The sequence below is a fragment of the Streptomyces sp. NPDC057963 genome (assembly GCF_042887155.1).
In the GTDB taxonomy this organism is placed as follows: domain Bacteria; phylum Actinomycetota; class Actinomycetes; order Streptomycetales; family Streptomycetaceae; genus Streptomyces.
In genome coordinates this window covers 215948-271276 of sequence record NZ_JBHVPX010000006.1, presented here as the reverse complement: position 1 = coordinate 271276, position 55329 = coordinate 215948, and the positions used below count along the sequence as shown (strand labels likewise).

Sequence of the window (55329 nt, the reverse complement as noted above, 5' to 3'; positions counted from 1 at the left end):
TTGAGGTCGTCCGCGAACTGGTGGCCCGCGGCCACCGGGTGACCTACGCCAACGATCCGGCGGTGGCCGACCTGATCGCGGCCACCGGGGCCGAGTTCGTCCCCTGCGCCTCGGGGCTGCCGGTCGCCGACAACAACTGGCCCGACGAGCCCATCGCCGCGATGAGCCTCTTCTTCGACGACGCCCGTCAGGCCCTCCCGCAGCTGCGCGCCGCCTACGGCACCGACCCGGCGGACCTCTACCTGTACGACATCGGCGCCTACGCCGGGCGCGCCCTCGCCGAGGCGCAGGACCGTCCCGTCATGCAGCTGTCCCCGACCTTCGTGGCCTGGAAGGGCTACGACCAGGACGTCGCAGCCCACCTGTGGCAACTGCCGGGCGCCGACGCATACCGGGCGGGGTTCGAGCGGTGGCTCACGGAGTGCGGGGCGTCCACCAGGGACGTGGACGCCTTCTGCGGCCCTCCCGCGCGGGCTCTGGCCCTGATTCCCCGGGCGATGCAACCGCACGCCGACCGGGTCGACACCGATACGGTGACGTTCGTCGGCCCCTGCTTCGGCCCGAGCAGGGGCAGGAGTGGCTGGACACGTCCCGCCGGTGCCGGGAACGTGCTTCTGATCTCCCTGGGCTCGGCGTTCACGCGCCAACCGGAGTTCTACCGCCAGTGCCTGGCCGCGTACCGAAACCTGCCCGGCTGGCACGTCGTCCTCCAGATCGGGAAGCACACCGACCCGCGGGAGCTCGGCGAGATCCCGCCCAACGTCGAAGTGCACTCCTGGGTGCCCCAGTTGGCGATCCTGGAACAGGCCGACGCCTTTGTCACCCACGCGGGAATGGGCGGCAGCAGCGAGGGGCTGTCCACCGGGGTCCCGATGATCGCCGTCCCGCAGGCCGCCGATCAGTTCATCAACGCCGACCGGCTCGTGGAGCTGGGCGTGGCCCGTCGCGTCGACACCGCGGAAGCCACCGCCGAGACCCTGCGGGCCGTCCTGCGCGAGCTTGTCGCCGACGTGGAGGTCACCCGCCGCTCGGCGCTGCTCCGTGCCGACGCGCGGGCCGAGGGGGCACCATGCGGGCCGCCGACCTCGTCGAGGAGATGCTGGGCTGATCCCCGCCCGCCGCCGGAGGACTCCGCCCATGTCGTCACCCATGTCGCCATCGACGCCGTCGTGGGGCAGCCGACGCGGGCCGGACGGTTCCCTTGACGGGGTTAGGGTGCGGGCATACCGTCGCGAATGTACTGAGCAAGCGCTTAGAGAGGTCGTTCGTGCCACACATCGACCCGATCCCCGCCGCCTCCGCCCCGGACACCGGGCTCCCGGATGCCAGGCCCCCGTCTGCAGCCGTCGTAGATGCCGCCGCCCGGGTCGAAGCCATGCTGACCGGCCCGGGAGCCCCGTTCGCCGTGGTGCGGGTGGAGGACGGGGTGCACGCGGGGTCGCTCGTGTACGCGGACGGGCCCAGGACGCTCCGTGAGTTTGTGGAGACCACCTGGGCCTTCGGGGACCGGCCGTTCCTGATCTCTGGGGAGCGCAGCTGCTCGTACGCCGAGTTCTTCGCCGCCGCGTCCGCGCTGGCGTGCCGGATGACCGGGGCGTACGGGCTCCGCCGGGGCGACCGGGCCGTCGTCGCGATGCGCAACCACCCGGAGTGGCAGATCGCCTTCTGGGCCGCGCAGCTGGCCGGTCTGGTCGCCGTTCCGCTCAACGCCTGGTGGACCGAGGACGAGTTCGCGTACGCGCTGGACGACTCCGGGCCGCGGGTGCTCCTGGTGGACGGCGAGCGGCTGCCGAAGGTCGCCGGGTGGGCGGCGGAGCACGGGGCGCGCGTCGTCGTCTTCCACGCGGAGGGGGCGGTTCCGGACGGCGTCGAGCGGTACGAGGACCTGCCCGCGCCCGATCCGCTCGCCGCTCCTCCCGAGGTCGAGATCCGGCCCGAGGACGACGCGACGATCATCTACACCTCCGGCACCACCGGCCGGCCCAAGGGCGCCGTCGCCACCCACCTCGCCCAGGTGGGGGCCGTGCTCAACCCGCGCTACCACGCGGCCGCCTCCGCGCTCGGGCGCGGGATCGTCCCGGGGCAGGGGCCCGCCCCGGTGTCGTTGCTGACGTTCCCGTTCTTCCACGTCGCCGCGTTCACCGGCTTCTACGCGGCGATGGCGGCGGGCGGCACCCTCGTCCTGATGCGGAAGTGGGACGCCGAGGAGGCGCTGCGGCTGATCCGTGCGCACGGCGTCACGCACTACGCGGGTGTCCCGACGACCGCGCTCCAGCTGCTCGACGCGGCCGAGCGGGCGGGCGACCGCCTGGAGGGCCTCCAGATGCTGAGCACCGGTGGGGCCGCCGCCCCGCCCGCCCTGGTCGCGCGGCTGAGCGCCCGCCACGGCGACCGGATCGAGCCCCGCAACGGCTACGGTCTGACCGAGACCAGCGGCGGTGTCCTGGCGAACTTCGGCGCCGAATACCGGCTCCACCCGGGCAGCGCCGGCCGTCCGACGCCCGCCACCGAGGTGCGGATCGCCGGTCCGGCGGGCGAGGCGCTGCCCGAGGGCGAGGTCGGCGAGCTGTGGCTGCGCGGCCAGTCCCTGGTCCGCGGCTACTGGCGGGACGAGGCGGCGACCGCTCGGGCCTTCACCGGCGGCTGGTTCCGGACCGGGGATCTCGCGGTGGCGCGCGAGGGGCGGGTCGATGTCGTCGACCGGATCAAGGACATGGTGATCCGCGGCGGGGAGAACGTGTACTGCGTGGAGGTCGAGGCGGTCCTGCACGACCATCCGGACGTGGAGGACGCGGCGGTGCTGGGGGTGGCGCACCCGGTCCTGGGCGAGGAGGTCGCCGCGGTCGTCCGGCTGCGGGCCGGTGCCGCCGTCACGGCCGAGGAGCTGAGGGCGCACGTCGGGCGGAGCCTGGCCGCGTTCAAGGTCCCGGCCCATGTGCTCGTACGCGAGGAACCGCTGCCCCGAAACCCGACCGGGAAGATCCTCAAGCGTGAGCTGCGCGGGCCCGCCGAGGCGGAGGTGCGGCGAGTGGCCGGGGACGGGGTCAGGGGCGAGTGATCTTGATGCGGTAGTTGCCCTTGTCGTCCTTGTCGACCACGGATATGCGTATTCCGTGGGCCCGGTCGGTGAAGGTCTGGCCGGGCCGGAAGGGGGCGTCGGAGAGCTCGGCGTGCACGTTGGGCAGCCGGGTGCAGCCGCCGCTGTCCTTGGTGCTGTCCGCGACGGACACCGGCCCCCGTCCGGTGTCGACGTCCGAGCTGACCTTGTAGATCAGCACGCCGGGCCGGCAGACCGCATGGTCGTTGCCCGCCTGTGTCCGTACCTCGACCGCGTAGCCGGACTCGTCGCTCAGCGGTACGAAGGCCAGCTTCGTCCCGCCCCGGGTGGCCAGGGGTTCCAGGACGTGCTCGCTGGTGCCGGGCCTGGAGGCGCAGCTGATCTGCTTGTTGTCCAGCCAGCCGAGCTTCCACTTGTGCCAGCCCAGCAGGTCGTTGTTGGCCCCCCAGTCCTCGGACATGATGTCCCAGTGCCCGACCGCGCCGCCGCCTTCCATGGTGTAGAGGTCGGGAAGGCCGAAGACATGGCCGTTCTCGTGCGGCAGGACGCGGTAGCCGTTCTGTTTGAACGATCCCGAGCCGTCGTCCTGGCGGCTGTAGATGAAGGACGTGTTGGCGAGCGGTACGCCGTCCACGTGCAGTGCGTCGGCGTTGCCGGAGAAGGTCACGGACAGGACGGTGTCCAGGGCGGAGGGGCCGGCGTTCGGTGTGACCAGGATGTTGACCAGGTCGTACTTGCTGAAGTCCACTTTCGGGTCGGCGGCCGCGACGATGTCCTGGACGAGGTGGTGATAGCCCGGCTCGTACATCGATCCGCGCTCTATCCCGTACTCCGAGAACGGCAGTGGCATCCGCAGCCAGGACTTCACGGGGGCGTCGGGGACGTAGGTGAGCCGTCCGTACGAGGCGGTCCGGAACCAGTTGACGGTCTGCGGGAAGAATTCGTCGTACCGGTCCATCGCCGGTTCGGTGCCCGGCGCGTCCGGGAAGTCGACCATCAGGTTGAGGGCATGGATCCTGCCGGTGGAGCGGGCGTAGCCCTTCGGGGTCGGCATGCCTTCCGACATCTGTACGCCCATGGCCGTGGGTATCCGGCACGGGGCCATCTCCGCCGGCCGGGTGATGGCCACCGGGCCGGCCGAGGCCCGGCCGGCCCGCGGAAGGGTGCTGCTGGCCGAGGCCATGGAGGCGATGACCAGGACTGTTGCCGAAGTGAGCGCGATCGGGTGGTGATGCTTGCGTATCCGGTGGCGGGGCATCTGCATATAGGCGCCTCGGGGTCCGCGGCAGTCGGCCGGCCCTGACTGCGCTCTGCGGATCAGCCTGTGACGGGTGGTGTCGCACCGCTCGTTGAGTGCGCCGATCGGTTGGTTTTCCCGTCTCTGAGATGTGGTTCAGGTCACATTGTGGTGGGAAATAACCGGGGATCCTTTCCCCGTTTGAACCTGTGTCCCCGCGAACCGGGGAGGTGCTCCCCGGTTACGGAAGGGGGGCGCTGTGGAGAACGAAGAATGTCGCAGCGGAGAAGAGCGTTGCGACGCCGCAGCGGAGAAGAAGCGTTGCGAGGAGGGCCGGAAGGTCCGGAAGGCAGGGAGAGCAGCCGTGGAAGCCGTCACCCGCACCGCCACCGGAGCGGCGCAGCCCCGGACGACCCGTCCGCGGGCCGACGCGCTGCGCAACCGGGAGCGGATCGTGACGGCGGCGCGCGAGATGTTCGTCGAGTTCGGGCCGGATGTGCCGCTCGACGAGGTCGCCCGCCGCGCCGGCGTCGGCAATGCCACGCTCTACCGGAACTTTCCCGACCGGGCCGCGCTGACCCACGAGGTCGTGCTCGCGGTCACCTGCCGTACCACCGACCGTGCGGAGGAGGCGACGGCCGAGGAGGCCGATCCCTTCGCCGCGCTCAGCCGCTTCGTGCACGCGGCGGCCGACGAACGGATCGGCGCACTGTGCCCGATGCTGTCCGGCGGCTTCGACAAGGACCACCCCGAACTGCTCGCCGAGCGCCGACGCCTCGAAGAGGCCGTCGAAGGGCTCGTGTCGCGCGCCATGTCCGCGGGGCGCCTGCGCGCCGACATCGCCGTCGGTGACGTACTGGTCGCCCTCTCCCAGCTCACCCGGCCGCTGCCCGGTATCGGATGTCTGGACATCGACCGGTTCACCCACCGCCACCTCCAGCTGTTCCTGGACGGACTGGAGGCTCCGGCCCGGTCCCGACTGCCCGGAACGGCGGCGACCTTGGAGGATCTGCGCCGGCCGTGACGCCCGCACTGTGCCCCTGAACCGGGGCACGGCGGCGCGCCCGCCCCGCCCCGACCACGCCTTTTCTCTCACCTCCCCCACCACTCGTCCTGTCGCCGACTTTGCTCACCACTTGTCCTGTCGCCGACTTCCCGCCTGTTCACCGACGGCCGCCTTCCCCGACCGTCCCTGCCCGACTGCCCGACTGCCCGACCGCCCGTTCGCCGACCTCTCGGTTCATGACTTTCGCGCGCCCGCGTGCGCCCTTAGGTGGATACCTCCATGTCAAAAACAGCCGACATCCGACTCCCGGACCCCAGCCGCTGGAAAGCGCTGGCGTTCATCGCCCTCGCGCAGCTGATGGTCGTGCTCGATGCCACGATCGTGAACATCGCGCTGCCGCACGCCCAGACGGCCCTGGGCATCTCCGACGCCAACAAGCAGTGGGTCATCACGGCCTACGCCCTCGCCTTCGGCGGGCTGCTGCTCTTCGGAGGCCGGATAGCCGACCTCTGGGGCCGCAAGCGGACCTTCGTCGTCGGCCTGATCGGCTTCGCACTGGCCTCCGCGCTCGGGGGCGCGGCGCAGAACCAGGGCATGCTGTTCGGCTCCCGTGCGCTCCAGGGCGTCTTCGGCGCACTGCTCGCCCCGGCGGCCCTGTCGCTGCTCGCCGTGATGTTCACCGATGCCAGGGAGCGCGCCAAGGCGTTCGGCATCTACGGTGCGATCGCCGGTGGCGGTGGCGCGGTCGGCCTGATCCTCGGCGGCTTCCTGACCCAGGCGCTGAACTGGCGCTGGACCTTCTTCGTCAACATTCCGTTCGCGGTCGTCGCGGCCCTGGGCGCGTACTTCGTGATCCGTGAGCCGGCCGGCAGCCGCAACCGCTCGTCGCTCGACATCCCGGGCGTCGTCCTGTCCGCGCTGGGTCTGGTCTCGCTGGTGTACGGATTCACCCGTGCCGAGTCCGCCGGCTGGTCGGACCCGCTGACCATCGGCATGTTCATCGCCTCCGGTGCGCTGCTCCTGGCGTTCGTCGTGACCGAGTCGCGGGTCGCGTCGCCGCTGCTGCCGCTGCGCGTCCTGCTGGACCGCAACCGCGGTGGCGTCTACCTCTCGCTGGGGCTGGCCGTCATCGCGATGTTCGGCCTGTTCCTCTTCCTGACGTACTACCTGCAGGTCGTGAGGGGCTACTCGCCGATCAGGACGGGATTCGCCTTCCTGCCGATGATCGCGGGCATGATCACCGGGTCGACGCAGATCGGTGCCCGGCTGATGACCCGGGTCCCGGCGCGCAAGCTCATGGGCCCCGGCTTCCTGACCGCCGCCCTCGGCATGCTGCTGCTGACGCAGCTGGAGATCGGTTCCTCCTACACCACCCTCATCCTGCCCGCGCAGCTCCTGCTGGGTCTGGGCATGGGCACGGCGTTCATGCCGGCCATGTCGCTGGCCACGCACGGGGTCGAGCCGAGGGACTCGGGTGTCGCGTCCGCGATGGTCAACACCTCGCAGCAGGTGGGCGGTGCGATCGGTACGGCGCTGCTGAACACCATCGCCGCCTCGGCCGCGACGGCGTACGCCACCTCGCACGCCGCGCTCGGTGCCACCGACCCCGAGCTGCTGAAGCTCCAGTCGATGGTGCACGGTTTCACCGGTGCCATCTGGTGGGCCGTCGGCATCCTGGTGGTTGCCTCCGCGATCGCGGTGACCTTCATCAACGCCGGGCGCCCCTCCGCGACCGCGGTGTCCGGAGCCTCCGCCTCGGGTGACGCCGACGGCGTCGAGGACGAGTTCAAGGTCCCGGTCGTCGCCCACTGACGTCGTCGTGCGACGTGAGGGGTGAAGGAAACACGGCTCTGCCCCGGTTCCGCTCGGTGGAACCGGGGCAGAGCCATGTCCGGTGCGTGCTCGGTGTGTGCCGGGTGCGTGTCCGGCGCGTGCCAGGTGTGTGCTCGGCGGGCCTCTGTCGCGCGCTCAGCGCAGCCAGGGCAGATCCGCGTCCGTGCCCTCCGGCTGGAGCCCGGTGGCGACGACCTGCATGATCTCGCCCAGCGAGCGCACCTGCTCGGGCGTGAGCCGGTCGAACATCGCCTGGCGTACGGCGCTGACATGGCCCGGTGCGGACCGGTGCAGCATCTCGTAGCCCTCGTCGGTGAGGACCGCGTTCTGCCCGCGCTTGTCGGACGGGCAGTCCTCGCGGCGCACCCAGCCGCTCTTCTCCAGCCGCGCGACGGCGTGCGAGAGCCGGGAGCGGGTGATCTTGGCGTCCTTGGCCAGCTCGGTCATCCGCTTCCGGCGGCGGGGTGCCTGGGAGAGCTGGACGAGCAGTCCGTAATAGATGTGCGGCATGCCGGCATCGCGCTGCAGCTGACGGTCGAGATGGTCCTCCATGAGCGTGGTGGCGTGGAGGTACGCACGCCAGACGCTCTGCTCTTCGTCGGAGAGCCAGCGGGGCTCGCCGGGGGATGCCGTGGTCATGTACTCCACTGTACGACCTTTTCTTGAAAGTTTAACTAGATAGAGCTAAGGTCTCCGGAGGTAGGAACTTGAAGATTAAAGAATCCTTCCTTCTCAAAGACACCAGTAGAAGACTTACCTCGATCAGCAGCGGATGGGGAGTGCCATGACTGTCACCGCGGAGCGCATGCCCGCCCTCTACCTCTCCCACGGCGCACCGCCGCTGGCCGACGACCCGGTCTGGCCCGGCGAACTGGCCGCCTGGTCCGCCGGGCTGCCCCGGCCCCGGGCGATCCTGATGGTCTCCGCGCACTGGGAGGAGGCCCCGCTCGCCCTCGGCGCCACGGAGACCGTCCCGCTCGTTCACGACTTCTGGGGTTTCCCCGAGCACTACTACCAGGTGCGGTACGCGGCCCCGGGCGCCCCGGCGCTGGCGGACGACGTACGCAAGCTGCTGCGCGACGCCGGGACCCCGGTCCAGGACATCCCGGACCGGGGGCTCGACCACGGGGCGTACGTCCCGCTGGTGGAGATGTTCCCGGACGCCGACATCCCCGTACTCCAGATCTCCCTGCCGACGCTGGACCCGCGACGGCTGATGGACATCGGGCGCAAGCTCGCGCCGCTGCGCGACGAGGGCGTCCTGATCGTCGGCAGCGGCTTCTTCACCCACAACCTGGCCGCCCTGCGGCACGTGGGCGGCGGCACCCCCGGCTGGTCGGCGGAGTTCGACGACTGGGGGAACCGGGCGCTCCAGGCGCAGGACATCGACGCGCTGCTGGACTTCGAGCACAAGTCCCCGGCCGGCCGGCTGGCCCACCCGCGCACCGAGCACTTCGCGCCGCTCTTCGTGACGCTCGGCGCCGCGGAGGGCGAGCTGGACCGGGGCCGCAGCGTCATCGACGGGTTCTGGATGGGACTCGCCAAGCGGTCGGTGCAGTTCGGCGGCTGACGGCGAAGAGGATCGCCAAGTCCGCCGGAAGGCCCGTCGGAGGATCCGTCGGAGGGTGTGCCGGGGGTTCGTCCGGGGTCCGCCGGAAGGTTTCGTCGGACGGTGGGTGGGGCCGTCGCCGGGTCGGCAGGTTCGTCAGCGGGGCGGCGGTGGGGGCGCCGGAGGCCGACGGGGCTGCCGCGGGGGCGGCGCGGCCGTCACAGGGCCGGTGGGTTCAGCTCGATCGAGCGGAGCGCGGCGGCGAGGGCCGTGGCGTTGCCGACGTCCAGCGCGGTGTCGGTGAACTTGATCGTGTGATCGTCGCCGTGCGCCGCCGCCCGCGCGAAGAGCTCCTCGGCGGACGCGTGCGCGGGCGCGTACGGGGCCGGGTCGGCCGGGCCGTACGCGGCGGTGACCGCGGCGCTCGCCGCCCAGGCGGCCCCCAGGCTCGGCGCCCACAGCGCGCGGGGGAGGGCGGGCAACGTGCGCAGCACGGCATTGGGCGCGGTCGCGGCGTGCACCAGCATGATCGGTTCGCCGTGCCCGTGCGTGGCGTAGCGGTGGGTCGCGGCGCGCACCAGCTCCGCCAGCCGGGCCCGCGCCTCGTCCGGGTCGCCGGTGAACCGCTGCGGCCACACCGGGAACGCGCTGAGCTGCGCCAGCCGGTCCCGGATACCGCCGCTCTGCTCGGGCACCGGCGGGACGGCGTCCAGCGCGGCCGCGGCGCTCGGCGCGGGCGGCAGCGGGGCCGGCTCGGGCAGCGGCTGGTGGCGGGCGGCCCAGTAGCCGAGGCCGTGGGCGAGCTCGGTGATCCGGGGCGCGCTCGCCTCACCGGCGAGCAGGGTGCGTACGGAGTGGCCCACCCGGATCACCGGGTGGGTGGCGCCCGCCGCGATACCGGGCAGCAGCCGCGGCCACCACTCGGCCAGGACGTCCCGCCACGGGCGCTCGGCCGTCTCCCGCTCGAAGTACAGCGTCCAGTCCGCGATCCGGCGCGGGTCGCCCAGAGCCTCGCGCCAGTTCTCCGCCGTCACCCGGGACGCGGTGTCCGGCATGTCCTCCAGCTTGTGGCTGTAGTGGTCGAGCCATCGGTGGACGGCCGGTGCCTGACCGTGCCGGACCAGCGCCTCGACGGCCATCGGGCCGTGGTTGCTCAGCCAGCCGTTCCGTTCGGGACCCGCCGTGTGGAGGCGCTCCAGCGCCTCGTCGAGCGTGCCCGTGATGTCGAGGCTGCCCGTGGTGTCGAGGGTGGTCGTGTTGTCGTCGGCCGTCGCGCCGTCCCTGCTCGCCGCGTCGTCCATCGGGTCGTTCCTGCGCTCGCTCATACGGAAGCACGCTAGGCGCGGCGCCCGTGGTGCGTAACGGGCCGCGGACCTAGGCCGGGTTCGGTCCGGGCCCTAGGACCGCGGTCCCAGCGGCTTCTCGTACCAGGCCACGTCCCAGTACGTGCCGAACTTCCACCCCACCTCGGCGTACGTACCGACATGGCGGAAACCGAAGCGCTCGTGCAGCCGGGTGGAGGCGTCGTTGGGCTGGGTGATGCCCGCGTACGCGCGGTGCACGTCCTCGTCGGCCAGTGCCTCGAACAGGGACGAGTACAGGAGCGTGCCGGTGCCGCGTCCGACGGCCCACGGGGCGCAGTACACGCTCACCTCGACCGAGGTCGCGTACGCCGCCTTCGGGCGGAAAGCGCTGCTGGTCGCGTACCCCAGGATCGAGGCGGGGCCGACAATGCGGACATCCTGAGCAACCAGGAGGCGGTGCGGGCCGTCTTCAGGGTGGGAACGAAGCCACGGCAGGCGCCGTTCAGGTGTAAAGGGGGCCGTATCGAATGTGAGCGCGGTCTCACGCACGTAATGGTTGTAGATGTCCGTGAGTGCCACCAAATCATCTTCGATGCCTGGCCTGACCTGCGCTTCTGCCCGGATGTTCGGCATGCGCACCCCCTTCGCGGCGGCACAGGGTACTGCATGATCGCGAAAATGAATGCCAGGCATGGGAATTCTGTCCGGATTCCAGTCGTTGTTTCCATCGGATGCAGGGCACCCGAGAGGGTGTCGCGACCTACTCAGCAAGGGAGCACGCATGGCAACCCGTGCCGTCGCCCGTCGTTCGTCCGCCACCGGTGGGACCAACCGGGCAAGCAGTGTTCGCGCCTCGGGCGGAGAGATCGCCGATCGCGACCTGGTCGGCATGTACCTGGACGAGATCGCGCGTACGCCGCTGCTCGACGCCGCGAAGGAGGTCGAGCTGTCGCAAACCGTCGAGGCGGGTGTGTACGCGCGCCAGATACTCGACGGCGCGGTGGAGAGCGAAGCCGGTGGAGCGACGCGCGAGGAGCTGGAGGCGCTGGTCGCCGAGGGCGAGCGCGCCAAGGACATATTCATCCGTTCCAACCTCCGGCTCGTCGTTGCCGTCGCACGCCGCTATCCGAGGGCCGGGCTGCCCCTGCTCGACCTGATCCAGGAGGGCAACGCCGGCCTGGTGCGCGCGGTCGAGAAGTTCGACTACGCCAAGGGCTTCAAGTTCTCCACGTATGCGACGTGGTGGATCCGTCAGGCCATCACCCGTTCCATAGCCGACCAGTCCCGTACGATCCGGCTCCCCGTCCACCTGGTGGAGGAGCTCGGCCGGATCCGCCGGGTACAGCGCGAATTCAACCGTGAGAACGGCCGTGAGCCGGAGCACACGGAGATAGCCGCCGAGCTGGACTCCACGCCCGAGCGCGTGGGTGACGTGCTGGACTGGGCCCGTGACCCGGTCAGTCTCAACATGTCCGTCGACGACGAGGGCGAGACGCAGTTCGGCGATCTGCTGGAGGACACCTCCGCGGTGTCGCCCGAGCAGTCGGTGATGACGCTGCTGCGCAGCGAGGAGCTGGAGGACCTGATCGGCAAGCTCGACAACCGCACCGCATCGATCATCCGCATGCGGTACGGCATCGAGGACGGCCGTGAGCGGACCCTCACCGAGGTGGGCAAGCAGCACGGTCTGACCCGTGAGCGGATCCGCCAGATCGAGAAGCACGCGCTGCTCGAACTGAAGCGAATGGCCCACGACACGGGTTTTGACGCTGCGGCGTGAGCCCTGGTCCAGTAACCTCCGAAATAGGTCGCTTCGTGTGACCTCCCTGAGCTGAGTCCCGGCGCCCACCCCCCCCTGGCGCCGGGGCTCATTCTTTTCTGCCGCTCGTGCGCCGGCGGCATTCCGTCTGCTGCCTGCGTGCCGACCGCATGTTCTCTGCTGCCTGCGTGTCGGCCGCATGCTCTTTGCCGCTCGTGCGCCGGCCGTATGTCTCTTTGGTGCTCGTGCGCCGCCCGCATGCCCCGCCGCCCGCAGGCTCCTTGGTCCTCGTGCGCCTTTTGCCGCTCACGCGCCGGTCCGCCGCCCCGCCCCTGTGCGGGCGGCGGTGTGTCAGCGTGCTGTGGCGCGCGTCAGCCGGGCGCCCAGATCGCTCAGGTACTCCGCCAGCTGCGGCGGCTCGTGCGCGGTGAACTCGCAGTCCACCAGTGCCAGCCGGAGCGCCACCCACTCCAGCGAGTCCGACAGCACCGCCCGCAGCCGGCAGCTGTTCCCGCCGGTCGGCTCCAGCGGGCCGAACACGGCCGGCAGCCGTGCGGCGACGAAGTCCGCCGGGGCGGCGAAGCTCACCTCCACCGCCAGTTCCGGCTGCCGACGGGTGATGGAGCCGGCGAGGAACTCCGCCGCGTCCCCCGAGGGCAGCTCGCGCGGTGTGAACCGGGCCCCGGTCGCGAACGGCTCGCTGACCCGGTCGACCCGGAACGTCCGCCAGTCCTCGCGCCCCAGGTCGTAGGCGACGAGATACCAGCGCCACCCCGTGCTCACCAGCCGGTACGGCTCGGCCTCCCGCCTCGTCTCGGCGCCGTCGCCCGCGCGGTAGGCGAACCGCAGCCGCTCGCGGCCGGTGACCGCCGACGCCATCACCGTCAGTGTGTGCGGATCGATCGTCGAGCCGTCGCCACGGGTCAGCGGCACGGTCGCGTTCTGCAGGGTCGAGACCCGGTGCCGCAACCGCGAAGGCAGCACCTGCTCCAGCTTCGCCAGAGCCCGTACGGACGCCTCGTCGACCCCCTCGATGGCATGCCCGGCGCCTGCCCGCAGGCCGACCGCGATGGCCACCGCCTCCTCGTCGTCGAGGAGCAGCGGCGGCATGGCGGTACCCGCGACGAGACGGTACCCGCCCACCGAGCCGCGCGAGGCCTCGACCGGATAGCCGAGCTCGCGGAGCCGGTCGATGTCGCGCCGGATGGTGCGCGGGCTGACGTCGAGCCGCTCGGCGAGTTCGCTGCCCGGCCACTCGCGGGGCGTCTGGAGGAGCGACAGGAGATTCAGCAGTCGTGCCGGCGTGTCCGTCATGGGCCCATCCTCGTGTCCGGGTGTCGGTCGTCTCACCAGGCTGCCCAGCCATTGGGTCATGTTCTGACCTATTGACTGTTTAACTTCTTCATATGCCTTCTTCCGCATCTCTGCCGTCCACGGCGTCCGGGCCCGCGGTGTCCTCGGACCCGTCGGACCGGCGACGCTGGTTCGCGCTCGCCATCGTGATGACCGCGGCCTTCATGGACCTGGTCGACGTCACGATCGTCAACATCGCCATCCCGAGCATCCGGCAGGACACCGGTGCCTCGTTCAGCTCGATCCAGTGGATCACCGCCGGATACGCCCTGGCCTTCGCGGCCGGGCTGATCACCGGCGGCCGACTGGGCGACATCTACGGCCGCAAGCGGCTGTTCCTCATCGGCATCGGGGGCTTCACGCTCGCCTCCGCGCTCTGCGGCTTCGCCGCCAACCCGGAGATGCTGGTCGCCTCCCGCATCCTCCAGGGCGGCACCGCCGCGCTGATGGTCCCGCAGGTGCTGTCGATCGTGCACGCCACCTTCCCGGCGCACGAGCGGGGCAAGGTCTTCGGCCTCTTCGGCGCGATCGTCGGCCTCGGGGCCGTCTCGGGACCGCTGCTGGGCGCGCTGCTCACCGAGTGGAACATCGCCGGTCTCGAATGGCGGCCGATCTTCCTGATCAACCTGCCGGTCGGCATCGCCGGCCTGATCCTGGGCCGGAAGTTCATCACCGAGTCCAAGGCCCCGAAGGCGCTCCGACTCGACCTGATCGGTGTCGCCCTGGTGACCCTGGGGCTGCTGATGCTGATCTACCCGCTGACCCGTGGACGCGAGCTGGGCTGGCCGCTCTGGGGCTACGCGTCGATGATCGGCAGCCTGCTGGTGTTCCTGGTCCTGGTGGTGTTCGAGCGGGAGAAGGCGCGCAAGGACGGTTCGCCCCTGGTCGAGCTGTCGCTGTTCCGGGTCAAGAGCTTCGCGGCGGGCATAGCCGTGCAGCTGACCTTCGGCATCGGGCTCGGCATCTTCTTCCTGGTCTGGACGCTCTACATGCAGATGGGGCTCGGCTGGAGCGCGCTGAGGGCCGGCACGACCGGTGTCCCGTTCTCGATCGCCGTCTCGTTCGCCGCCGGGATCTCCGTACAGAAGCTGGTGCCCCGCTTCGGCCGCAAGGTCCTCCAGGCGGGCGCGCTGCTGATGATCGTCGGCCTGCTGGTCTACATCTGGGAGTCCGACCGGTACGGCATGGGCATCACGTCCTGGCAGATGGCGCTGCCGCTGGTCGTCATGGGCATCGGCATGGGCCTGATCGTGGCCCCGCTGACGGACGCGGTGCTGTCCGAGGTGCCGAAGGAGCACTCCGGTTCGGCCTCCGGGCTGATCAACACCGTGCAGCAGATGGGCAATGCGCTCGGGCTCGGACTGGTCTCGGTCGTCTTCTTCGGCTCGATCGGGGACCGGCTGGCGCCGCAGCAGGTGGGCCCGGCGTTCGCGGAGGCGTTCCAGCACTCGCTGTGGTGGGTGGCCGGGGTGCTCGCCTTGATCTTCCTGGTGATGTTCGCGCTGCCCGCCCGGCCCCGGCAGCACGTGGAGGGCGGCGGAGACGACGTGGATACCGCGGCCGGGGCCGCGGGCGACGGTTCTCCGGCCGCCGTGGACAGGTCTGTGCACGCCGCGGGCGAGCCCGAGCCCGTGGCCGCGGACGAGCCCGAGCCCGGCAAGGAGCCCGCCCTCACTCCCTGATGCCTCTTGCGTCGATGCGGAGAGGTGCGACGGTTGCCCGTGGCTCTGCGGAGCGGCGCAGCTGTGACGTCACGTGTCGACATGGAGACCACGGCGCTTCGCCTGCCGTCGCCGGGCCGACTGCTCCGACGGGCGCCGCACCCCGGGCCGACCCGGGCCGTTCCGCGGGCCGACTCGGTCCGCGCCCGACCCGTTCTCCGGGCCGACTCAGGGGGTCCCGGGCTGCCCCGGGCCGACTTGGGCCGTCCCGGGTCAGCAGATGCGTGTCCGGCTCTCCATGGCCCCGCGTGCGGAGTCCTCGTCGCCGTACACCTCGCACATGTGGCGACCGTCCGGCGTGGCGGTGTGCTCGACCTCCCACAGGCTCGTCTCGCTGCCGTCGAGGAGCAGGAAGGCGTGCTCGTACAGGGTGAATCCGGCATCCCGCCCGTCCACCCGGCACTGCCGGCCGAAGACCTGGGTGATGTGGTGGGCGAAGGCGGCGCGCAGCAGTCGCGCGGTCTCCTCGCCGGGACCGTCGCTGTTCTCGGCGCGGCGCAGGACGCGGCGGGCATGGTCGGCGGAGTTGTCCGGGGCGTACATCCGGGGCATCGGGGCCGGGGGAGCCGCCATCAGAACCGTGAGGATCTCCAGGTCGGCCTGCGGCCCGTCGTCCCCGAACACCGGGACCTCACCGAAACCGCCGGTCAGCCGGGCGGCGGCGATATGGACATCGGCCTCGTCGTCGTACAGCTCGTGGTGCCGGAGGTCGGGCTCCGTCCGGGAGAGCGGGCGCATCATGCTTCGCGGACCGCCGTGCACCAGCTCCCACAGGGTGAGAGGGGTGCCGTCGGACAGCAGATACGTGTGCCGGTAGGTCTCGCGGTGGAGTACGGAACTGTGGTGCGAGGAGTGCAGGGAACTGCTGTGGGCGAGCGCGGTACCGAGTCTCTCGACCGTGCTGTCGGGCAGGTCGAAAGAGTTGAGTGCCCGTCGCAGGAGTCGCTCGAGGTGCTGCTCGGTTGTCTCGTACGGATCGCTCAAGGTGCTGTCTCCAGGCCGTCGCCGCGTGTTACTTGGTGCGTGCTTAACGTAGTCCCTGGGTCCGACATCATGACCGGGGTTCAGGAAAACGTATGACGCACGCAGATGGTTCCTGGCGGTTCGTCCGAACTTCCTTACCCGGGAGGCGAGTCGGGCCCCGGACGGCTGTACGCCGACGGCCGGGACGGGGACCGGCTCGCGCCGTAGAGATCGCTGTACGCGGGGTAGCTGCCACCGCCGTGGCGGCCATCGACGCTCTGAGCTGCCCGGACGGCCTTCACAACGGCGCGGGTCAGCGCGTCCGCACCGGCCGCCAGCAGGTCGTTGAGCGCGATCGGGTTCTGCGGATCCAGTGGCCGGGCGCCGGTGGCCAGCGCGAAAACGGTGTCCCCGTCGGTCAGCAGGTGTACGGGGCGGACGGCGCGCGCAAGACCGTCGTGCGCCGTACCCGCGAGCTTCTGCGCCTGGGCCCGGGTGAGGTCCGCGTCCGTGGCGACGACCGCCAGCGTGGTGTTGAGCGGGGGGCGCGCGGCCGCCTCCCGGGCCTCGGCCAGGCGCTGCCGTGCCGCGCGGTGGACCTCGGGTGCGGGGTACGCCGGAGGTTCGGCCGCGCCGTACTCCCCGTACAGCACTCCGGTACGCGGATCGATCACCGAACCCGCCGCGTTCACCACGACGAGCGCGCCCACCGTGATCCCGGACGCCAGCCGCACGCTCGCCGTGCCCACCCCGCCCTTGAGCTGCCCGGCGACCGCACCCGTGCCGGCGCCGGCGTTGCCCTCGACGACCGGCGCCCCCGGCTCCGTACCCGCCGCGTCCTCCACCGCGGCGCGGCCGGTCGAGGCGTCCGGGCGGGCTCGCCAGTCACCGCCCCGCCCCAGGTCGAAGATGCACGCTGCCGGGACGACCGGCACCACCTGTGCCGGATCGGGCCCGACCCGCACCCCTCGCCCCTGCTCCTCCAGCCAGGCCATCACACCGGACGCCGCGTCCAGGCCGTACGCGCTGCCGCCCGTCAGGACGACGGCATCGATGCGCTGCACCAGATTGCGCGGATCGAGCGCGTCCGTCTCCCGGGTGCCGGGGCCGCCACCGCGCACGTCGACGGCCGCGATCGCACCACCCTCGGGGGCGAGGACGATGGTGGTGCCGCTCAGCGCACCCGCACCCGCCACCCGCGCATGACCGACGCGCAGCCCGGCGACGTCGGTGAGCGCGTCGAGCGGACCGGTGGCGTCGGTCGGTGCGTCGGGCGACTGGGCGGCGTCGGTCGGTGCGTCGGGCGACTGGGCGGTGTCGGCCGGTGCGTCGAGTGGCCCCGACGGCAGGGGCGATGTGTGCTGCGCGACGGACGGATCTGTCGGCTTCTGCGGTTCTTCCGTCACCACGTGCTCCTCACAGGACTCACCACTCGCACCTCACGATTCTCCGTCCGCGTGCTCGCCGCACCACACCCGCGTGCTCACTCCGCCACGGCGGGCCGCCGGGACAGAGCCACCCCCACGGCCACGGTCGCCGCCGCCACCAGGCCGGCCGCGAGCACCGCCCACTCCCCCGCGAACGTACAGGCCAGGATCGCCAGCGCGGCCGTGGGGAGGGGAAGTTGCTCCGCGAGGTCACGCTTGAAGTGGCGGGCGTGCAGCACCCACACCGTCAGCAGGAAGAGCGCCGAGGGTACGGTCACGGCGGCGGCGGCCACCGTGCCCGAGACATGGGCCTTGCCCACGGTCTCCTCCACCGCGACCTCAAGGCCCGAGCCGATCGCTGCCGCGGAGCCGAAGACCAGGAAGTGTCCGTACCCCCAGATGAACGCTTCCCTGCTGCCGCGCAGGTAGTCATGGATCGGCACGGCGAAATAGACCCACCAGGCGGAGAAGACGATCAGCAGCCCGCCCGCGGCGATCGGCAGCAACTCGCCGAACGCGCCGTGCTCGTCCACCGCCTCCTGGACCGCGACCGTGGCCGCCGCGATCGTCTCGCCCAGCACGATGATCGTGAACAGGCCGTACCGCTCACCGATGTGATGGGGATGCCAGTCCGTCGGGCGGTCGCGCTCGGCGATCGCCGGAACGGACAGCTCCACGAGCACGAGCACGACGAAGACGGCGGCCCGCGCTCCGCCCGTGTTGTCGGTCAGCAACAGCATGCCGATCCAGCCGAGTTGCGCCACGACGATTCCGGCGGCGTACCGCAGGGCCACGCGCCGCTCGGCCCCCCGGGTGCAGTACGCGGCGCGCAGCCACTGGCTCGTCAGGGCGAGCCGCATCACGACGTAGCCGGCGACGCCGACCGTCCAGTCACCCGCGTCGAAGGCGCGCGGCACCCCGGCGGCGAGGATGAGCACCCCGGTGATCTGGACGAATGTGACCACGCGGTACAGCGGGTCGTCGGTGTCGTAAGCCGATGCGAACCAGCTGAAGTTGACCCAGGCCCACCAGATCGCGAAGAAGACGGCCGCGTAGCTGGCGACGCCGGTGGCGGCGTGGCCTTCGGCGACGGCGTGCAGCAGCCGTCGCCCCGCCTGTGCCACGGCGACGACGAAGCAGAGGTCGAAGAAGAGCTCCAGCGGGGTCGCCACGCGATGTTTCTCGGCGCGGCTGCGGGCAGTCATTCCGGGCATGGCATCAGCACACCAGACGGGGTCGGCGGCGCTCGGGGGCGCGCCCCGGACGCTGATCGGGAAGTTTCTGCGGATGCTTCCACAGGCGGACGACGGTGCGCAGACCACGGAGAAGGCGCAGGCCGGCACGGAGTGCCGGGCCGGGTCGGATCAGGCGGGGCCGAGCGCCCCCAGGCCTGTGCAACGCCGGGCTTGCGCCCCGGTAACCGCGTACCGCCCCAGGACCGCGCCCCGGCAGGACCGCGTACCGCCCCAGGACCGCGCCCCGGCAGGACCGCGTACCGCCCCAGGACCGCGCCCCGGTAACCGAGTGTGCCCGCGAGCCGGTCGGGCGAACGGGCTCACCCCACCGAGTCGTAAAACAGGACCTATCGTCCCATATGCCCCTACGGTGACGGGGTGACCGAGCCGCCAGAAGCCCCCGCCGCAGCCGCGCAGACCACCTCCGGTGCGGGGCGCGGCGGCTTTTCCGGAGCGCCCGGTACCGCGAGGTCCGCAGGGAGTGCCGGCCCTCGGGCGGCCGCGTCCCGGTCCGTCACCGCGCGTGCGACCGCGGCCGGTGTCATCGTCTCCGTCCTGCTGATCCTCGCGATCGTGATCGGCAGCCGGCTTCTGGAGAACTTCGACTCCGCCCTTCTCCCGTACGCCGTCGCCACCGTCTTCCTCGCCTTCGGCGTCGCCTACCGCTACACCGTCTGGGTCTCCGCGCCCGGCGCACGGCGCCTGTTCAAGCAGGGGTGGCGGAGCTTCTTCTCCATGGCGAACTTCCGCAGGGCTCCCACCGCCCTGCCCCGGATGATCGCCACCTACCTGGGCTTCCAGAAATTCCTCGGTGCCCGCTCACACGCCCGCTGGGCCGCCCACCAACTGATCTTCTGGGGCTGTGTCCTCGCCTCCCTGATCACCTTTCCGCTCACCTGGGGCTGGTTCACCTTCACCTCCGGTTCCGGCTCGGGCCCCGGCTACGAGATGCGCATCTGGGGCTTCAGGATCATCGGCTTCGACTCCCTCGACATCCTGGGCTGGCTGATGTTCCACGGCCTGGACATCGCCGCCGTGCTCGTCATCCCCGGCGCCTCGTACTTCCTCTGGCGGCGGATGCGGGACCGCGGCGTCGTCACCGGCCAGCGCTTCGCCTACGACCTGGTGCCGCTGATCGCCCTGATCGTCATCTCCGTGACCGGGCTGCTGCTCACCTTCTCGTCGATCTTCCTGCACGGCGGCGGTTACGAATTCCTGGCGATCCTCCACATGGTGTCGGTGGTCTTCACCCTCATCTACATCCCGTTCGGGAAGTTCTTCCACATCGTGCAGCGCCCGGCGGCGGTCGGCATGCAGCTGTTCAAATACACCGCCCGGCAGGACCAGGAGGTCTTCGGCTGCCGCCGCTGCGAGGAACCCATCGACACCGCGCCGTATGTCGAGAACCTCCGCGGCACCATGCGCGATCTCCGCCTCGGCTTCGACGAGTGGGCCGAATACTGCCCGCGTTGCAAGCGAGTGCTGCGCGGCGGCGCCTACCTCACCCACGTGAAGAAGGGCTTCAAGTGACCTCGGATCCGCGCGCCGCCGCCTCCCGCCCGGCCGTCCCTCTCGACCCCTCTCTCGCACCGCCCGGCACCCGGGCCTTCCGGGACGCGGGCGGCATCCCCGCCGACCGGTGGCGCGCCGACCAGGAGGGCGAGACGCTCGTCCCCACCCACTGCTGTTTCTGCGGGGTCCAGTGCGGGATGTATCTGCGCGTCGACCGGGGAGGCAAGGTCTTCGGCGTCGAACCCCGCAACCACGACATCAACCGGATGCGCCTGTGCCCCAAGGGCATCAACGCGTACCAGCAGGTCAACCATCCCGACCGGCTGACCGCCCCGCTCCTGCGCCGCTCCCGGGACGAGGACCTCCGCGAGGTCTCCTGGGACGAGGCACTCGACTTCACCGTCTCCGAGATCAAGCGCATCCAGCAGAGCCACGGCAACGACGCCTTCGGGCTCCTCGGCGGCGCCAGCCTCTTCACCGAAAAGACCTATCTGGTCGGCAAATTCGCCCGGGTCGCCCTCAAGTCCCGGCATGTCGACTACAACGGCCGGCTCTGCATGGTCAGCGCCGCGGGCGCCAACAAACTCGCCTTCGGCATCGACCGGGCCGGCAACCCCTTCTCCGACATCCTGCTCACCGACTGCCTGCTGATCGCGGGCTCCAACGTCGGCGAGTGCTTCCCCGTCATGACCCAGTACGTGTGGGGGGCCCGGGACCGCGGTGCGAGCCTGATCGTCGTCGATCCACGGGAGACCGCGATCGCCCGCACCGCGGACATCCATGTCGCGCTTAAGCCCGGCACCGACTCGGCCTTCTTCAACTCCGTGCTGAATGTGGTCGTGGAGGAGGGCCTGACCGACGAGGCCTATCTCGCCGCCCACGCCACGGGCTGGGAGGAGGTGAGGGCCAAGGCCGGTGAGTACCCGCCGTCCCGGGCCGCCGAGATCTGCGGCATCCCCGCCCAGCAGATCGTCCAGGTCGCCCGAGCCTTCGCCCGCGCTCCCAAGGCCATGGCCTGGCACGCCCGCGGTATCGAGCACCACTCGCAGGGCGTCGAGAACTGCCTCAGCGTGATCAACCTCTGCACCGCCACCGGCCACATCGGCAGGCCCGGCGCCGGATACGGCACCCTCACCGGCCAGGGCAACGGGCAGGGCGGCCGCGAGCACGGCCAGAAGGCCGACCTCCTTCCCGGCGGCCGCTCGATCACGAACGAGGAGCACCGCAGGCAGATCTGCGAGATCTGGGGCATCGAGGAGTCCGAACTCCCGCCCGCAGGAACCTCGATGATGGAAATGGTCTGGCAGATGCAGCGCCGCGAGATCCGCGGACTGATCGGCATCTGCAACAACCCCTTCGTCTCCCTTCCCCACTACAAGGTCGTCAAGGAGGGGTACGACGCCACAGAGTTCCATGCCCAATTCGACTTCTTCCTCTCCGAGACCGCGGCCAACGCCCATGTGGTCTTCCCCGTCACCACCTGGGCCGAGGACGACGGGGTGATGGCCAACGCCGAGGCCCGGGTGGTCAAGCACAACAAGGCCCAGGACCCGCCCCCCGGCGTACGGACCGACACCTGGGTGATGTGCGAGCTCGCCAAGCGCCTCGGCGCGGGAGACAAATTCGCCTTCGCCGATTCCCGCGAGGTCTTCGACGAACTGCGGACCGCCTCCGCCGGCACCGTCAACGACTACTACGGCATCACCTACGAACGGCTGGAGGAGACCGGCGGGATCGCCTGGCCCTGCCCGTCCACCGACCACCCCGGCACCCCCGGCTCTTCGAGGACGGGAAGACCTACCACCCCGACGGCAAGATCCATCTGCAGGTCGTCGAGTGGCACCCGCCGATGGACCCGTACGACGACGAGCACCCCATGTCGCTCACCACCGGACGTACCGTCGCCCACTTCCTCTCCGGCAACCAGACCCGCCGGCTGGGCGCCCTCGTCGAACAGACCCCGCGCCCCTGGGCCGAGGTCCACCCCTCCCACGGCTTCCGCAACGGCGAACCGGTCCGCGTCGTCACCCGGCGCGGCAGCGAGGTCTTCCCCGCCCTGGTCACCGAGGCGATCCGCCCCGACACCGTCTTCATCCCGTACCACTGGCCCGTCCCCACCGCGGCCAACGCCCTGACCATCGACGCCCTCGACCCCCGCTCCAAGATCCCCGAGTACAAGGTGTGCGCCTGTCGCATCGAGCACGCCGACAGGATTGACAAGGTCCCCGCACCCCCTGCCGCACCCGGCCATGCCGCCTACCCGGAGACCCAGGTCTCCCGTACCGATCCGCTGCCGCCCACGTCTCCCCAGGGCTGTGGCACCTCGGAGAGGGGCTGACCCCGCATGATGGGCAGAACGATCTTCATTGATCCGGGGCGATGCATCGGCTGCCAGGCGTGTGTCTCCGCCTGCCGGGAATGCGACTCGCACCGCGGCAAGTCGATGATCCACCTCGACTACACCGACGAGGGCCGGTCCGTCGCCTCCCTTCCCACGGTCTGTATGCACTGCGAGGACCCGGTCGCCCCGTGCGCCGAGGTCTGCCCCGCCGACGCGATCCTGGTGACCGCCGACGGTGTGGTGCAGCAGGCCGACACCACCCGCTGCATCGGCTGCGCCAACTGCGTCAACGCCTGCCCCTTCGGAGTTCCGAAGATCGACCCGCAGGCGAAGCTGCAGATGAAATGCAACCTCTGCTACGACCGCACCGCCTACGGCCTCGCCCCCATGTGCGCGACCGTGTGTCCGACAGGAGCGCTGTTCTACGGGACCGTCGAGGAACTCCAGGCAGAGCGCCCCGGCGTCCAGGTCGCCGACACCTTCGTCTTCGGCCGCAGCGAGGTCCGCACCGGTGTGGCCATGGTCGTTCCCGCCGACAGGGTCCAGTGGCCGGTGCCCGGCGGTCTTCCCGTCGTCGAGATCAACGGGAAGGACGTCCGCCGATGAGCGTCACCGGCCGGCCGCCCTCCGGTGACCCGCGCGAAGCCCTCCACGACCGGATCGCCGCCGACTCCCTCACCACCCGGCGCGACTACCTCCGGATCGTCACGACCGTCTCGGGCGGTCTCGCCGTCGGCGGCCTCGGCGTGGCCGGCGGAATCCTTCCGCGACATGGCGAACCCGGCGACGCCAAGGCCCCCGGGCCGAAGAAGATCGCCACTCAGCTCCTTCCCGGCGAATCCCTCGCCTTCCACTACCCGGACGAAGAGGACCGGGCGGTCGCCGTCCGGCTCGACGACGGCACCCTCGTCGGCTACTCCGCGATCTGCACCCATCTCGCCTGCGCCGTGCTCTGGCGCAAGGACCGCGGCTCGGAGGGCGAGTTGTACTGCCCCTGCCACGAGGGTGTCTTCGACGCCCGCACCGGCGAGGTCACCGCCGGGCCGCCGCCCCGCGCACTGCCCAAGGTGGTGCTCACCGAGCAGACCGACGGCAGTATCTGGGCGATCGGCACGACCCGCTCGGGCGAGAGCATCGAACACGGACTGTGCCGTCGGCTCAGCGCCGACCGCCCGGACCTCGCGTCCCGCATCGGCTGCCCCGCGGTCAGAGACGGAGGCGCGGAGGCACCCCTGTCCGGTGCATCGGGTCCGGCCGGGGCGAACACCTCGGAGGCGGCCGGCATGAGCGCACCGGGGGCGGCCGGGGCGGACGCGCCCGGTGCTGCACGGTCGCGAGCCAGGACGGCCGGTCCCCGGGCCGCCGACGCCGAGACCTCCGGCAGGCGGACATGACCGACGCCCAGCAGCCCCGGCGTCAGGGGCCCCCGGAACGCCCGGCGGGCTCCCCGGAAAGCCCAGCGGAGTACCCGGCGTACCCGGCGTACCCGGAGTACCACCCGGGCAGTGCCCGCCCCGAGCTCAACCGCCCCGTCCGCGAGCGCTATCCGCAGATCCGCCCCACCAGCGGCTACGGCGACCCCCGGGTCCGCCACACCGGTCCCGGTCCGGGCGCGGGCACCGACCAGGAACCCGAGCGCTCCTCGAAACTGACGGCCCGGCTGGTCCTTGCCATGACCGTCGTCATCGGACAGCTCTGGGGCCTGACCGTCATCATCGACGCGTGGATGGAGGGCAACACCGGCACGGCCTGGTGGGGTTCCGGCTTCCTCTGCCTGTCGTTCCTCGTCGTCCTCGGACTGTGGCTGCTCGACCCGAGGGATCGCTGACCGCTGCCGTACCGTTGACCACCGCCGTACCCTGGGTGTATGAGCACCGCCCCCACTCCCGGCCCGCGCGATTCGAAGCCGTCCCAGCCGGCGCGGCCGAAGCCGAAACCGGCTCTGATCTTCGACGATCCGCTGGACCAGCAGTCCGCGGACGATACGGACCGAGGGTGGGGCGAGCGGGCCCCGGCCGGCGGTAGCGCCGCCGATCTGGCGCGCTTTCTCGACGAGAAGCCTCCCCACCACATCTGAGCCCCCGCTCCGTGGTGGTCCGACGGTGCCGCTGCCGGTCCTCTCGCCGGGTGTTCCGCCACCGGTCGTGACCGCGACCGGGTTCCTGGCCGGAAGCCTTGCCCACCAAGCCTCCGCGCCGCTGGATGAGGGCGTCGCGGCTCTCCTTCGGCACCTTCGGTTCGCTCGCCTCCAGCATCTCCTTCGGCACCTCCGGCCCGCTTACCTCCAGCGTCTCCTGGACTCCTTCCTTCGCGGCCTCGCACGGCCGCCCGCCCGGCGAGGTACATGGCCATGGGCAGCACCGTCAGGAACACGGGCAGCACCATCAGGAAGCAGACGACAGCGGCCGTGATCACCAAGCCGGGAGTGGCGCTGAGCACCGGACCCGACAGGACTCGGTTGTCCGACCGTTCATCAGCACGAGTCAGCACAGGGTCACCGCCAGCCTGGCCCAGATACCCGCACCGGCCAGCGACGCGGCCGTGCTCCGGGGAACGGACAGCACGATCAGCGCGCCGTCCTCCGTGGAACCTTCGGCCGGGGCCTGCGGTACATCTGCCACCCGCGCGCCCTTCGCCAGCATCCGGGCATCGGCCCCGGATCTCTCGGAGGCGATGACATCGACGCGGTCACCCGGCCGTAACAGCCGCACCGTCCCCGCATCCGCGATCCTGACCGGCGCGGAGACCAGCGGAGCCGGCCCCCGTGCCCGCTCCGGCGCCTCCCCGGCTCCACCCCCTGCCCCTGTCCCTGCCTCTGTCCCCGCCCCCGCCCCCTGCGCGGAATCGCCGCCCACGCCACTTCCGCCGCCCCCGCCCAGCCCCGTCGCGGCCAGCGCGGCAGCCGCCAGGGTGAGTGCGGCGGCCATCGAGCGGCGCTGCCGCCACAGCGCACTCCGCAACCGGTGCCCACCGCCTCCTCGCACCCGCAACGGCTCGAACGCGGGCACACCGCAGGGCGGAGGAGCCGACGCCGGAGGTCCAGGAGCCATGGCCGGAGCGGAACCTTCAAAGGGAACGGAACCCTCAAAGGGCACGGAGCCTTCAAAAGGCACGGTGCCTTCAAAGGGCACGGGCGGGAACGACTGGGACGACGGAAACATGGCCAACACCACCTGCCGTGAGGAGTTTTGGACGAACGCCCCTCACGATCCACTGTCCGCGGGCTTCCCGCCGAAGCCTGTGGACGGCCCCGGTGTTGTGGAAAACCCCGTCACCCGGTCAAGGGAGTTCGATCCCCGTCTTCAGCCCGTCCAGCGCATGCGAGCACGGGCAGTCGCGGTCCGCCTCCGCCGGCAGGGCGGCCACCACGCCGAAGAGCACCGACCGCAGCCGGTCCACATTGGCCGCGAACACCTTCAGCACCTCCCCGTGCGAGACGCCCTCCCCGGCCTCGGCCCCCGCGTCCAGGTCCGTCACCAGTGTCATCGTCGTGTAGCAGAGGCCCAGTTCGCGGGCGAGGATCGCCTCCGGGTGCCCGGTCATCCCGACCACCGACCAGCCCATCGCCGCATGCCACCGCGACTCCGCCCGGGTCGAGAAGCGAGGTCCCTCGACGACCACCAGCGTCCCGCCGTCCACCGGCTCCCAGCGCTCGGCGCGGGCCGCCGCCAGTGCCGCCCTGCGCCCTTCGGGGCAGTACGGATCGGCGAAGCCCAAATGCAGGACGCTCGGCTCCGCGCCATCGGCCCGGATCTCCCCGTCGTAGTACGTCTGCGTACGGGCCTTGGTGCGGTCGACCATCTGGTCGGGCACGAGCAGCGTGCCCGGCCCGTACTCCGGACGCAGTCCGCCCACCGCGCACGGGCCGAGCACCTGGCGTACACCGACGGAGCGCAGCGCCCACAGGTTGGCCCGGTAGTTGATGCGGTGCGGCGGCAGATGGTGGCCGCGCCCGTGGCGGGGCAGGAAGGCGACCCGGCGCCCGCCGACCTCGCCGAGGAAGAGGGAGTCGCTCGGCTGTCCGTACGGGGTGTCCACACGCACCTCCGTGACGTCCTCCAGGAAGGAGTACAAGCCCGAGCCGCCGATGACACCGATCTCTGCGTTCGCCATGCGATCACATTAGCCGCGCGGAAAAACGCCGAGGACCCCACCGAACGGATCGGTGGGGTCCTCGGGAAGCGCGGTGCGGATCAGGCGGCCGACGTACCACTCGTGGAGGACGACGACGAAGAAGACGAAGCCGCGGCGGCCGGCGTGGAAGCGGACGACTTCGTGTCCGACCCCGACCCCGACGCCGATCCGGTCGACGACGAATCGGACGAAGCGGAACCGGATGCCTTCGCCGAGGACGACGCCGACGTGCTGCTCGACGAGGAGCCGCGGCTGTCGTTCCGGTAGAAACCGGAACCCTTGAAGACAATGCCGACCGCTGAGAACACCTTCTTCAGGCGTCCGTCGCAGCTCGGGCACACGGTCAGGGCATCATCGGTGAACTTCTGCACCGCCTCAAGGCCCTCGCCACATTCGGTGCACTGGTACTGATAGGTCGGCACTTGCTCCTCCTGGCACTCTCACTCAATGAGTGCTAACGACGCTCCATACTGACGTATTCCGCTGGATCAGTCCACCGTGACCGGCTCCCGGTGACCGACACCACGTGCCACGGTCCGCCCCGAGGCCGCGGGCGCGAGCCTCGAACGCAGTGCCAGCAGGGTGGCCAGCGCGAGCACGGTCCCCACGAGCGGCACGACGAATCCGGTGCTCGCGCCGTGGGCGTCGGCGAGCCGCCCGGCGACCGTCACCGCGGCCGCCTGGCCGAGGGCGACCGAGCCCGTCAGCCAGGTGAACGCCTCGGTACGGGCGGACCCCGGAACCAGCGCCTCCACCAGCGTGTAGCCGCTGATCAGCGCGGGGGCGATGGACAGTCCGACCAACAGGCCGAGCCCGGCCAGCAGCGGCACGGAGTGCACCGCCCACAGTCCGGACGCGGTCAGGGTCAGCGCCGCGTACCCGGCGATCAGCCGCCGTCGCGGCCCGCTCTTCCAGGCGATGGCGCCGCAGACGATGCCGGCCAGCATGTTGCCCGCCGCGAAGACCCCGTACAGCAGACCGTTCGCCCCCGGCCGGCCGATCTCCTCGGCGAAGGCGGTCAGCGAGACCTGCATGCCGCCGAAGACCGCGCCGATCCCCAGGAAGGCCACCGCGAGCACCCGGACACCGGGCACGGACAGCGCGGACGCGTGCCGCTCGGAAGCGCCGGACGCGGCGGCGCGCACCGCGGGCTGGGTGCGGCTCTGCGCGGCGAAGAGCAGTCCGCCGATCAGGGTCAGCCCGGCCTCCGTGATCAGGCCCGCCGCCGGGTGCACCCCGGTGCACAGCGCGGTGGCGAGCACCGGGCCGATGACGAAGGTGAACTCGTCCGTCACCGATTCGAAGGCGGCCGCCGTGGACAGCAGTGGTGAGGCCTCGCGCCCCGGTGCCGTGCCCAGCAGGGCCGCCCAACGGGCCCGGACCATCGGCCCGACCTGCGGAACGGACGCACCGGTGGGGACGGCCGCCGCGAACAGGGCCCACAGAGGCGCGTCCGCCAGCGCGAGCGCCGTCAGCGCCGAGACGGACGCCGCGTGCACCAGGACGCCGGGCAGCAGCACGGCGCGCTGGCCGAACCGGTCGGCGAGCTTGCCGGTCTGCGGTGCGAACAGGGCCATGGAGACACCGGTCACGGCGGCGACGGAGCCCGCGCTGCCGTACGAACCGGTGGTGTGCTGGACCAGTAGCACGATGCCGATCGTCAGCATCGCGAAGGGCTGCCGTGCGGCGAAGCCCGGCAGGAGAAACGTCCACGCACCCGGGGTGCGCAGCAACTGCCCGTAACCCGGGCGGTCGGAGACCGTGGATGCCACGGTCCTTGCCTTTCTGCCGCCTGGTGGCCGAGCTCCCGGGGCCGGCCCGGCACCGGTGGTGCGGGGGCGTGCGGGTGCTGCCGAGAGCTGTCCTCTTCGCGCGGGACTGCGGTAGATGCCGGGCGCTCAGCAGAGGCGGAGGACGCCACGACCGCCATACGGTCGCGCCAGCTCTGCATCAGGCAGAGTTGGTCGTTCGGTTTGGTCGTTCGGGCCGAGCGGCCCCGTGGCAGGGGCCGATCAGATTTCCTCGATGATACAGGCGGGGGCTCCCGCACACCTCTGATTGCGCCCAGGGCCCGAGCCCCGCCCCCGCCCGAGCCCCGCCCGAGCCCCCGTCCCCGCCCGCGCGCCCGCCCCGGCCCGTGCCCCAGCTCCCGCCCCTGCCCCCGCCTCGGATCGGCAGCGGGCGGCGCCTCCACCCCTGGTGTCCCGGGAATCTCAGCTGGTGTCCCGGGAGCGGTGCGTTTTCGGCCCGTCGGTCTTGCCGCGCCTGGCCGCGGTCTTCAGCGCGTGCGCCACATCATGGGCCACATGGGGCGCGGCGAGGCTCTCGCCGCCGCTGCCGGTCGTTCCCAGCCAGCCCGCGAGCTTGCCGCCCTCGCCGACCGCGCGGAGCCGTTCCTCCGTGGCGTCGCGCACCGGATCGGTGGTGACCACCAGCAGTTCGTCGCCGCGCCGCAGCACGGTCGACGGCGCCGGGACGAAGCTCTTGCCGTCCCGTACGACCAAGGTGACCGCGGCACCGGCGGGCAGCCGGAGTTCCCCGACCTCCACGCCGTGCATCTTCGACTTCCCGGGGATCGCCACCGACAGCAGATGGCCGCGGAGCCGCTCCAGCGGTGCCGATTCGATGCCCAGGTCGGAGGCCTCGGCCGGATCGTCGGCGATCTTCAGGACCTTCGCCATCCAGGGCAGGGTCGGTCCCTGGATGAGGGTGTAGACGATGACGAGAACGAAGACGATGTTGAAGATCCGGGTCGAGCCCTCGACCCCGGACACCATCGGAATGGTCGCCAGGATGATGGGTACGGCGCCGCGCAGCCCCGCCCAGGACATGAACGCCTTCTCCTGCCAGGGCAGCCGGAACGGTGCCAGCGAGATGAAGACCTCCAGCGGCCGTGCCACCACGGTCAGCACCAGTCCCACGACGACCGCGGGCCAGAAGTCGTCGTACAGATCGTGCGGTGTGACCAGGAGCCCGAGCAGCACGAACATGCCGATCTGGGCCAGCCAGCCGAGCCCGTCGGCGAAGCCGCGGGTGGCGGGCCAGTGCGGCAGCTTGGCGTTGCCGAGGATCATCGCGGACAGGTAGACGGCGAGGAAGCCGCTGCCGTGGGCCATGGCGCCCGCCGCGTACGCGGACACCGCGATCGCCATCACGGCGATCGGGTACAGGCCGGACGCGGGCAGCGCCACATGACGCAGGCCGAACGAGCCGAGCCAGCCGACGGCGAGGCCGACGGCCGCGCCGATCGCGAGCTCCAGGGCTATCTCGCCGATCAGTATGTACCAGCTCTCCACCGGTCCCGCGGTCGAGAAGGCCACCACCAGGATCACCACGGGGGCGTCGTTGAAGCCCGATTCGGCCTCCAGTACGCCGGTGACGCGAGCGGGCAGCGGCACCTTGCGCAGCACCGAGAAGACCGCGGCGGCGTCCGTCGAGGAGACGACCGCGCCGATGATCAGCGACTGCCGCCAGTCCAGGCCGACCAGGTAGTGGGCTCCGGCCGCGGTGACGCCGACGCTGACCGCGACGCCCACGAGCGAGAGCAGCGCGGCGGCGGGCAGCGCGGGTCTGATCTCTTTCCACTTCGTGCCCAGGCCGCCCTCGGCGAGGATCACGACCAGTGCGGCGTAGCCGATCACCTGGGTCAGTTCGGCGTTGTTGAACCTGACGTCGAAGATGCCGTCCTGCCCTATGGCGATCCCGATGCCGAGGTACAGGAGCAGGCTGGGGAGCCCGCTGCGGGACGAGATGCGCACCGCCGCCACGGCGACGAGCAGGACCAGTGAGCAGGCGAGCAGGAGTTCGTTGAGCGCGTGGACAGTCAGTGGCCGTTCCTTCCCTGCGGACGCCTGCCGAATCGACCCTCGGCATCGGCCGATCCCGGCCGGTACTTCGTTACCTTACCTAATCTTTAACGCTTTCTTGACGCGTTCGATCGTTCGTACGGGCACGGTGGAATTCGAACCCATCCCGATGCCGCGTCAGAGCCGCCCCGGTGCTGCGCCTATGGTTGCTCCTGCACTCCCAGGACCACCTGCCCCTCGAAGGACAGCGATGCCCGCCAACACAACCGCCTCTTCCGGCACCACCGGTTCCGCCGGTGGGAAGACCGGCAGGAAGAAGGGGCGACGTGCCCGCCTGATCGTGATCGTTCTGGTGCTGGCGCTTGTCGCGGGTATCGGTTACGGCGCGTTCTGGTCCGTATCGACCGTGCGGGCCTCGTACCCGCAGACGACCGGGTCGCTCAAGCTCGACGGCCTCGACGGCACCGTCGACGTCAAGCGCGACTCCTATGGAATCCCGCAGCTGTACGCGGACTCCGACGCCGACCTCTTCCGCGCCCAGGGCTTCGTGCAGGCGCAGGACCGCTTCTGGGAGATGGACGTCCGCCGTCACATGACGGCGGGCCGGCTCTCCGAGATGTTCGGGTCCGGGCAGGTCGAGACGGACTCCTTCCTGCGCACACTCGGCTGGCGCAAGGTCGCCCAGGAGGAGTACGACAAGGTCCTGTCCGCGGACACCAAGAAGAACCTCCAGGCGTACGCGGACGGCGTCAACGCCTACCTCAAGGGGCGCGACGGCAAGGAGATCTCCGTCGAGTACGCCGCCCTCGGCTTCACCAACGACTACAAGCCGGCCGAATGGACCCCGGTCGACTCGGTCGCCTGGCTCAAGGCCATGGCCTGGGACCTGCGCGGCAACATGCAGGACGAGATCGACCGCTCGCTGATGACCAGCAGGCTGGACGCGAAGCAGATCGAGGACCTGTACCCGCCCTACCAGTACGGCAAGCACAAGCCGATCGTCGACCGGGGCGCGATCTCTCCGGTCACCGGGAAGTTCGACCTGGACGCGACACCGTCCGACACCCTCGGTTCGAGCACCGCGCAGGGCGCCACCGAGGGCCTGAACACCCAGCTCTCCTCGCTCTCCGACACCCTCGACCAGATCCCGGCGCTCCTCGGCCCGAACGGCAACGGCATCGGGTCCAACTCCTGGGTGGTCTCCGGCGACTACACGACGACCGACAAGCCGCTGCTCGCCAACGACCCGCACCTGGCGCCGCAGCTGCCCTCGCTCTGGTACCAGATGGGGCTGCACTGCCGCGAGATCTCGGCGAAGTGCCAGTACGACACCGCCGGCTACACCTTCTCCGGCATGCCCGGCGTGATCATCGGTCACAACCAGGACATCGCCTGGGGCTTCACCAACCTGGGCGCGGACGTCACCGACCTCTTCCTGGAGAAGGTCTCCGGCGACGGCTACATGTACGACGGCAAGGTCAAGCCCTTCACCGTCCGCGAGGAGACCATCAAGGTCGCGGGCGGCAAGAGCCGGCACATCACGGTCCGCGAGACCAACAACGGTCCGCTGGTCTCCGACCGCAGCGGCGAACTGGAGAAGGTCGGCCAGAAGGCCCCCGTCGGCAACTCGGCCCCGGACCGGGCCGACGGTTACGCGGTCGCCCTGAAGTGGACGGCGCTGGATCCCGGCCACTCCATGGACGCGGTCTTCGAGCTCAACCGGGCCAAGGACTTCCCGTCCTTCCGCAAGGCCGCGGCGCACTTCGAGGTCCCCTCGCAGAACCTCGTCTACGCCGACACCAAGGGCCACATCGGCTACCAGGCTCCCGGAAAGATCCCGGTCCGCCTCAAGGGCAACGGCACGATGCCCAGCCCCGGCTGGTCCTCGGAGTACGGCTGGAAGAAGGACCCGGTTCCGTTCGACGAGCTGCCCTACGAGTACGACCCGAAGCGCGGCTACATCGTCACCGCCAACCAGGCCGTCATCGACGAGAAGAAGTACCCCCACCTGCTCACCGAGGACTGGGGCTACGGCAGCCGCAGCCAGCGGATCAACGACCTCATCGAGTCGAAGATCAAGGACGGCGGGAAGATCTCGACCGAAGACATGCAGAAGATGCAGATGGACAACACCAGCGAGATCGCCGCGCTGCTGGTGCCCGAGCTGATGAAGATCAATATCTCGGACAAGAGCGTCCGCGAGGCACAGAAGCTCCTGGAGGGCTGGGACTACACCCAGGAACCCGACTCGGCAGCGGCCGCGTACTTCAACGCGGTCTGGCGCAACATCCTCAAGCTGGCCTTCGGTGACAAGCTGCCCAAGGAGCTGCGGGTCGAGGGCGAGTGCCTGTACGCGCCGCGGGTCGACAGTTCGGGCCCGGTCGACGAGCAGGGCAAGCTGGTGCGCGAGTGCGGCCGGCGCGCGGCGGACACGGCGCAGCCGGACGGCGGCGACCGCTGGTACCAGGTGGTCTCGGACCTGATGGACGACCCGAAGAGCGACTGGTGGAAGACGCCGGAGCGCGGCCGGGACAAGGCGACCGACAACCGCGACCAGCTCTTCGCCCGCGCCATGGCGGACGCCCGCTGGGAGCTGACCGCCGAGCTCGGCAAGGACATCACCACGTGGAGCTGGGGCCGGCTGCACCAGCTGACCCTGAAGAACCAGACCCTCGGAACCGAGGGCCCCGGCCTGCTCCAGCGGGTCCTCAACCGCGGCCCGTGGAACCTCGGCGGCGGTGAGGCCGCGGTGAACGCCACCGGCTGGAACGCGGCGGGCGGCTACGACGTCGTCTGGGTGCCGTCGATGCGGATGGTGGTCAACGTGGGGGACTGGGACAAGTCCCGCTGGATCAACCTCACCGGCGCCTCCGGACACGCGTTCAGCGCGCACTACACCGATCAGACCGACAAGTGGGTCAAGGGCGATCTGCTCGACTGGTCCTTCGGGACGAACGCCGTCACCGGGGCGACGACCGACACCCTGACCCTCAAACCGTAGGGCCCGTCCGGCGGGTCCTTGCCGGAGTCACCACCGCGTCCACGGGGTGGTCGTGCGGTTCCTCGGGAACCTGCGCGACCACCTCGTTGTCGTACAGCAGGACGATCAGCGCCGGGTGCGCCCCCGCCGCGGCGAGCCGGGCCAGCACCCGGTCGTAGCTGCCGCCGCCGCGCCCCAGCCGCATCCCGCGCCCGTCCACCGCGAGACCCGGCAGCAGGACCACGTCGGCGTCCAGAACCGCGTCGGGACCGAGCCGCTCGCCGTCCGGCTCCAGCAGCCCGCGGCCGGCCCGGACCAGCCGGCCGGCTCCCTCGTACGGCGCCCAGTCCAGATCGTTGTCCGCGAGGAGCACCGGCAGCAGCACCCGGACGCCCCGCGCGCGCAGCGCGTCCAGCAGGGGGCGGGTGCCCGGTTCACTCCCCACCGAGACATACGCGGCGACGGTACGGGCTCCGGACAACTCCGGAAGACGCAATGCGCCCCGGGACAGAACCGCCGCGGCGTTTTCTACGTCTTCCCTGGTGAGAAGGGTTCGCGCGGCCAGCAGTTCGCGTCTGAGGAGCGCCTTTCGGGACATCTCGGTGTTCAAGGGGCACCCTGGATCTCTCGTATGCTCATATAGACGTACAAAGTTAACCGGAGTCCCCTCTTCGGCCCATGGGCACCGGTTATGGTTCTGCGCATGACTCAGTCGCACACCAGGATCAGCAAGGCCGTCATCCCGGCCGCAGGGCTCGGTACCCGCTTTCTGCCGGCGACCAAAGCCACTCCCAAGGAGATGCTGCCTGTCGTCGACAAGCCCGCGATCCAGTACGTCGTCGAAGAAGCGGTGGCCGCCGGCCTCTCCGACGTCCTGATGATCACCGGCCGCAACAAGCGCCCCCTTGAGGACCACTTCGACCGCAACTACGAGCTGGAGTCCGCGCTCACCCGCAAGGGAGACGCCGAACGGCTCCAGAAGGTCCAGGAGTCGAGCGACCTGGCCACCATGCACTACGTCCGGCAGGGCGACCCCCGCGGTCTCGGCCACGCCGTGCTGTGCGCGGCGCCGCACGTCGGCGACCAGCCGTTCGCGGTCCTCCTCGGCGACGACCTCATCGACCCGCGCGACCCCCTGCTGGCCCGCATGGTCGAGGTCCAGGAGCGCGAGGGCGGCAGCGTCGTCGCGCTGATGGAGGTCGCGCCGGAGCAGATCCACATGTACGGCTGCGCGGCCGTCGAGCAGACCGCGCAGGACGGCGTGGTGCGCGTGACCGGCCTCGTCGAGAAGCCCGACGCGGCCGAGGCGCCCAGCAACCTCGCCATCATCGGCCGCTACGTCCTCGACCCCGCCGTCTTCGACATACTGCGCAAGACCGAGCCGGGGCGCGGCGGTGAGATCCAGCTCACCGACGCCCTGCAACTCCTCGCCGAGGACGAGAAGATCGGCGGACCCGTGCACGGCGTCGTCTTCAAGGGGCGCCGCTATGACACCGGCGACCGGAGCGACTACCTCCGCGCCATCGTCCGGCTCGCGTGCGAACGTGAAGACCTGGGCCCCGACTTCCGGGCCTGGCTCCGCAGTTACGTGACCGAGGAGATGTAGCACCTTGAGCAGCAGCCCGATCTGGTCGGTGGACGAGCACCTGGAAGACATTCTCGGCACGGTGCGGCCGCTCGAACCCATCGAGCTGCAACTGCACGACGCCCAGGGCTGCGTCCTCGTCGAGGACGTCGTCGTGGGGATCTCCCTGCCGCCCTTCGACAACAGCTCGATGGACGGGTACGCCGTCCGCGTCGCCGATGTCGAGGGCGCCGACGAGGAGTTTCCCGCGGTGCTCACCGTCATCGGTGACGTCATGGCCGGCAGCGCCGGGCTGCCCGGGGACCGGAGCGTCGGTCCGGGCGAGGCCGCCCGCATCATGACCGGCGCCCCGCTGCCGCCCGGTGCCGAGGCCGTGGTCCCGGTCGAGTGGACCGACGGCGGTACGGGCGGCGGCCCCGCCGACACCATGCGCGCCCACCGCGACGCCCCCGAGGGCGCGAGCGGTGAGGTCCGCGTCCACCGCCCCGTCGGGGCCCGTGCCCATGTGAGGGCCCGCGGCAGCGACGTCAGGCCGGGCGACCTGGCGCTGCGCGCCGGGTCGGTGGTCGGCCCGCCGCAGATCGGTCTGCTCGCCGCGATCGGCCGCTCGACGGTGAAGGTGCGGCCCCGGCCGCGCGTCGTCGTCATCTCGACCGGCAGCGAACTGGTGCAGCCGGGCGAGGAGCTGACCGGCGGCCGGATCTACGACTCCAACAGCTTCGCGCTCACGGCCGCGGCCCGGGACGCCGGAGCGATCGCCTACCGGGTCGGCGCCGTCACCGACGACGCCGACACGCTCCGCGCCACGATCGAGGACCAGCTGATCCGCGCCGACATCGTCGTCACCACCGGTGGCGTCAGCGTCGGCGCGTACGACGTCGTCAAGGAAGCCCTGTCGTCGGTGGGCGACGAGGACGAGCCCGGCAGCGGCATCGACTTCCGCAGGCTCGCCATGCAGCCCGGCAAGCCGCAGGGCTTCGGCTCGATCGGCCCCGACCACACACCGCTGCTGGCGCTCCCGGGCAACCCCGTCTCGTCGTACGTCTCCTTCGAGCTGTTCGTACGGCCCGCGATCCGCGTCCTGATGGGCCTCCAGGACGTGAACCGCCCCACCGTGCGGGCCGCGCTGAACACCGACGAGGCGCTGTCCTCCCCGGCCGGCAGGCGCCAGTTCCTGCGCGGTACGTACGACGCGGAGGCCGGCACCGTCACCCCCGTCGGCGGCTCCGGGTCGCATCTGATCGCCGCCCTCGCCCAGGCGGACGCGCTGATCGTGCTGCCGGAGGACGTCACCTCCGCCGAGCCCGGCACGGACACCGAAGTGATCCTGCTCCGCTGACCCCCCGGCGGTGGCGGTACGGTATCTGCCGCTGTGCCGTCCCGGGGACACCCCCGGGCCGCCGGCCCGCGCCCCGGCGCGCGCCGAGCGGGCAACCGGCGCCCTACCGCGAGGCGGAGTGAGTTGAGTACGCAGAACAGGCTGACGCACATCGACGAGGCGGGAGCGGCCCGCATGGTCGACGTCTCGGAGAAGGACGTCACCGCGCGGGTGGCCGGCGCCAGCGGCCGGGTCCTCGTCTCGCCGCGCGTCGTCGAACTGCTCCGCGGCGAAGGGGTCCCCAAGGGCGACGCCCTCGCCACCGCCCGGATCGCCGGGATCATGGGCGCCAAGCGCACCCCCGAGCTGATCCCGCTCTGCCACCCGCTCGCCCTCTCCGGCGTCGAGGTCGCACTGAGCGTCGCCGACGACGCGGTGGAGATCACCGCCACGGTGCGGACCACGGACCGCACCGGCGTCGAGATGGAGGCCCTGACCGCCGTCTCGGTCGCCGCGCTCACCGTGATCGACATGGTCAAGGCGGTCGACAAGGCGGCGGTCATCACCGATGTACGGGTCGAGTCGAAGTCGGGCGGCGCGTCCGGCGAGTACCGGCGCACCGCACCGGACGGGGCGGACGCATGACCGCGCCCGAGGGAGCGGCGGGCGGTGGAGCGGCCGGAGCCCCCGGCGGCACCGCGCCGTCCGCCTACCGCGCCCTTGTGGTGACCGCGTCGAACCGTGCCTCCGCCGGGGTCTACGAGGACCGGGGCGGTCCCCTGATCTCCGAGGCGCTGACGCAGCTCGGCTTCGCCGTCGACGGGCCGCGGGTCGTGCCCGACGGCGACCCGGTCGAACAGGCGCTGCGCGCCGGGGTGGCCGCCGGGTACGACGTCATCGTCACCACCGGCGGTACGGGCATCTCGCCCACCGACCGCACCCCCGACGCCACCCGCCGCGTCCTCGACCACGAGATCCCCGGCATCCCCGAGGCGATCCGCGCCGAGGGCCGTGCCAAGGTGCCCACGGCGGCGCTCTCCCGCGGCCTGGCCGGCGTCGCCGGCCGCACGCTCATCGTGAACCTGCCGGGCTCCACCGGCGGGGTGCGCGACGGCCTCGCTGTCCTCGCACGTCTCCTGGTGCACGCCGTCGACCAGCTTCGCGGCGGCGATCACCCCCGACCCGGGAGCCCGAGCTGAACGTCCCGACCTGGCCGGTGGTCCTCACGGACGGAGGGGTCACCCTCCGTCCGGTGAAACTGCGCGACCAGCGCATGTGGCGCGAGGTCAACCGGCGCAACCGCGACTGGCTGCGCCCCTGGGAGGCGACCGTGCCGCCGCCCGCCCCGGGCGGCCCGGTGGCCCAGCGCCCCACCTACCGTCAGATGGTCCGGCATCTGCGCTCCGAGGCCAACGCGGGCCGGATGCTGCCCTTCGCCATCGAGTACGAGGGCCGCCTGGTCGGCCAGCTGACGGTCGCCGGGATTACCTGGGGCTCGATGTGCTCGGGCCACGTCGGCTACTGGGTCGACCAGGACGTGGCGGGCCGCGGTGTGATGCCGACCGCGGTCGCCCTCGCGGTCGACCACTGCTTCCAAAGGGTCGGGCTGCACCGCATCGAGGTGTGCATCCGGCCGGAGAACGGGCCCAGCAGAAGGGTCGTTGAGAAACTGGGATTCCGCGAGGAAGGTCTGCGTCCGCGCTATCTCCACATCGACGGCGCGTGGCGGGACCATCTGATCTACGCGCTCACCGCGGAGGAAGTGCCCGACGGGCTGCTCCGGCGCTGGCACCGGGCACGACCCGGAACACCACGGAAAATAAAATAAATGTTCGATATCGGTCGGCATATGACCGCAAACAGACGCGCAAACACGCACTGCCGGTCTGAACAATCACAAAAAAAGTCCTTGAGATCAGCCGGATCGTGCGACACACCGGGCCAATTGGCGGATGCCGCCGTGCAAACCCCTCTACGGTGTGAGACGTGAGCAGCAGCGGCCTCATCTACGCAGTCATCGTCGGGGCCTGGGCCGCCTACTTGGTGCCGATGTGGCTCCGCAGGCAGGACGAGCTCAACGAAGCCCGTCCGACGGAACGCTTCAGCACCGCCATCCGGCTGCTGTCCGGACGGGCGGCGATGGAGCGCCGGTATGCCAAGGAGTTGCGGGGGCGCACCGCAGAGGAGGCGGGGCCCGACGCCGACCCGGACGTCGCCACGGACCGATTGGATTCCGTGGACGTCCGGGCCTTCGCCGCGCCTCCGGCGCATACCGAGGCCCGGATGCACGACCCGGTACGGACGCCCGAGCGCGCGGACCGGGAGCGTCCCGAACCCGCGGCCGGTTCCGCGCGGCGCGCGCGCCCGCGCTCCGGCGGGGCGGACGCCGAGCGCGTGCGGCGCGCCCAGCGCCTCCAGGTCCTGGCGCGCCGTCGGCGCACCACCGTCGTCCTCTTCCTCGCCTTCACCCTCGGTGCGGTCGTCGCGGCGGTCGGCGGCCTCGGCTTCCTGTGGGCGCCCGCGGTTCCGGCGGTGCTGCTGAGCGCGTACATCGTGCACCTGCGGTCCCAGGAGCGACGCCGGTTCGCCTTCACCATGGACCGGCGGCGGGCCGAGGTGGCGGCGCAGCATCTGCGCGAGAACCGTCCCCGCAGGCATCAGCCGGCCGCGTCGGCGCCCGCCGAGGCCGACGAGGAGCCCGAAGCGCGCCACCCCGAGCCCGAGCCCGCCCCCGCGGTCTCCCCGCAGGAGGCCGGCCGCCGCGCCCTGGTCGAGCAGACGGACCACGCGGAGTGGGTCGACCAGCAGCGCGAACGCGGCCGGGCGCAGGGCGACAGCTGGGAGCCGGTCCCGGTCCCGCTGCCGACGTACGTCACCGCTCCGGTCGCCCCGCGCGCCACGGGCGGCGTCGAGGTCGGCAACCCGGAGACCTGGAGCGCGGCCCGCTCCAGCACCGCCGAGCCCACCCCGACAGGCACCTCGCACCCCGCGGCGCCTCCCGTCGATCCGGCGCCGCGCCAGCGCACCAACCAGTCCCGCCGCACCCGCGACCGTGGCCGGACGCCGCTCTTCGACCAGTACGAGGACGGGGAACGCCCCCGTGCCGCCAACGAGTGAGCCCTTCGGCCCCTGCGGCGAGGCCGGCTCGGCTGACCAGCAAGGACCGGATTTCCGAGCACCCCCGTGGGGGTGCTAGAGTTTCACTCGTTGCAAGGGCCTGTGGCGCAGTCTGGTAGCGCACCTCGTTCGCATCGAGGGGGTCTGGGGTTCAAATCCCCACAGGTCCACCGCACACACAAGATCCCGTCCGATCGAAAGATCGGGCGGGATTTTGTCGTTGGGGTTCGTTCTCCGTTCGTTTCGGTCCGTTCTCCGTGACGAGCCCGTGCGGGGGCGGGGTCTCACGGGCCGTCAGCGACGGCGGGCGGCCCGCAGCCAGACGATGTCGACCGCCGCGATCGCACCCCAGATCCAGCAGACGGCGGCAATGCCGGGCGGTGCGAGCGCTGTTGCGAGGGTGCCGAGTGCGACCGTGCCCAGCACCACCCGGGCGCCGCGCCCCACGGTCAGGGAGGCGCGCAGCGGTCCCGGCTCGGTCAGGCGGTCGGAGAGGTAGGCGTCGAACGCCTCCGCGACCTGGTCGTCGATCTCGTCCCGCAGCCGGGCATCCAGCGAGTCGGACATGAGTGGCCGCCCCGGCCGATCCGGCTGCCGCCGCCCGGGAAGCTGCCGTCCGGAAGGCTGCCGTCCGGAAGGCTGTGGTCCTGCTGCCGTCCCGGCTGTCGGCGGCAGCCTTCTGCCGGTCAGGTCTCTTCGCATCTCGGCCCCCGTGATTCCCGGCGCCCGGCGGCGCCTCCCGGACAACGTAGCTATTGCAGAGATATTCTGCAAACAGTCTCTGCGGTGATTGCAGAGAATCTCGGCAGTATGCTGGCCGCCATGGTCGAGCGTCCCGAGAAGAGAGTGCTCACCGGTCCGGACCTCAAGGCCTTCCACAAGGCGCTGTCCAACCCGGTGCGCCGCGACATCCTGAGCTACCTAGGCGAGCACGGCGCGGCAAACTCCACCAGCGTCGCCAAGGCCCTCGGCGAGTCCACCGGCACCACCAGTTATCACCTGCGCAAGCTCGCCGACCTCGATCTGATCGCGGAGATCGAGGAGCGTTCCACCGGGCGGGAGCGCTGGTGGAAGTCGCTCATGACGAACATCTACACGCCGCCCGGTCTGGAGATGACGCCGGACGAACGCGAGGCCGCCGTGAAGATCGGCGTGCTCAAGATGACCCATGACCTGAACCTGGTCGTGCGGGCGTACGCCGGGTACGACGCGGGGGCGGGCTGGAACCAGATCTACCGCGCCGGGCTGCGGATGACGAAGGAACAGGTCGCCTCGTTCGCCGAGGAGTACCAGGCGCTGGTGCACAAGTACGCGAGCGAGCCGGGCGAACACCCGCCGGGCTCACGCCAGATGGCCGTACGCCTGGTGATGCTGCCCGACGACGGCGGCGCACCGCCGCCCGACGGCGGCCCGTGACGGAAGGCGGTGCCGGGCGGGGCCGCGGGGCGGTCGTCCACGGCTGCCGCGGCTCCCGGGGCGCCCGGCGCCCGGCGGTGTCGGCGGGGCCAACTACGCTGGTGGCGCCCACCCGTTTCGACGGGTCCTGCCGGGGGTGTTCCCCTGTCGGGCGGAGTTCTCAGCTGCTCGTGATTTCCCCGTACGGAGGAGGGTCCTGTGACGGCCGGAATGCCCAAGCCACAGATCGACACCAGCAAGCCCCACCCCGCGCGCGTCTACGACTGGCTCCTGGGCGGCAAGGACAACTACCCGGTCGACCAGCAGGTGGGGGAGAAGCTGCCCGGGGAGGCGCGGGGCAACGCGGCGCGGAACCGGGCGTTCATGCACCGGGCCTCCGCCTGGCTGGCGCGGGGCGGGGTCGACCAGTTCCTCGACATCGGCACCGGCATCCCCACGGCGCCCAATCTGCACCAGGTCGTCCAGGCGATCACGCCGACCGCCCGGGTCGTCTACGCGGACAACGACCCGATCGTCCTGCGCCACGCGGAAGCGCTGCTGATCAGCAGCCCGGAAGGGGTCACCGACTACCTCCACGCGGATGTGCGCGAGCCGCTGGCCATCCTCGAACGCGCCCGTGAGCTGCTGGACTTCAGCAGGCCGGTCGCACTGTCCCTGATCGCCCTGATGCACTTCCTGCCCGACGACCAGGATCCGTACGGCATCACCCGCACCCTGGTCGACGCCCTGCCCGTGGGCAGCTTCCTGGTGCTCTCGCACGGCACGGCCGATCAGCATCCGGAGCTGCGGCAGGAGACCGAGACCGCGTACAAGAAGGGGGCCATCCCGCTGCGGATGCGCACCCGGAGCGAGGTCGAGCCCTTCTTCGACGGCCTGGACCTCGTCGAGCCCGGGTTGGTGTACGCCCCGGAGTGGTACCAGGAGGAGCCCGCGCCGGCGCAGGAGCGCAGCGGTTTCTACGTGGGCGTCGGGCGGGTGCGCTGATACGCGGGTGCCGGGCGGGTGCGCTGAGAGCCGTCCGGGACCCGGGAGCGTCCGGGTCCGCTACCGCAGCGGCTTCGCGAAGCAGCGGCTGCTCTCGTACGTGCGGTAGTGGCCGAACTTCCGGCACAGGGTGTAGCCGCTGGAGGTGTACAGCGCGATGGCCTCGGGCTGCTGGTCCCCGGTCTCCAGCACCATCCGGCTGCGGCCCGCCGCCCGCGCGTCCGCTTCCAGGGCGGCCAGGATGCGGCGCGCCAGCCCGTTGCCACGGCCCTCGGGTATCACGAACATCCGCTTGAGCTCGGCGTCGCCGTCGGAGTAGCCCTGGTCGTTCCGGTCCTGGGAGCGCCAGCCTCCGGTGGCGACGGGGCGGCCCTGTGCGTCGTAGGCGAGGAGGTACAGGCCGTTCGGCGGCTCGAACATCGAGGCGTCGAGCGGTGTGACATCGCCCTCGTCGTCGCCGTACCGGGCCGCGTATTCGAGCTGGACCTGGGCGTTGAGTCTGACGGCATCGGGGTGGTCGAAGGGGCGGGGGTGGATATTCATGCGGAACATGGTACATGTATGCGGATGGTGAGTGTCGGTATCGTACCGGAATGCTCACTGTGACCACCGACATCGTGTGCAAAACGCTTTGCTCCTGACTTGCCGAAACGCAGTAGGGCCCCGCATGCACCTGCGGGGCCCTACGCATCGACGCTTACGGCTTGCAACCGGACGCCACCACTCCGTCAGTGAACCACGATGCCCATGCGTGTCCTTGCGTGATGGCGGATCTGAATGGCCACCCGTACCCCGGCCGCCGCCGGCCTCGGGTATGGGCGGGAGCCCGCCCGCGGCTGGTCGGCGCGATGTCACAGCCGCGGGCGGGGGTCAGGGGGTGTGGCAGGTGCAGGTGCAGCCGATCTTTCGGCACTCCTGGTGCAGCGGCGGGTCGTCGAACCGATCAGCGGCGACGCAGAGGGCGCTGACCGGGGAGCCCCACGCGGCCTCCATCCGGGCCAGGCGCGTATCCCATGCCGCCTCGTGCTCCTCGGGGCTCACGAGCTGCGGGCCGGATACGTCCGCGGCTGTGCGCAGGCGGGCAGCGCGCACGGTCGCTCGTGCACGTGGATCGTGATGCCGGGGCCGGTCGCACCGGCCACCTCGTACACCTTCGACTCCTCAGAGGTCATGGGCTGGTCGCAGCGGTCACACATCATCGGCGCGCCTCCCGCCAGGCGCGGGTGAGGCGGACCGCGGTCGGGCAAGGCGAGCAGCGGCAGGCCGCGCACCCGTAGGTGTGGCCCACCAGGGTGCGGTACGCCTCGTCACCGGGCGAGCGGACCGGCGCTGACGTCGGCGCGGTCACGACTGCCCGCCGTCGTCCGGTCGGAGGCCGCGCTGCTCCCGGCACGGCGCGCATGCGTACCGCGGGGCCGCGGGCCCTGAGTCCTCCCCGACAACGTCGATCAGGACTGCAGTCCTGGACGGGCCCTCGTGCCAGTCACACCAGCCTGCTGCGTCGGTCACCGGCGTCCAGGAGCGAGGCGTCGCAGCTGCCCCTTGGTGTACTGAGGTTGGGGCGGCGAGGAGCTGAGCAATGCGCTGGGCGCACTCCTTCTCGTGCCCCTGCTCGCCGATCTCGTATTTGAAGCTGGTGACGTAGTGCCCGTTCGCGGCGACAATTTCCTTGGTGAGGAGACCGTGCAGGGGGTTCGTGGCGTGCAGCCGCATCTCGGGCTCAAGGGCGACTACCTGCAGATCGTACTCACGCAGGTGCCCCGCCAGGCTGTGTAGGTCGGTGGCGTCCATGCCTTGACCATCTCAACTGCGACGGGCGGGAGGGATATGACAACCTATGACACGGAGTTGATCATGCGCACGGTGGCGATCACGGGAACCCGGGAAACGGGGCATCGCCCCCTCGACGAGTACCGCAGCATTTTCGAGCAGTACCTCGCGCCATTTGCACCCGGCGGGCACTTTTACATCGGCGGCGCGAAGGGTGTTGATTCGCTCACCCTGCTGTGGCTCGCGGGCCAGACAAGCGCCACCATCACGATCGTGGTGCCGGGCACCCTCGACCAGCAGCCGGCCGAGGCACGACAGGCGGTCGCCCGTGCGAGGGACCAGATCAAGGACGTCGTGGAGCTTGGCGCGGCCGAGCTGCGGGCCCCGGCCTACCATGCGCGGAACCAGTGGATGGTCGACCGGACGTCGATGACCATCGGGTTTCCCCACGCCACCGAGCCGTCTACCGGCACATGGCAGACGATCACTTACACGGCAGAGCAGGGGAAGCCGCGACTGATTGTGCCGGTGTAGCCCGCAGGCGGTCTCGGGCTGCGTCACCATGGCGGCATGGGTACCCAGACCGCGGGGGCGGCGACGCTGAAACGCCTACGGCATCGCCGCGGGTGGTCCTTGGCCGACGTCGCGCGTGGGCTGACGCATATCGCTGCTGACCTCCGTCACCCGCGCCTGCCCGCAGTGGCGAGCGTGCAACGGTCTGTCGCCCGCTGGGAGTCCGCTGCGCCGACGCTGCCTGACGGCCGGTATCAGCTCCTGCTCGCGCACCTGTATGGCCGTACCCCGGCCGGTCAGATGGCGGTCGGAGCTGGGTCCGATCTCGCCGAGCTTCTCGGGGCACTGCTCGATCTCGGAGAGAGCGAGACCCGGGTCGCCGCCCTGCGTACCGCGCTCATCCGTACGGCCACGGACACCGGCGGCATGCTTTCTCTGCTCGACCCGTCTGCGCAGTCGGAGCTGTCGGTCGCGCTGGCGGATCCGAGCCGGGCAACAGAAGAGACAGCGACCGTACTCGCCGCGGTCGTCGCCGACGTCAACTCGCAGGTTGGCGCCGTGCCGATGGTGCGCCTGCAACTCCTCCTCGCACCAGTTCTCGACGCATGCCGGTCCCTGCAGGAGGGGCCGCTGCCCGGCCCGGTTGCCGATCAGGTGCGGACAGTCGCCGTCGCAGCCTGCGTCTTGGCCGGGAGATTGGCATTCGAGAACCGCGACGACGAGGCATCGCGCGCCCTGTACGCAGCGGCGACCACGCAGGCCGAGGAGCTTGGGGATGCGTGGAGGCGGGCGTCCGTGCACATGAGCCACGCGCTCGTCACGCTCTACTCGTCACCGGACCTCGCCGATGCCCGGCAGCTCGTCGACCAGGCGGTGCGGGCAGCGCGTACGGGCGACAGTGTCCGAGTCAGGGCGCGGGCGCACGCGCTGCAGGCCGAAGTCGCAGCGCGGGCAGGACTGGAGCGGCAGGCGCAGGCGGCCCTCGGGCTAGCGTGGTACGACATCGAGGACCAGGGCGACGGCGACCCATCGGGCAGCAGCTTCTCGGCCGGGCATCTGCGCGGATTCGAGGGAGTGTGTGAGCTGTACATCGGCGACCCGGCGCACGCACATGACCAGTTCGCCGATGCCGCGGCCGCCCTTGTCGCTCCTCGGGAGCAGGTACAGCGGGCGATCGTGACGACCGACCAGGCGCTGGCCCGGATCCGGATGGGTGATCCGCAGTCGGCCGCTGAGCTGCTGCACGAGTGCGTGCTCGCGGCGGCAACGACTGGTGGCCGGGTACCTGCGATCCGTCTTCGGCGGGCCAGGGTAGAGCTGCGGCCGTGGCGCCGGGAGGACTTCGTCGCCGACCTCGATGACCACCTCATGGATGTACTGGGGGCCTGACCTCGGACGCACGAAACCGCCCCCTGAGCCGGCCGAAGCCGGGCAGGGGGCGTTGTCATGAGCGGCGATTGCCGCTGCTGGGGACTGCCTGAGTGGGTGAGTCGACACACTCCATCGTCGCGGTGCGTTGGCGATGGCAACCCGGGGCGATGCAGTACGTTCGCAACGCTACGTGTTCAGTTGAACGCGAAGTGCGATCGCTTCGAAGTAGAGGAGTCCTTCATGCGCATTCGATCTGCCTGCGTCATGGCCGCCGCCGTCCTGACTACGACCGTTCTCGGGGTGGGCACCGCCGATGCGACGGGGCCGTTGAGCGGCACCAAGGTTCGCGCCTGGGCCAGCGGTCTCGTCCTCGGCGTCGCCAGCAACTCGACGGTCGGCGCTGCCCAGCTCCAGTACCAGACTGACACCGACGCCTTGGCCCAGAAGTGGGCCATCGACCCGGTCACCAGCACCACCTTCCTGCTGCGCAATCTCAACAGCGACATGTGCGTCACCGCTATGAGCGGCAGCACCGCGGATGCCCTACAGCAGCGTCCGTGCGATCCCCGGTGGGAAGAGCAGACCTTCACTTTGGCGGACTCCAGCAAGCCCAACCGGCACCTGCTGCGCAACCTGGCCTACAACAAGTGCATGCAGCAACTGTCCTCCACCGCCACGCCCACCATCGCCGTTTTGAACGACTGCGCCCCCGCCAACAACTACCAGGCCCACTCGTTCGACGTCCGCTGACCTCTTCAGGGAGGCTGGGCCCACCGGTACGAAGCAGCATGAAGTGGGGCTTGGCAGCGGACAGCGCGGACGTGGACCATGTGCGTCCGCTGCCCCTCGGTGGCGAGGACATAGACAGCAACGTCCAAGTTCCGTGCCATGGGTGCGGCAACCGAGTTCGGGGTGGCGTGCCCGGCAGGGTGGCGACGTCCAACCACCCTGTCGCCTGAGTAACAGGTCTAAAAGGATCAGCCCCTGTTCATCGCCGCCGGACCGAGGTAGTACCAACCGGCTGAGATGTCCGGTTTCCATTCCGCTAGAGAGCTTGCAGGTTGGCCTTGGGCGAACTTAGCGGTTCCGGACTTGTCGATGGCAGGGATGTGCGCCGGAATGTACTTTCCTCCGCTGACGACGATCACGGGCTGTTCGTCGCGGTACTCGATGGACAGCTTCCCGATGTCCTCGGGCCTGACCTCGGTGGACGGGATGAGGGCAGGCTCAGCGGCTCCGGGCGTGCCCTGGAATGGGGCCGGTCCCTTGGCGTTGGGCGTGTACTCGGGCATGTCGTCTCCTCACCGGTCCGGCACGCTGCCGACCTGCACGGATCTTCCCATGACGTTACGTACCCGTGCCATCACTGTTGGTAGTTCCGGGGGATCCCCCATGCCTCGCAAGCCCCGCTCCCCGCGCTCAGTCCCCTGCCGCACGCAGCCGACGTAGCTGTCAGGTGTCGGCTCGGCCGACGGCAGCGGGCCGACGGACGACACGCCTGCGTCGCGCAGCGTCGTGACGGCACGCCGCGTGCCCCACGTTCCGCCTGCGGCCCGCCGCCGTTCGGCGCCCGCGCTCTCGTGTCGCCTCATCCCCCCGCCCCCTGCGCATTCAGGTACACGGTCAGGATCAGCAGCAGGACCGGTGCGATCAGAGCGGTGAAGATGAGGCGCCGGTCCGCGGCCCGCCGGTCTGAGGCACGCTGATCCTCGTCCCGGCGGTTCTGGGCCGCCTGCTCGCGCGCCTCCTCGATGCCACACACCCGCTCCACGAGGAGCTTCAGCGCGTCGTCGCGCGCCACCTGTTCGAGTTGATAGCGCTCCAGGGAGACCTTGCTGTCGAGCCTGAGCCCCAGCTCCCGGAAGTCGTCCTTGAGGTCGGTGCGGACATCTTCGAGTCGGCGCATCACCTCGCCGAGAGTCGGCTCATCAGGCACGTGCTACTCCACTTACATCAGGCGTTGGTCGGGCGGCGCGGGCTGTGCCTGGCCTGGTACCCGGCCAGCCACGTCAGCCCGGCCGGGACCAGGGCGAGGAGCGGCGCCTGAAGCCACGACGGCAGCGGGCCGAGGAGCGAGCTGTCGGCGGCCACGTCGTTCAGTACGGCGATAGCAACGCCCACGCCGAACGTTGCTGCGGTCGACGCCTTGACCTTCGCTTCGATGGGTGCGGCCATGGTCACTTCTCCTTCTTCAGATCGGCGACGTCCGCGCGGAGCTGGCGGACTTCGTTGAGGATGTGGGCGAGGTAGTACCCGGCGCCGTGCTCGACTCGGCCGGACGAGGTGCCCTTGGCGGTGGTGCCGATCTCTCCGATGGAGAGGAGGTTGGTGTGCAGGGCGGTGACCTTGCTGTCGGTGCTCGCCACGGGCTTCTCCTTCGGCGGAGCGGGTACGGGGCTGCTGGTGCTGGGTGACCAGCTGGCGGGGTGCTTCAGCCGCTCGGCGACACTGGCCCGGAGGTCGGCCATGGTGAAGCCGCGCGGGTCGACCTTGTCGCTCGACCACTCCAGGTGGCCGATCACGGACTTCGCCGACCACCCGTGCGCGCGGCACAGGGCGGCCTGGACACGCACGATCGCGTCGTACTGCACCTTGGGCCAGGGGGCCTTGCCGTCACCCAGGTTCTCGCACTCCCACCCGTAGAACCGGGCGTTGCCGTCGGTTCCGTTCGCGTTGCCCTTCGTGGGCGGGGTCGGGTGGGTGCCGTAGGACTCGGTGATGACCTGGTCCAGGACGTGCGCGTCACCGCCCCCGGCGTGGTTCGTCCGGCCCCAGCCGACCATGTGCACCCGGCCGTCCTTCGCGATCATCCCGTGGCACAGAGGGCCCGGCAGAGCTGTGTATCCGTCACGGACCATGGCGACCGTGGATGCGGTGCCCTTCGTCACGGTGTGGTGCACGATCGAGCCGTTCAGCGGCCCCCACGCGCCCTTCGTGTTGCGGTTGTGCGTCCGCCAGTTGCCGACCTCAACCACGGTCACGCCCTCGGCGCGCAGGGCAGTGAGGACGGCGGACGCGGACAGGGGTGTTGCCATGGGTGTCTCCAGACATGAAAAAGGCCCCGGCCGGTCGGCGCGGGGCGTACGAGTGGGGGCGGGGTCAGGCCGGAACCATGGCCGTCCAGTGCACTGGGATGCCCGTCCAGGTATCAGGGCCCTCCGCCGAGTCCGTCAGCAAGACGAACAACGTGAACCCGGTCTGCCCGACGTTGATCGGGCGGGCCTCGAAACGGCCGGTGGTCCCGGACCCGGATGCAATCTCGGCGGCCATGATCGGCGCCACGGGGAAGGGGACAGGGAAGTCGACCCGCTGTGTGTAGCTGGTCAAATTCGTGAACGACACGGTGACAATGCCCGCCTGGTAGTCCTTCGCGGCCAGGCGTCCGGCGGTGATCCGCATGCCGGGCTGCCACAGGGGGGCCGGTACAGCCATGGGTGCCTCCTACAGGGCGACGATGGTGGGGACGGCGAGACGAACATCCGTACCGGAGGAGTGGGCCTTCGCGATGCCGTTGACGGCGCGGGTGACCGTGAACGTCTGCGGGGACGTTGCCCCGCTGATGCTGTGCACGGTGACGACTTCGCCGCCGAGCCGGACATCGAACGGCATTTCTGCCGAATCGGTGGTCCACACCCGTCCGACGGTGGTTGCCACAGACAACGTCGTGGCCGTCGCCGACACCGCGGCGGCCAGGGCGGACCCGTCCGTGTCGACGAAGCCCGGAGCCAAGGCGCCCGAGCAGCAGCAGGCCGCCGAGGCGACGCCGTCGGATGCCGTGCTCGTTGCGGAAACCGCCCGAGCCCGCGAGGCCATGTTTGCCGCCGCGGACCGCGCCGGGCTTAGCCCGGAAGAGGCCAACCAGGCGTTCCAGGCCGCCCACGGCTGCGCCGCCGTCTGGGGCACCGCTGAACAGCTCTGCTCGCAGACCGCCGACCTGCTCACCGCCATCGGGGCGAGCGCATGACCGAGCAGACCAACCTGCGCACCGATCGGGCCATGAACCCGGAAGACTACGGGCCGGGCGAATATGAGGCGGCCCGCGACCGAATCCGGCAGCAGCAATCGGTAAACACCGCAGCTATGGAGCGTGCCGCCGCGGTCGAGTCGACGCCGCACCGCGCCGACTACGCGCCGGTAGTAATGGAGCTGGTGGGTATCTGGGAAGACGCGCACGACAGCGAAAAGAACGCCCTGCTCAGGCAGTTGGTACGCCGGGTAGCGCTGGTTCGCACCGACAGCGAGGCGGCCATCGAGGTACACCCGGTATGGGAGCCTGACCCGTGGGTCGAGGCTGAGGCTGAGGCCACCGAGTAGCCCAGCAGAAACGTACATACCGCAGGAGCATGTTTTGTACACAGTGACCACCGTCAATGTAAACGGGCTCCGCGCTGCGGCCAAGAAGGGCTTCGTCGAGTGGCTGGCCCGGACCGAAGCCGATGTGATCTGCCTGCAGGAAGTGCGGGCCGAGCCGCAGCAGCTGCCCGCCGGGGTGGGCGACCCCGAGGGCTGGCACACCGTGCACGCTCCGGCCGCCGCCAAGGGGCGGGCCGGGGTCTCCCTCTACACCCGGCGTGCGCCGGAGCGCGTGCAGATCGGGTTCGGCGGCTTCGGGGACGCCGGGGCCGCGGAGTTCGATGCGAGCGGCCGTTACATCGAGGTCGACCTGCCCGGTGTCACGGTCGCGAGCCTGTATCTGCCCTCCGGTGAGGTCGGCACGGAGAAGCAGGAGGAGAAGGAACGGTTCATGGCCGCGTTCCTCCCGTATCTGAAGGGCCTGCGGGCACGGGCCGCGGCGGACGGCCGGGAGGTCGTGGTCTGCGGCGACTGGAACATCGCCCACCAGGAGGCCGACCTGAAGAACTGGAGGGGCAACAAGAAGAACTCCGGCTTCCTCCCCGAGGAGCGGGAGTGGCTGACCCGGGTCTTCGACGAGGCCGCGTACGTCGATGTCGTGCGGGCGTTGCATCCGGAGGAGGAAGGGCCGTACTCGTGGTGGTCCTATCGCGGGCGGGCCTTCGACAACGACACGGGCTGGCGGATCGACTACCAGGTGGCGACGCCGGGGCTGGCCGCCCGTGCGGTGAAGGGCTGGGTCGAGCGGGCCGCGACGCACGGCGAGCGGTGGAGCGACCACGCACCGGTGACGGTGGTCTTCGACCTGTAGGTCTCCGGGGGTGCGGAGCCCGGGGCCCGCTCCGTCAGGGGGCCGGCGGGCGGGCGGTGCCCCCGTGGCGCAGGCGGCGGTCCAGGGCCATGGAGAGCTCGGCGTCCATCACCGCGCGGGCCAGCGGGCGGAGTTGGGGCGGTTCGGGTTCGCCGCCGCGGGCATCTTCGTCGCTGTGGGCTTCGAGGACACTCACGAAGAGTTCGGCGAGCGCGTCCGCGTGCTCGCGGACGCGGCGGCCGGTCGAGAGCACCGTCGCGAGCGGCACCCCTTCCCGTACCAGCTCCGCCGAGACCTCCAGGAGGCGGCGGCTGATGTGGACGATCTCGTCGCCGTCGGTGGCCAGATAGCCCAGGTCGAGGGCGGCGGCCAGGTTCTCCGGGGTGACCTCGCCCTCGAAGTGGTCCGCGAGCTGTTCGGGGGTGAGGCGGACCGGGGTCTCCTCGGTCGGCCCGCCCAGGCCCAGCACCTCGGCGACGTCGCGCCCGCTCTCGAAGGTGCGGGCGAGATCGGCGATGCCGGTCAGGGTGTGGCCGCGCTCCAGCAGGCCCGCGATGGTGCGTAGCCGGGCCAGGTGGTGGTCGTCGTACCAGGCGATGCGCCCCTCGCGGCGGGGCGGCGAGATCAGGCCGCGCTCCCGGTAGAAGCGCACGGTCCGTACGGGGATGCCGGCCTCCTCGGCCAGCTCCTCCATCCGGTATTCGCGGTGCTCGCGTCCTTCAGCCACACCCGCACCCTATGTCGTACCGTCGGTAACTTTCCCTCGTCGCACCCCTACCCATCGGTACGGGGCTGCTCTACCCTCCCAACAATGCCAGCGATTGCTGGCAGAGTCGTGTGACGTACCGCGGGAGGCGGCAGCATGGCCCAGCACGAGCACGTACGAGTGGCGGTGATCGGATCCGGATTCGGGGGCCTCGGGGCCGCGGTCCGGCTGCGCCGCGAAGGCATCACGGACTTCGTCGTCCTGGAGCGGGCCGGCTCCGTCGGCGGCACCTGGCGCGACAACAGCTACCCGGGCTGCGCCTGTGACGTACCGTCCCACCTCTACTCGTTCTCGTTCGCGCCCAACCCCGAGTGGCCGCGCACCTTCTCCGGGCAGGGGCACATCCGCGCCTACCTGGAGCACGTCGCGGACACCTTCGGGCTGCGCCCGCACATCAGGCTCAACCATGAAGTCATGAGGATGAGTTGGGACCGCGACGCGCTGCACTGGGTCATCGGGACCGGCAACGGGGCCACGTTCACCGCCGATGTCGTCGTCTCCGCGACCGGCCCGCTCTCCGACCCGAAGACGCCGGACATCCCCGGTCTCGACAGCTTCCCCGGCAAGGTCTTCCACTCGGCCCGCTGGGACCACGACTACGACCTGACCGGCAAGCGCGTCGCGATGATCGGCACCGGCGCCTCCGCCATCCAGATCGTCCCCGCGATCCAGCCGAAGGCCGGCAGGCTGACCCTCTTCCAGCGCACCCCGCCCTGGGTCATGCCCCGCATGGACCGCAGGATCAGCGGCGCCGAGCGCTGGCTGCACCGCACGCTCCCCATCACCGGCACGGCGCGCCGCGGACTGCTCTGGGGCATAAGGGAGTTGCAGGTCAGCGCCTTCACCAAGCGCCCCGACGAACTGGGCCTGGTCGAGAAGATAGCCAAGTCCCACATGGCCCGGTCCATCAAGGACCCGGCGCTGCGCGCCAAGCTGACCCCCTCGTACCGCATCGGCTGCAAGCGCATCCTGCTCTCCAGCGCCTACTACCCGGCGCTCGCCCAGCCCAATGTGGATGTGGTCGCCTCCGGTCTGGCCGAGGTGCGCGGCTCCACGGTCGTCGCCTCTGACGGTACGGAGGCCGAGGTCGACGCCATCGTCTTCGGCACCGGCTTCCATGTGACCGACATGCCGATCGCCGACCGGGTGGTGGGCGCGGAAGGCATCACGCTCGCCGAGTCCTGGAAGGACGGCATGCAGTCGCTGCGCGGCGCCGGCGCGGCCGGATTCCCCAACTGGATGACGATCATCGGCCCCAACACGGGGCTCGGGAACTCCTCGATGATCCTGATGATCGAGTCCCAGCTGAACTACATGGCCGACTACCTGCGTCAGTTGAACGTGCTGGGCGGCCGCGTCGCACTCGACGCGCGCCCCTCGGCGGTCGGCGCGTGGAACCGCCGCGTCCAGGAGCGGATGAAGCGCACCGTGTGGAACACCGGCGGCTGCACCAGCTGGTACCTGGACGCCAACGGCCGCAACACCACCGTCTGGCCGGGCACCACCGCCGAATTCCGCAAGGCGACGCGGTCGGTCGACCTCGCGGAGTACGAGGTCGTGCGGATACCGAAGCGGGCCGCCGCCCCCGGGCGGCCCGTCGCCGAGGAGGTCGTGGGATGAGCCGGCTGCTGCGGCGGTACGACGCCCCGCCGGTCCCGGCGCGCGAACTTACCGCGCTCTCCGCGGACGGCGCCCGGATCCATGTCGAGGTGCACGGGCGGGACGGCGCCCCCGCGGTGGTCCTGTCGCACGGCTGGACGTGCAGCACCCACTTCTGGGCCGCGCAGGTCCGGGACCTGGCGGCGGACCACCGGGTCGTCGTCTACGACCAGCGGGGCCACGGCCGTTCGCCCGCGGTCGGCCGCGAGGGGTACAGCACGGACGCCCTCGCCGACGACCTCGAAGCGGTGCTGGCCGCCACCCTCGAACCGGGTGAGCGGGCCGTGCTCGCCGGTCACTCCATGGGGGGCATGACGATGATGGCCGCCTCGCGGCGGGCCGGGCTGCGCGCGCACGCGGCCGCCGTCCTGCTGTGCAGCACCGGAAGTTCGCGGCTGATCGACGAGTCGCTGGTGGTGCCGCTGCGGGCCGGGGCGGTCCGGACCCGGGCGACCCGCGCGCTCCTCGGGTCGCGGGCCCCGCTCGGGCCGGTCACACCGGTCTCCAGGCGGATGCTCAAGTACGGCACGATGGGGGCGGGTTCGGCCCCGGAACGGGTCGAGACCTGCGCCCGGATCGTGCACGCGTGCCCGCGGACGGCCAGGGTCGCCTGGGGCCACGTCCTCGCGGAGCTCGATCTCGACGCGGGCGTACGGGAGTTGCGGGTGCCCACCGCGGTGATCGCGGGTACGGAGGACCGGCTGACGCCGCTCGTGCACGCCCGTGCCCTCGCGGCGGCGCTCCCCGACTGCCTGGGCGTCACCGAACTGGCGGGCATGGGGCACATGACACCGGTGGAGGCGCCGGAGGCGGTCACCGCGAAGATCCGCGAGCTCGTCGCCGCGTACGTCCCGGCGGGCGGCGCGGGCCGTGCGGATGGCGCGGGCGGTACGGGCGGTACGGGCAGTGCGGACGGTACGGACGGTACGGACGGTACGGCGGAGAAGGAGGAGGTCGCATGAGTGACTGGCGGAGTCTCGAAGGACAGGTCGTCGTCGTCACGGGAGCGGCGCGCGGCGTGGGTGAACTGCTGGCGCGCAAGCTCTCGGCGCGCGGTGCGAAGCTCGCGCTGGTCGGCCTGGAGCCGGACGAGCTGAAGAAGGTCTCCGAGCGGCTGCACGCGGAGAGCGACCACTGGTACGCGGACGTCACGGACCACGCGGCGATGGCGCGCGTCGCCGAGGAGGTCAAGCAGCGGTTCGGCAAGGTCGACGTCGTCGTCGCCAACGCCGGAGTCGCGTCCGGCGGTCTGTTCGTCGACTCCGACCCGGACGAGTGGCGGCGGGTCATCGAGGTCAATCTGATCGGCGGGGCGGTGACGGGGCGGGCGTTCCTGCCGGTGCTCATGGAGAGCCGCGGGTACTTCCTGCAGATCGCCTCGCTCGCGGCGCTGACGCCGGCGCCGATGATGACCGCGTACTGCGCGTCCAAGTCGGGCGTGGAGGCGTTCGCGCACAGCCTGCGGGCCGAGGTCGGCTACCGCGGGGTGAAGGTCGGGGTCGGCTACCTGTCCTGGACCGACACCGACATGGTGCGGGGCGCCGACCAGGACGACGTCATGCGGGAACTGCGGCAGCGGCTGCCCTGGCCGTCGAACCGCACCTATCCGCTGGGTCCGGCGGTCGACCGGATCGTGGCCGGTATCGAGCGGCGGTCCGCGCATGTGTACGCGCAGTGGTGGCTGCGCGGGATGCAGTCCGTACGGGGCTACCTCCCCGCCGTGATCGGGGTCGTCGGCCAGCGGGAGATGCGGAGGTTCGGGGCGCGGCTGGAGGGCGTGAGCAGGGGACTCGTGGGCGCCGGAGGCGCCGCGGACCAGGACGCGAGGGCGGTGCGTACGCAGCGTAAGTGATCGAAATGCGGTGGATGTCGGGGCGTGTAACTCTGGTCGAGGTCCTTACGGACCGTCCCCCACGCACCCACTAGGAGTGAACAGCATGGGTATCGCAGACCAGTTCAAGGACAAGGCGCAGGAGCTCGCCGACCAGGCGAAGAAGAAGGCGAACGAGGGCCGCGAGGGCCACGAGGGCCGCGGCGGGGCTCGGAGCCAGGGCCGCGAGGGCCACGAGGGCCACGAGGGCCGCGGCGAGGCTCGGAGCCAGGGCCGCGAGCGGGCGCAGGGCGCGTCCGAGCGGACCTCGAAGACGTCGCAGCAGGGCCGCGGCCGGGTCCAGGACGCTGCGGACGACATACGCGAGCGTCGCGACCGCTGACGCGACGCGATGCGCGGCACCGCGCGTTGTCTGTGTGGGGCGTGCCCGGGACTCCGGGTGCGCCCCACATGTGTGCGGGGCGCGTCCGGAGTCCCGGGCACGCCCCGCACACGCGGCACCGATCGTGGGCGACGGGGCGGCTCCCGCCGACCGTGTCGCCGCCCCCGGCGGCCGGTACGGCGGGGGATCCGTCGTCCGCCTTCGGGTCAGATGCGGTCGGCGACGATGAGGAGGT

The 55329-nt window shown here is 70.9% G+C and carries 57 protein-coding genes, 1 tRNA gene and 3 pseudogenes (2 of these 61 only partly in view); 34 read left to right on the top strand and 27 right to left on the bottom strand.

Features of this window, described 5'->3' with window-relative positions:
- Positions 1–1108, top strand: a pseudogene (locus tag ACFVT1_RS16810) (macrolide family glycosyltransferase); it begins 40 nt to the left of the window's first position.
- 159 nt (positions 1109–1267) lie between these two features.
- Complete coding sequence (locus tag ACFVT1_RS16805) at positions 1268–3058, top strand: class I adenylate-forming enzyme family protein (protein WP_389795839.1); 1791 nt, start codon at positions 1268–1270, stop codon at positions 3056–3058.
- On the opposite strand, the gene ACFVT1_RS16800 is transcribed toward ACFVT1_RS16805, so the two are convergent.
- Entirely contained in the window at positions 3045–4322 is a 1278-nt protein-coding gene (locus tag ACFVT1_RS16800; protein ID WP_389795837.1) for a M6 family metalloprotease domain-containing protein, read from the bottom strand. The two genes, ACFVT1_RS16805 and ACFVT1_RS16800, sit on opposite strands and share 14 nt — an antisense overlap.
- A 337-nt stretch (positions 4323–4659) precedes the next feature.
- On the opposite strand from ACFVT1_RS16800, the gene ACFVT1_RS16795 reads away from it, so the two are divergent.
- Both ACFVT1_RS16795 and ACFVT1_RS16790 read left to right on the top strand, forming a co-directional pair.
- Positions 4660–5319: a TetR/AcrR family transcriptional regulator gene (locus tag ACFVT1_RS16795; RefSeq protein WP_389795835.1), complete on the top strand. Its 660-nt coding sequence runs from the start codon at positions 4660–4662 to the stop codon at positions 5317–5319.
- Between the two features lie 261 nt (positions 5320–5580).
- Positions 5581–7113: an MFS transporter gene (locus ACFVT1_RS16790; RefSeq protein WP_389795833.1), complete on the top strand. Its 1533-nt coding sequence runs from the start codon at positions 5581–5583 to the stop codon at positions 7111–7113.
- 156 nt (positions 7114–7269) lie between these two features.
- Here the strand turns inward: ACFVT1_RS16790 and ACFVT1_RS16785 are convergent, their stop codons facing one another.
- Complete coding sequence (locus tag ACFVT1_RS16785; RefSeq protein ID WP_362199591.1) at positions 7270–7782, bottom strand: MarR family transcriptional regulator; 513 nt, start codon at positions 7780–7782, stop codon at positions 7270–7272.
- Positions 7783–7918: 136 nt separating this feature from the next.
- Here ACFVT1_RS16785 and ACFVT1_RS16780 point away from each other — a divergent pair, with 136 nt between their 5' ends.
- On the top strand, positions 7919–8704 hold the full coding sequence (locus tag ACFVT1_RS16780) for a dioxygenase (RefSeq protein WP_389795832.1): 786 nt from the start codon (positions 7919–7921) through the stop codon (positions 8702–8704).
- A gap of 197 nt (positions 8705–8901) precedes the next feature.
- On the opposite strand, the gene ACFVT1_RS16775 is transcribed toward ACFVT1_RS16780, so the two are convergent.
- Together ACFVT1_RS16775 and ACFVT1_RS16770 are read right to left on the bottom strand one after the other, a co-directional pair.
- Positions 8902–9984: a questin oxidase family protein gene (locus tag ACFVT1_RS16775; RefSeq protein ID WP_389796199.1), complete on the bottom strand. Its 1083-nt coding sequence runs from the start codon at positions 9982–9984 to the stop codon at positions 8902–8904.
- Positions 9985–10080: 96 nt separating this feature from the next.
- On the bottom strand, positions 10081–10620 hold the full coding sequence (locus ACFVT1_RS16770) for a GNAT family N-acetyltransferase (protein WP_389795830.1): 540 nt from the start codon (positions 10618–10620) through the stop codon (positions 10081–10083).
- 148 nt (positions 10621–10768) lie between these two features.
- Between ACFVT1_RS16770 and ACFVT1_RS16765 the strand changes: the two genes are divergently transcribed.
- Entirely contained in the window at positions 10769–11767 is a 999-nt protein-coding gene (locus tag ACFVT1_RS16765; protein ID WP_389795828.1) for an RNA polymerase sigma factor RpoD/SigA, read from the top strand.
- Between the two features lie 330 nt (positions 11768–12097).
- Here ACFVT1_RS16765 and ACFVT1_RS16760 read toward each other — a convergent pair whose 3' ends face one another.
- Positions 12098–13060, bottom strand: a complete 963-nt coding sequence (locus ACFVT1_RS16760) for a helix-turn-helix transcriptional regulator (RefSeq protein WP_389795826.1) — start codon at positions 13058–13060, stop codon at positions 12098–12100.
- Positions 13061–13152: 92 nt separating this feature from the next.
- On the opposite strand from ACFVT1_RS16760, the gene ACFVT1_RS16755 reads away from it, so the two are divergent.
- A complete protein-coding gene (locus ACFVT1_RS16755; RefSeq protein ID WP_389795824.1) occupies positions 13153–14781 on the top strand; it encodes an MFS transporter in 1629 nt (542 codons plus the stop codon).
- A 252-nt stretch (positions 14782–15033) separates the two neighbouring features.
- Here the strand turns inward: ACFVT1_RS16755 and ACFVT1_RS16750 are convergent, their stop codons facing one another.
- The 3 genes from ACFVT1_RS16750 to ACFVT1_RS16740 form a co-directional block, all read right to left on the bottom strand.
- Positions 15034–15804: a DUF6227 family protein gene (locus ACFVT1_RS16750; RefSeq protein ID WP_362199612.1), complete on the bottom strand. Its 771-nt coding sequence runs from the start codon at positions 15802–15804 to the stop codon at positions 15034–15036.
- A gap of 134 nt (positions 15805–15938) precedes the next feature.
- A complete protein-coding gene (locus ACFVT1_RS16745) occupies positions 15939–17132 on the bottom strand; it encodes a P1 family peptidase (protein ID WP_389796198.1) in 1194 nt (397 codons plus the stop codon).
- Positions 17133–17266: 134 nt separating this feature from the next.
- Positions 17267–18424, bottom strand: a complete 1158-nt coding sequence (locus tag ACFVT1_RS16740; RefSeq protein ID WP_389795822.1) for a low temperature requirement protein A — start codon at positions 18422–18424, stop codon at positions 17267–17269.
- Between the two features lie 564 nt (positions 18425–18988).
- Here ACFVT1_RS16740 and ACFVT1_RS16735 point away from each other — a divergent pair.
- The 6 genes and pseudogenes from ACFVT1_RS16735 (at position 18989) to ACFVT1_RS16710 (ending at position 24375) form a co-directional block, all read left to right on the top strand.
- On the top strand, positions 18989–19975 hold the full coding sequence (locus tag ACFVT1_RS16735) for an MFS transporter (protein WP_389796196.1): 987 nt from the start codon (positions 18989–18991) through the stop codon (positions 19973–19975).
- Positions 19972–22295 (top strand): annotated as a pseudogene (locus ACFVT1_RS16730) (molybdopterin oxidoreductase family protein). The gene ACFVT1_RS16735 and the pseudogene ACFVT1_RS16730 overlap by 4 nt, the downstream one beginning before the upstream one ends.
- 6 nt (positions 22296–22301) lie before the next feature.
- Positions 22302–22904 carry a 4Fe-4S dicluster domain-containing protein gene (locus ACFVT1_RS16725; RefSeq protein ID WP_389795820.1) on the top strand — a complete coding sequence of 201 codons (603 nt, stop codon included), beginning with the start codon at positions 22302–22304 and terminating at the stop codon, positions 22902–22904.
- Positions 22901–23692 (top strand): Rieske (2Fe-2S) protein, encoded by a 792-nt coding sequence (locus tag ACFVT1_RS16720; protein WP_389795818.1) that lies wholly within the window; start codon positions 22901–22903, stop codon positions 23690–23692. The genes ACFVT1_RS16725 and ACFVT1_RS16720 overlap by 4 nt, the downstream gene beginning before the upstream one ends.
- Positions 23689–24126: a hypothetical protein gene (locus ACFVT1_RS16715; protein ID WP_389795816.1), complete on the top strand. Its 438-nt coding sequence runs from the start codon at positions 23689–23691 to the stop codon at positions 24124–24126. Before ACFVT1_RS16720 ends, ACFVT1_RS16715 begins: the two co-directional genes overlap by 4 nt.
- 39 nt (positions 24127–24165) lie before the next feature.
- Positions 24166–24375 (top strand): hypothetical protein, encoded by a 210-nt coding sequence (locus ACFVT1_RS16710; protein WP_362199624.1) that lies wholly within the window; start codon positions 24166–24168, stop codon positions 24373–24375.
- Between the two features lie 76 nt (positions 24376–24451).
- Here the strand turns inward: ACFVT1_RS16710 and ACFVT1_RS16705 are convergent.
- The 6 genes and pseudogenes from ACFVT1_RS16705 to ACFVT1_RS16680 all read right to left on the bottom strand — a co-directional run.
- A pseudogene (locus ACFVT1_RS16705) lies at positions 24452–24752 on the bottom strand (hypothetical protein); the annotation flags it as partial.
- Between the two features lie 29 nt (positions 24753–24781).
- Positions 24782–25258 carry a hypothetical protein gene (locus tag ACFVT1_RS16700; RefSeq protein WP_389795815.1) on the bottom strand — a complete coding sequence of 159 codons (477 nt, stop codon included), beginning with the start codon at positions 25256–25258 and terminating at the stop codon, positions 24782–24784.
- 319 nt (positions 25259–25577) lie between these two features.
- Positions 25578–26411 carry an S-methyl-5'-thioadenosine phosphorylase gene (locus ACFVT1_RS16695; RefSeq protein WP_389795814.1) on the bottom strand — a complete coding sequence of 278 codons (834 nt, stop codon included), beginning with the start codon at positions 26409–26411 and terminating at the stop codon, positions 25578–25580.
- An 80-nt stretch (positions 26412–26491) separates the two neighbouring features.
- Positions 26492–26854, bottom strand: coding sequence for an FmdB family zinc ribbon protein (locus ACFVT1_RS16690; protein ID WP_389795812.1), 363 nt, complete (start codon positions 26852–26854; stop codon positions 26492–26494).
- A 66-nt stretch (positions 26855–26920) separates the two neighbouring features.
- Entirely contained in the window at positions 26921–28204 is a 1284-nt protein-coding gene (locus ACFVT1_RS16685; protein WP_389795810.1) for an MFS transporter, read from the bottom strand.
- A 441-nt stretch (positions 28205–28645) separates the two neighbouring features.
- Positions 28646–30199 (bottom strand): potassium/proton antiporter, encoded by a 1554-nt coding sequence (locus ACFVT1_RS16680; protein ID WP_389795808.1) that lies wholly within the window; start codon positions 30197–30199, stop codon positions 28646–28648.
- Positions 30200–30488: 289 nt separating this feature from the next.
- Here ACFVT1_RS16680 and ACFVT1_RS16675 point away from each other — a divergent pair, with 289 nt between their 5' ends.
- Positions 30489–33239 carry a penicillin acylase family protein gene (locus tag ACFVT1_RS16675; RefSeq protein ID WP_389795807.1) on the top strand — a complete coding sequence of 917 codons (2751 nt, stop codon included), beginning with the start codon at positions 30489–30491 and terminating at the stop codon, positions 33237–33239.
- Here the strand turns inward: ACFVT1_RS16675 and ACFVT1_RS16670 are convergent.
- Complete coding sequence (locus tag ACFVT1_RS16670; RefSeq protein ID WP_389796195.1) at positions 33229–33816, bottom strand: 5-formyltetrahydrofolate cyclo-ligase; 588 nt, start codon at positions 33814–33816, stop codon at positions 33229–33231. The genes ACFVT1_RS16675 and ACFVT1_RS16670 overlap by 11 nt on opposite strands.
- Before the next feature lie 105 nt (positions 33817–33921).
- Between ACFVT1_RS16670 and galU the strand changes: the two genes are divergently transcribed.
- The 7 genes from galU (at position 33922) to ACFVT1_RS16635 (ending at position 39408) form a co-directional block, all read left to right on the top strand.
- Positions 33922–34824, top strand: coding sequence for a UTP--glucose-1-phosphate uridylyltransferase GalU (galU, locus tag ACFVT1_RS16665; RefSeq protein WP_362199643.1), 903 nt, complete (start codon positions 33922–33924; stop codon positions 34822–34824).
- Between the two features lie 4 nt (positions 34825–34828).
- A complete protein-coding gene (glp, locus tag ACFVT1_RS16660; protein ID WP_389795804.1) occupies positions 34829–36142 on the top strand; it encodes a gephyrin-like molybdotransferase Glp in 1314 nt (437 codons plus the stop codon).
- A 123-nt stretch (positions 36143–36265) separates the two neighbouring features.
- A complete protein-coding gene (moaC, locus tag ACFVT1_RS16655; RefSeq protein ID WP_389795803.1) occupies positions 36266–36766 on the top strand; it encodes a cyclic pyranopterin monophosphate synthase MoaC in 501 nt (166 codons plus the stop codon).
- Positions 36763–37320 carry a molybdenum cofactor biosynthesis protein B gene (locus ACFVT1_RS16650; protein WP_389795801.1) on the top strand — a complete coding sequence of 186 codons (558 nt, stop codon included), beginning with the start codon at positions 36763–36765 and terminating at the stop codon, positions 37318–37320. Before moaC ends, ACFVT1_RS16650 begins: the two co-directional genes overlap by 4 nt.
- A gap of 17 nt (positions 37321–37337) precedes the next feature.
- Complete coding sequence (locus tag ACFVT1_RS16645) at positions 37338–37949, top strand: GNAT family N-acetyltransferase (protein ID WP_389795800.1); 612 nt, start codon at positions 37338–37340, stop codon at positions 37947–37949.
- Between the two features lie 158 nt (positions 37950–38107).
- Positions 38108–39238 carry a gephyrin-like molybdotransferase receptor GlpR gene (gene glpR / locus ACFVT1_RS16640; RefSeq protein WP_389795798.1) on the top strand — a complete coding sequence of 377 codons (1131 nt, stop codon included), beginning with the start codon at positions 38108–38110 and terminating at the stop codon, positions 39236–39238.
- Between the two features lie 96 nt (positions 39239–39334).
- Positions 39335–39408 (top strand) — tRNA-Ala (locus tag ACFVT1_RS16635).
- A gap of 124 nt (positions 39409–39532) precedes the next feature.
- Here ACFVT1_RS16635 and ACFVT1_RS16630 read toward each other — a convergent pair.
- Positions 39533–39805, bottom strand: coding sequence for a hypothetical protein (locus ACFVT1_RS16630; protein ID WP_389795796.1), 273 nt, complete (start codon positions 39803–39805; stop codon positions 39533–39535).
- A 219-nt stretch (positions 39806–40024) separates the two neighbouring features.
- Between ACFVT1_RS16630 and ACFVT1_RS16625 the strand changes: the two genes are divergently transcribed.
- Both ACFVT1_RS16625 and ACFVT1_RS16620 read left to right on the top strand, forming a co-directional pair.
- Complete coding sequence (locus tag ACFVT1_RS16625) at positions 40025–40654, top strand: helix-turn-helix domain-containing protein (protein WP_389795794.1); 630 nt, start codon at positions 40025–40027, stop codon at positions 40652–40654.
- A 198-nt stretch (positions 40655–40852) separates the two neighbouring features.
- Positions 40853–41638: an SAM-dependent methyltransferase gene (locus tag ACFVT1_RS16620; RefSeq protein ID WP_389795792.1), complete on the top strand. Its 786-nt coding sequence runs from the start codon at positions 40853–40855 to the stop codon at positions 41636–41638.
- A gap of 60 nt (positions 41639–41698) precedes the next feature.
- On the opposite strand, the gene ACFVT1_RS16615 is transcribed toward ACFVT1_RS16620, so the two are convergent.
- From ACFVT1_RS16615 to ACFVT1_RS16605, 3 genes are all read right to left on the bottom strand, one after another.
- On the bottom strand, positions 41699–42181 hold the full coding sequence (locus ACFVT1_RS16615; RefSeq protein WP_389795790.1) for a GNAT family N-acetyltransferase: 483 nt from the start codon (positions 42179–42181) through the stop codon (positions 41699–41701).
- 327 nt (positions 42182–42508) lie between these two features.
- Positions 42509–42730 carry a hypothetical protein gene (locus tag ACFVT1_RS16610; protein ID WP_389795789.1) on the bottom strand — a complete coding sequence of 74 codons (222 nt, stop codon included), beginning with the start codon at positions 42728–42730 and terminating at the stop codon, positions 42509–42511.
- Between the two features lie 252 nt (positions 42731–42982).
- Positions 42983–43429, bottom strand: coding sequence for a hypothetical protein (locus ACFVT1_RS16605; protein ID WP_389795788.1), 447 nt, complete (start codon positions 43427–43429; stop codon positions 42983–42985).
- Positions 43430–43465: 36 nt separating this feature from the next.
- Here ACFVT1_RS16605 and ACFVT1_RS16600 point away from each other — a divergent pair, with 36 nt between their 5' ends.
- From ACFVT1_RS16600 to ACFVT1_RS16585, 4 genes are all read left to right on the top strand, one after another.
- Positions 43466–43942: a hypothetical protein gene (locus tag ACFVT1_RS16600; RefSeq protein WP_389795786.1), complete on the top strand. Its 477-nt coding sequence runs from the start codon at positions 43466–43468 to the stop codon at positions 43940–43942.
- Positions 43943–44041: 99 nt separating this feature from the next.
- Positions 44042–45310, top strand: coding sequence for a hypothetical protein (locus tag ACFVT1_RS16595; RefSeq protein WP_389795785.1), 1269 nt, complete (start codon positions 44042–44044; stop codon positions 45308–45310).
- A gap of 222 nt (positions 45311–45532) precedes the next feature.
- Positions 45533–46042, top strand: a complete 510-nt coding sequence (locus ACFVT1_RS16590) for an RICIN domain-containing protein (protein ID WP_389795783.1) — start codon at positions 45533–45535, stop codon at positions 46040–46042.
- Positions 46043–46180: 138 nt separating this feature from the next.
- Complete coding sequence (locus tag ACFVT1_RS16585; RefSeq protein WP_389796193.1) at positions 46181–46255, top strand: hypothetical protein; 75 nt, start codon at positions 46181–46183, stop codon at positions 46253–46255.
- A gap of 14 nt (positions 46256–46269) precedes the next feature.
- On the opposite strand, the gene ACFVT1_RS16580 is transcribed toward ACFVT1_RS16585, so the two are convergent.
- The 6 genes from ACFVT1_RS16580 to ACFVT1_RS16555 all read right to left on the bottom strand — a co-directional run bounded on the left by ACFVT1_RS16580 (position 46270) and on the right by ACFVT1_RS16555 (position 48946).
- The gene (locus tag ACFVT1_RS16580) at positions 46270–46584 is read right to left on the bottom strand and encodes a hypothetical protein (RefSeq protein ID WP_389795781.1); all 315 of its coding nucleotides are present in this window, start codon (positions 46582–46584) and stop codon (positions 46270–46272) included.
- Between the two features lie 296 nt (positions 46585–46880).
- Positions 46881–47228 carry a hypothetical protein gene (locus tag ACFVT1_RS16575; protein ID WP_389795779.1) on the bottom strand — a complete coding sequence of 116 codons (348 nt, stop codon included), beginning with the start codon at positions 47226–47228 and terminating at the stop codon, positions 46881–46883.
- A gap of 17 nt (positions 47229–47245) precedes the next feature.
- Complete coding sequence (locus ACFVT1_RS16570; protein WP_389795777.1) at positions 47246–47467, bottom strand: holin; 222 nt, start codon at positions 47465–47467, stop codon at positions 47246–47248.
- 2 nt (positions 47468–47469) lie between these two features.
- Complete coding sequence (locus tag ACFVT1_RS16565) at positions 47470–48327, bottom strand: N-acetylmuramoyl-L-alanine amidase (protein WP_389795775.1); 858 nt, start codon at positions 48325–48327, stop codon at positions 47470–47472.
- Positions 48328–48391: 64 nt separating this feature from the next.
- A complete protein-coding gene (locus ACFVT1_RS16560; protein WP_389795774.1) occupies positions 48392–48724 on the bottom strand; it encodes a hypothetical protein in 333 nt (110 codons plus the stop codon).
- A 9-nt stretch (positions 48725–48733) separates the two neighbouring features.
- Complete coding sequence (locus tag ACFVT1_RS16555) at positions 48734–48946, bottom strand: hypothetical protein (RefSeq protein WP_389795772.1); 213 nt, start codon at positions 48944–48946, stop codon at positions 48734–48736.
- Between ACFVT1_RS16555 and ACFVT1_RS16550 the strand changes: the two genes are divergently transcribed.
- From ACFVT1_RS16550 to ACFVT1_RS16540, 3 genes are read left to right on the top strand one after another with little or no spacing between them, the layout of a single operon-like run.
- Positions 48936–49256, top strand: coding sequence for a hypothetical protein (locus ACFVT1_RS16550; RefSeq protein ID WP_389795770.1), 321 nt, complete (start codon positions 48936–48938; stop codon positions 49254–49256). The two genes, ACFVT1_RS16555 and ACFVT1_RS16550, sit on opposite strands and share 11 nt — an antisense overlap.
- Positions 49253–49606, top strand: a complete 354-nt coding sequence (locus ACFVT1_RS16545) for a hypothetical protein (RefSeq protein WP_389795768.1) — start codon at positions 49253–49255, stop codon at positions 49604–49606. Before ACFVT1_RS16550 ends, ACFVT1_RS16545 begins: the two co-directional genes overlap by 4 nt.
- 34 nt (positions 49607–49640) lie before the next feature.
- Complete coding sequence (locus tag ACFVT1_RS16540; protein WP_389795767.1) at positions 49641–50456, top strand: exodeoxyribonuclease III; 816 nt, start codon at positions 49641–49643, stop codon at positions 50454–50456.
- Between the two features lie 34 nt (positions 50457–50490).
- Here ACFVT1_RS16540 and ACFVT1_RS16535 read toward each other — a convergent pair whose 3' ends face one another.
- Entirely contained in the window at positions 50491–51150 is a 660-nt protein-coding gene (locus ACFVT1_RS16535; protein ID WP_389796191.1) for a MerR family transcriptional regulator, read from the bottom strand.
- A 168-nt stretch (positions 51151–51318) separates the two neighbouring features.
- On the opposite strand from ACFVT1_RS16535, the gene ACFVT1_RS16530 reads away from it, so the two are divergent.
- The 4 genes from ACFVT1_RS16530 (at position 51319) to ACFVT1_RS16515 (ending at position 55094) form a co-directional block, all read left to right on the top strand.
- Positions 51319–52842 (top strand): flavin-containing monooxygenase, encoded by a 1524-nt coding sequence (locus ACFVT1_RS16530; RefSeq protein ID WP_389795765.1) that lies wholly within the window; start codon positions 51319–51321, stop codon positions 52840–52842.
- Positions 52839–53843, top strand: coding sequence for an alpha/beta fold hydrolase (locus ACFVT1_RS16525; RefSeq protein ID WP_389795763.1), 1005 nt, complete (start codon positions 52839–52841; stop codon positions 53841–53843). The genes ACFVT1_RS16530 and ACFVT1_RS16525 overlap by 4 nt, the downstream gene beginning before the upstream one ends.
- A complete protein-coding gene (locus tag ACFVT1_RS16520) occupies positions 53840–54733 on the top strand; it encodes an SDR family oxidoreductase (protein ID WP_389795762.1) in 894 nt (297 codons plus the stop codon). The genes ACFVT1_RS16525 and ACFVT1_RS16520 overlap by 4 nt, the downstream gene beginning before the upstream one ends.
- An 85-nt stretch (positions 54734–54818) precedes the next feature.
- Positions 54819–55094 carry a hypothetical protein gene (locus tag ACFVT1_RS16515; RefSeq protein ID WP_389795760.1) on the top strand — a complete coding sequence of 92 codons (276 nt, stop codon included), beginning with the start codon at positions 54819–54821 and terminating at the stop codon, positions 55092–55094.
- A gap of 206 nt (positions 55095–55300) precedes the next feature.
- On the opposite strand, the gene ACFVT1_RS16510 is transcribed toward ACFVT1_RS16515, so the two are convergent.
- Positions 55301–55329 carry the final stretch of a geranyl diphosphate 2-C-methyltransferase gene (locus tag ACFVT1_RS16510; RefSeq protein ID WP_389795759.1) on the bottom strand. It continues 847 nt past the right edge of the window, so only the last 29 of its 876 coding nucleotides appear in the window; the start codon falls outside the window, past its right edge; it ends in the stop codon at positions 55301–55303.

Bases quoted from the DNA above. Each gene is read 5' to 3' on its own strand.
- ACFVT1_RS16800 (WP_389795837.1), bottom strand. From the start codon at position 4,322: ATGCAGATGCCCCGCCACCGGATACGCAAGCATCACCACCCGATCGCG.
- ACFVT1_RS16790 (WP_389795833.1), top strand. From the start codon at position 5,581: ATGTCAAAAACAGCCGACATCCGACTCCCGGACCCCAGCCGCTGGAAA.
- ACFVT1_RS16780 (WP_389795832.1), top strand. From the start codon at position 7,919: ATGACTGTCACCGCGGAGCGCATGCCCGCCCTCTACCTCTCCCACGGC.
- ACFVT1_RS16775 (WP_389796199.1), bottom strand. From the start codon at position 9,984: ATGGACGACGCGGCGAGCAGGGACGGCGCGACGGCCGACGACAACACG.
- ACFVT1_RS16770 (WP_389795830.1), bottom strand. From the start codon at position 10,620: ATGCCGAACATCCGGGCAGAAGCGCAGGTCAGGCCAGGCATCGAAGAT.
- ACFVT1_RS16765 (WP_389795828.1), top strand. From the start codon at position 10,769: ATGGCAACCCGTGCCGTCGCCCGTCGTTCGTCCGCCACCGGTGGGACC.
- ACFVT1_RS16760 (WP_389795826.1), bottom strand. From the start codon at position 13,060: ATGACGGACACGCCGGCACGACTGCTGAATCTCCTGTCGCTCCTCCAG.
- ACFVT1_RS16755 (WP_389795824.1), top strand. From the start codon at position 13,153: ATGCCTTCTTCCGCATCTCTGCCGTCCACGGCGTCCGGGCCCGCGGTG.
- ACFVT1_RS16740 (WP_389795822.1), bottom strand. From the start codon at position 18,424: ATGCCCGGAATGACTGCCCGCAGCCGCGCCGAGAAACATCGCGTGGCG.
- ACFVT1_RS16725 (WP_389795820.1), top strand. From the start codon at position 22,302: ATGATGGGCAGAACGATCTTCATTGATCCGGGGCGATGCATCGGCTGC.
- ACFVT1_RS16720 (WP_389795818.1), top strand. From the start codon at position 22,901: ATGAGCGTCACCGGCCGGCCGCCCTCCGGTGACCCGCGCGAAGCCCTC.
- ACFVT1_RS16715 (WP_389795816.1), top strand. From the start codon at position 23,689: ATGACCGACGCCCAGCAGCCCCGGCGTCAGGGGCCCCCGGAACGCCCG.
- ACFVT1_RS16710 (WP_362199624.1), top strand. From the start codon at position 24,166: ATGAGCACCGCCCCCACTCCCGGCCCGCGCGATTCGAAGCCGTCCCAG.
- ACFVT1_RS16695 (WP_389795814.1), bottom strand. From the start codon at position 26,411: ATGGCGAACGCAGAGATCGGTGTCATCGGCGGCTCGGGCTTGTACTCC.
- ACFVT1_RS16675 (WP_389795807.1), top strand. From the start codon at position 30,489: ATGCCCGCCAACACAACCGCCTCTTCCGGCACCACCGGTTCCGCCGGT.
- ACFVT1_RS16670 (WP_389796195.1), bottom strand. From the start codon at position 33,816: ATGTCCCGAAAGGCGCTCCTCAGACGCGAACTGCTGGCCGCGCGAACC.
- galU (WP_362199643.1), top strand. From the start codon at position 33,922: ATGACTCAGTCGCACACCAGGATCAGCAAGGCCGTCATCCCGGCCGCA.
- ACFVT1_RS16650 (WP_389795801.1), top strand. From the start codon at position 36,763: ATGACCGCGCCCGAGGGAGCGGCGGGCGGTGGAGCGGCCGGAGCCCCC.
- ACFVT1_RS16630 (WP_389795796.1), bottom strand. From the start codon at position 39,805: ATGTCCGACTCGCTGGATGCCCGGCTGCGGGACGAGATCGACGACCAG.
- ACFVT1_RS16615 (WP_389795790.1), bottom strand. From the start codon at position 42,181: ATGAATATCCACCCCCGCCCCTTCGACCACCCCGATGCCGTCAGACTC.
- ACFVT1_RS16605 (WP_389795788.1), bottom strand. From the start codon at position 43,429: ATGGACGCCACCGACCTACACAGCCTGGCGGGGCACCTGCGTGAGTAC.
- ACFVT1_RS16600 (WP_389795786.1), top strand. From the start codon at position 43,466: ATGACAACCTATGACACGGAGTTGATCATGCGCACGGTGGCGATCACG.
- ACFVT1_RS16590 (WP_389795783.1), top strand. From the start codon at position 45,533: ATGCGCATTCGATCTGCCTGCGTCATGGCCGCCGCCGTCCTGACTACG.
- ACFVT1_RS16580 (WP_389795781.1), bottom strand. From the start codon at position 46,584: ATGCCCGAGTACACGCCCAACGCCAAGGGACCGGCCCCATTCCAGGGC.
- ACFVT1_RS16570 (WP_389795777.1), bottom strand. From the start codon at position 47,467: ATGGCCGCACCCATCGAAGCGAAGGTCAAGGCGTCGACCGCAGCAACG.
- ACFVT1_RS16565 (WP_389795775.1), bottom strand. From the start codon at position 48,327: ATGGCAACACCCCTGTCCGCGTCCGCCGTCCTCACTGCCCTGCGCGCC.
- ACFVT1_RS16560 (WP_389795774.1), bottom strand. From the start codon at position 48,724: ATGGCTGTACCGGCCCCCCTGTGGCAGCCCGGCATGCGGATCACCGCC.
- ACFVT1_RS16545 (WP_389795768.1), top strand. From the start codon at position 49,253: ATGACCGAGCAGACCAACCTGCGCACCGATCGGGCCATGAACCCGGAA.
- ACFVT1_RS16535 (WP_389796191.1), bottom strand. From the start codon at position 51,150: ATGGAGGAGCTGGCCGAGGAGGCCGGCATCCCCGTACGGACCGTGCGC.
- ACFVT1_RS16530 (WP_389795765.1), top strand. From the start codon at position 51,319: ATGGCCCAGCACGAGCACGTACGAGTGGCGGTGATCGGATCCGGATTC.
- ACFVT1_RS16525 (WP_389795763.1), top strand. From the start codon at position 52,839: ATGAGCCGGCTGCTGCGGCGGTACGACGCCCCGCCGGTCCCGGCGCGC.
- ACFVT1_RS16520 (WP_389795762.1), top strand. From the start codon at position 53,840: ATGAGTGACTGGCGGAGTCTCGAAGGACAGGTCGTCGTCGTCACGGGA.
- ACFVT1_RS16515 (WP_389795760.1), top strand. From the start codon at position 54,819: ATGGGTATCGCAGACCAGTTCAAGGACAAGGCGCAGGAGCTCGCCGAC.